The organism is Flavobacterium sp. (assembly GCF_025352015.1).
Classification (GTDB): Bacteria; Bacteroidota; Bacteroidia; order Flavobacteriales; family Flavobacteriaceae; genus Flavobacterium.
Genome location: NZ_JANXUG010000011.1, coordinates 1 through 40,676, shown reverse-complemented (window position 1 = coordinate 40,676; position 40,676 = coordinate 1). Strand labels below are relative to the sequence as shown.

Genomic DNA, 40,676 nt, shown 5'->3' with positions numbered 1-40,676 from the left:
CCTATTTTAGGACGATTCATGGGTTTATTCACAACCTGACGTTCTGCGGCTTCACGAAGTGGCGAACTTCGGAACTGATTATTTTCTGTTAAAGATAAAATTTCTTGCGGAAAATAAACGTGAATTTACCACAAATTTCGCAATCTTGCCAAACGGCTGTTACCTGCTGTTTTTTTTATTTCAGTAACGTTTGAATTTCTTCAAATATAATTTGGCATTTTTTTACGGCGTAATCTTTTAAGTTTTCAATTTCTTGTTTGTTAAGATTTTCTGATATGATTGGTGGATTATCCATTTCAGTTAACAACTTTTTGTTTACGTCAATTATAAAATTTGTGTTTTTAAAAAAGTCATCATTTTCAGTTCTGCTATTTATTGTTTCAATAGCATTTATTTTTGCTAACTCAAGATGACTATCAATTATTTTAAAATTATCTTTCATTTGTTTCTATTTGTTGATTTTTATAAACTTATTAAAGTTTTCATAATTTGTTTCGTAGTACATGTCTTTATTTTCAAGTTTATAACCATTATATTCAAAGAAATAAAATTGAACAATTTTCTTTTCGTCAAAACAATATACATTTAATGCTAATTTGTGTTCAATGAATGAATTCAACGGGTCGTTTAGACTTTTATTAATTTCATTAGCTATCTTTAAATTTGAAAGGTTTTTTAAACTTATGAAAGACACTTTTCCATACGTTTTTAATTTAAGGTCTAAATTTATTTGTTTGTTATGTTCTACGCTTTCAATTTTAGCAAATTCACTTGGTTCTAAAACATAAAACTCATAACTATTGTTTGGAACCCAACCTTCTTTTATGGTTTCATATTTAAAATAACCATCTTTCATTTTTTTTAAAATTAAGATATATTTTGTTTCATTAATGACCACTTCCTTAATTTCAAAAGAAATAAAATTGTCAACTCCAATTGAATGGTCATTATAGTTTTCTAATAGTTTTTGATTTTTACCTAAATCTTCAGGAATTTTGTTTTGGTATTTTATCCATTGTCCAGATTCATTTTTAAGCCAACCAATTGCATTTGATAGTAATCCTTTATTTTCAGAAATTACAGGTAATTTTTGATTTTCTCTATTTTGTGAATAACTGTTAAATGCTAGTATTAGAAAGATTGAGAAGATAATTTTTTTCATTTTAGTTTCTGTTTACGTTTTGGTGGTTTAAAATAGCAGGTAACTACCTTATAGGCGCAAGTTTTAAACACCTATATGCCCTATTTGGCAAGATCGTCGCATGTTTTTTGTTTTTTTGTTGCGCTTATTTTTTTCCCGCCACTAAAATAACAAAAAAAAACTTAAAAACTTGCGAGAGGTTTTCGTATTACTCCGCAAGGCTCTCGTAGTAGTGTTTGGAGTTATTGTCGTTAAAAATAGTAAACTAAAATAAGAACCTCAAAGCTTGTTATTATAACTTAAAAGAAAAAATTATCAAAGGCGGCAATGACCAACTACGCTTAATAAAAGCATCCCAACAGAAAGGGTTTTTAGTTACTGCATTGGTTTTCTTCTATTCTGTTTGATTTCAGTGAGGTTTCGTTTGGCTTTAATCCGTTTTTCTATGGCGGCTCTGGGCGTTTTTGTGGGTTTTCGTTTTTTGGGAATCAGCAAGGCATTTTGCATTAGTACCAAAAACCGTTTGATGATTATGGTTTTGTTTTTGAGCTGGCTGCGGTCTTCATCGCAAGTGATGATGAGCAGTTTTTCGGTGGTGAGTCGTGAAGAAAGTTTGGTATAAAGATGGTTTTTTTCTTCATCGGTAAACGCTTCAGATTTTTGAATAGAAAAAGTAAGCACCACTTTTGATGCTACTTTGTTTACGTTTTGTCCGCCAGCTCCAGAGCTTCGCACCGCTTTGAACAACAGTTCTTTTAATACTATATCAGTTTTCATGCTGGGGCTGATGTGCTGGTTTTAATAAATCGTTTACGGTTTTTACTGGGTTAAAAGTAATGAGTGGCACTTCTACAAAAATGGTAATCCATTTTGCCATCGCACCGTTCCAAAGCCCGGGCAATTCATAGCCTTTTAAATCTTTTCCTTTATTGTTTTTGTGCACAATAAACCCGGTGCTATGGTCTATAAAGGCAGTCAAATCAAATTTTTTGCTCTTGTAATTCTTGGTGGCGCATACTAAATCTACGGGGTTAAAATGGGTGGCTTTCGCCAAAATTTGAGCTTGTTCAAAATTGTGACTGTCTACTTGCGTGCTTTCTACAATTTGCAACGACACATTGCCCTTATAACTTCGTACCCAAAAGGGTCCGCCACCGGGTTCGCCCTCGTTTTTGACCATACCACAAACTCTAATGGGGCGATTCAACTTGTCTTTTATAAACTCTATTTTGTTGTCATAGGTGTATTTATAAATAGCATCCGTTACATCAATATTGAGTTGTTGTTTCATAAATTCTAGGATTGCCAGCACAGCATTTTCATCTGTTTTTTGCTGGTCTATCGTATTTAAAATCTCGAAAATCTGCTCTTGCATCGTAAGCAAAATTCCCGCTAATGCTTTTTTGTACAATGTGGTTTCTTCGATATGATTCTGAATTACATTGTCTATGTTTTTGATAAAAATGATGTCGGCATCAAGCGCATTCAAATTGTTAATCAAAGCACCATGACCGCCTGGGCGAAAGACCAATTGCCCATTTTCATTTCTAAAAGGTTTGTTTTTCATATCTACCGCAATGGTATCGGTGCTTTTGTCTTGATGCGAATACTTTACATGAACCTTGGTTTTTGAGGTATTCTCCACTTTTTGTTTCACGTCATCAATGATGGTTTGCAGTAAATTTTCGTGATGATCAGAAGCCGTAAAATGCAAATAGGACACAGCGTTCGAAGCGGCATAAAAAGCGCATTCGTTCAAATGTTCTTCAACAGGAGTGGCAATGTGCGTTTTGTATTTATGAAATGCTAGTGCTGCTTTGGGTTTATTAGCAAAATCAAAATGGTCGGCATCCAACATGGTTTTAATGAAATAATAACTCTTTTCGTGACTTTCTAAATCATAATAGTTGGGCACCAATGCTTTGACTTTGGTTTTTACTGCTTCATAAAACGGAAACTTCTCAAGTCCGGCTAAAAAGGTGGGTAAGTTTTTGTCTTTTTTTCTGTTGATGTAGGCGTTGATGGTTTCTTGTTTCGGATTAAAATCTAATAAAAACTCACTCAAAAACTTGAACATTCTACTGGCTGCTCCCGAGGCAGGGACAAATTTTTTGAGTTTTAAGGTTGCTTTTTTTTTGTCGAAAAAATGCGCTTTTTGTTGAAATTCGGCAAGACTAAATTGATGCAATCCATCATGAATAGTAGCGGGTTTTTCGAGATAAATTTTTGGAATTCCCGATTGAAACAACAGCAATTCACTTTCAATTTTATCCAACAAAATACCATGCGCCTCGATTTGCTCAAAATCAGCCGCTGAAAATCCGTATTTTTTGATTAAATTATTTTTTGCTGCAGTGTTCTCTTCCATTCTAAATAGCCAAAAATGGCAATGATTGTAAAAATTAAATATTGAATGCTCGTAAACGAATAGCCTTTATAAAAATACATCGGGATAGAAATTATATCACCAATAATCCATAAAATCCAGTTCTCAATTTTCCGGCGTGCCATAAGCCACATGGCGACAAAGAAAATTCCCGTAACCAGTGTATCCACGTAGAATGTCAAGTGGGTAAATTTATCGAAAAATATATAAACCGTCACTACAAAAACAATCGTTGTCACAAAAATAAGTAAAGACCACTTTTTTTCGGATGACGTCATTCTAGAAATGGGAAATGCAACCACAGCATCTTTTTTTCGAGTCCAATAATACCAACCGTAAATGCTCATCACAACGTAATAAAAATTAATCATCATGTCGCCAAGTAGTGACCATTTATATAGCAAATACACATAAATTGCCGTATTGATGATGCCCGTTGGGAAAACCCAAATGTTATCTTTCTTGGCAAGCCAAACGCTCCCCAATCCGAAAAGTATTGCTGTAACTTCAAGAATAATTTCGTGCGTTGGATAGTTTTTATATTGGGAGAACAAGAATTCGAACATTGGATTTTAGATTGTAGATTAACGATTTAAGATTGCAGATTATGTGGTTATTATACTTTTTATTTAACGATTTTATTATTCTTAAATCAAAAATCGTTGCGCTGCAATCAGAAATCAAAGAAATTAATATCATTTTCAAAAGCAGTTCCAATAACTACCATGTCAGCACCAGCGGCAAATGCATTTTCGATTCCTACTTTCGAACGAATGCCCCCGCCAACAAGTAGTGGAACCGAAATTCGGTTGGAAACCGCCGTTATAATTTCTAACGGAACCGCATTTTGAGCACCGCTTCCAGCTTCGAGATACATAAGTTTGTTGCCAATAAGTTCGCCTGCTTTGGCTGTTTGAGCAACATAATCAATATTATTTCTTGGCAGAGGTTTGGTTTGACTGACTCGTTCTACAGCCGTTTCGCAACCACTTTCTATCAAGATATAGCCTGTAGAAATAATTTCTAAATCGGTTTTTTCCAAAATGGGAACGGCGTTAATTTGATGTTCCACTAAATAATCTGGATTTCTTCCCGAGAGTAACATTAAAAATAAAATTGCATCCGCTTTTGCCGAAATTTGCGATGGATTTCCAGGAAATAATACTATAGGTACACTTATTTTGTTTTTTAAAGCGATAATAATTTCGTCCAAATGAGTGCCTTTAAAGGAACTTCCTCCTACCAAAACATGCGTTGCTGGAGATTGATTTATTTTAGGAACCAATACTTCAACCATGTCCAAATCTAATTTATCTGGATCCAAAAGAATGGCTAATAATTTTTTAGTACTGGCTTTTGCCTGAAGTATATTTTGGTAGCTATTTTTCATTATTTTTTTTCAAAAGCACACACAAAAACATAATCTTCAATAAAATCAAAAAGGATAGTAAAGTGTTCCACTTTATTATTAAATCGTAACGTTGCGGTACATTTTTTATCTTCTAAATTAAAATCACTTTCAAAAATATTGTCTTTGAAACTGATACCCACTTCATTTTTTATTTTAAAAACCGATTCTTTTATTCCCCAAACTACGGTAGCTTTTATCAATTGATTTTGTGCTGAAAGGTTGTCTAAATGCGAAACATTCATAAAGCGTGGAGCTAGAATCTGCGTTTTAGCTTTTAAGATTTCTAAATCGGCACCAATTTTTTCATCGCTTACCAAAATCAATGATAAATCATGCGAATGCGAAATAGAAATATACTTTCCGTCTTTTAAATGTGGTTTTCCATAGGCATCATAATACAAATCATAATCGGTATAACTCGCTTCCATCAATAACCGTCTAACGCTCAAAAAACCTTTTTGATGCCCTTCTGATTTCATGCTTTCTACTCTTGCCAAAGAAATTGGAGTAAGATTAACACTTTGAAAAAGTTCCTCAATAGGTTCGGTTATTTTCCAAACTATTACTTGCGTTGTGGCATTTAAATCTTTGATTTTTAGTAATGGCATGTTGATTTTAAAATTATCTGTTTGTTTTTCAGAAAATTAAGCAATGAAACAAAGCATAAAAAAGTAAAAAACGTTTTTTTAATTCTTTCCTATTATGTAGCTTTGCACCGAAATTAAAAAAACAAATATACATAATAGATGAGTACACAAACATTACCGTATGTAGCTTTTAAAGTGAAAGATATTTCGCTTGCAGCTTGGGGAAGAAAAGAAATTGAATTGGCAGAAGCCGAAATGCCAGGTTTAATGGCGCTTCGTGCAGAATATGGTGCAAGCCAACCGTTAAAAGGCGCACGCATTGCAGGATGTCTTCACATGACAATTCAAACTGCGGTTCTTATAGAAACATTAATTGCTCTTGGAGCCGAAGTGACTTGGTCTTCTTGTAACATTTTCTCTACTCAAGATCAAGCTGCCGCGGCTATTGCTGCTGCAGGAATTCAAGTTTATGCTTGGAAAGGTTTGAACGAAGAAGATTTTGATTGGTGTATTGAGCAAACTTTATTTTTTGGTGAAGACAGAAAGCCATTGAACATGATACTTGATGATGGTGGCGATTTGACCAATATGGTTTTTGACCGTTACCCAGAATTGATTGATGGCATCAAAGGACTTTCAGAAGAAACTACAACTGGCGTTCACCGTTTGTACGAACGAATGAAAAACGGAACCTTGTTTATGCCCGCTATCAATGTAAATGATTCGGTTACTAAATCGAAATTTGATAACAAATACGGCTGTAAAGAATCGGCTGTTGATGCTGTTCGTCGTGCTACTGATATTATGTTGGCAGGAAAAAGAGTTATCGTTTGTGGCTATGGTGACGTGGGTAAAGGAACTGCGGCTTCGTTCCGCGGTGCAGGTTCTATTGTTACTGTAACCGAAATTGATCCAATTTGTGCTTTACAAGCAGCCATGGATGGATTTGAAGTGAAAAAATTAAACACCGTTATCAAAACTGCTGATATTATTATTACAACAACGGGAAATAAAGACATTGTTTTGGGTTCTCATTTCGAGCAAATGAAAGACAAAACTATCGTTTGTAACATTGGTCACTTTGATAACGAAATTGATATGGCATGGTTGAACAAAAACCACGGTGCCTCTAAAATTGAAATCAAACCTCAAGTTGACAAATATACCATTGCTGGAAAAGATATTCTTATCCTAGCTGAAGGTCGTTTGGTAAATCTAGGTTGTGCAACGGGTCATCCTAGTTTTGTGATGAGCAATTCCTTTACGAATCAAACATTAGCGCAATTAGAGTTGTGGAATAACAGTTCGGCCTACAAAAACGAAGTGTATATGTTACCAAAACATTTAGATGAAAAAGTAGCTATGTTGCACCTTGCAAAATTAGGAGTTGAATTAGAAACATTACGAACTGACCAAGCAGAATATATTGGTGTTGACGTTGCGGGACCATTCAAACCAGAATATTATAGATATTAATCAATTAAAAATTAATAATTAATAATTAAAACCCTTGCAGTGATGTGAGGGTTTTTTTGTTTTTAGATTTTCTTTAGGCAAAATTATGCACAAAAAAACCCGTTCATAAAAATGAACGGGTTTTATATACTAATAAAAAGAAGTGTTATGCTTCAAACGGGATAACAGAAACAAACGATTTGTTATCGGCTTTTTTCTGAAATTTTACTACTCCAGCAACTCTTGCATGTAAAGTATGATCTTTTCCCATGTAAACATTTGCACCTGGATTGTGTTTTGAACCTCTTTGTCTAACAATGATGTTCCCAGCAATAGCTGCTTGACCTCCATAAATCTTAACGCCTAAACGTTTTGATTCTGATTCTCTACCATTCTTGGAACTACCGACACCTTTCTTGTGAGCCATGACGTATATGTTTTAAAAATTAATTATTTTCTTCTGTTGCAGTTTCTACAGCTACATCAGCTTTTTTAGCCTTGGGTACTTTTGGTGCTTTTTGCTCTGTTGCATCTTCATTTACTGTAGCTGCTTTTTCAGCTTTAGTGGCTTTTTGAACCACTGCTGTAGATATATTCTCGATTACAATTTGAGTAAGATACTGTCTGTGACCGTTTCTTTTCTTGTAACCTTTTCTTCTTTTCTTTTTGAAAACGATTACTTTATCTCCTTTTAAGTGTGATAACACTTTGGCTTCTATTGAAGCACCTTCTATAGCTGGGGCGCCTAAAGTAATGCTACCATTGTCGTCTAATAAAAGAACTTTATCAAAAGAAACTTTTGAACCTTCTTCATTAGCCAAACGGTGAACATAAACCTTTAAGTCTTTGCTTACTTTGAACTGTTGCCCTGCTATCTCTACGATTGCATACATAAAAATATTGTTTAGTTAATTTTTTGAGTGTGCAAATATACTATTATTTATTTCACACACAACACTATCTCTAAAAAAATTCAAGGTAGTTATGCCAAGAATATTAGAGTTTTTATAAAATGTTCGAATTATTAAGAAATTAAATAAAAAAAAGTATTTTTGATGTAACAAAATTTAATCCAAGCTTACTAATTAGGCAATCAACAAAAATTACACTTTTATATGAAAAAATCACTAATCGCTTTAAGTTCAATGCTTATGCTTGGAGGAACAGCTCATGCCCAAAAGGTCGCTTTTGAGGAGTACGATTTAGCAAATGGTCTTCACGTAATTTTACACAACGACCCATCTGCCCCGGTTGTAATCACCTCGGTAATGTATCACGTAGGTTCAAAAGATGAACAACCAGACAGAACTGGATTTGCACACTTTTTTGAACATTTATTGTTTGAGGGAACAGAAAACATTAAAAGAGGAGAATGGATGAAAACAGTAACTTCTAACGGAGGGACTAATAACGCCAATACCTCTGAAGACAGAACGTATTATTTTGAAGTTTTCCCGTCTAACAATACCGAACTAGGTTTGTGGATGGAATCAGAAAGGTTAATGCACCCAGTAATCAACCAAATTGGTGTTGACACACAAAACGAAGTAGTAAAAGAAGAAAAAAGGCTTCGTGTAGACAATGCTCCTTACGGTAGCCTAATTGCCGAAGTTAAGAAAAACATGTTCAAAGTTCATCCTTATCGTTGGGCAACTATTGGTTCAATGGCACATCTTGATGCTGCAAAACTAGAGGAATTTCAAGCCTTTAACAAAAAGTTTTATTCGCCTAACAATGCTGTTTTAGTTGTTGCCGGACAAATTGATGTGGCTCAAACTAAAGCTTGGGTTGAAAAATATTTTGGTCCAATTCCAAGAGGGGTAGAATTAAAAAAACAAACTTTTGTAGAAGCACCAATAACCGAAACAATTCATGCTACTTATGAGGATTCAAACATTCAAAAACCAATGGTAGTGGCTGCTTACAGAATTCCGTCTATGAAAACTCGTGATGCAAGAGTTTTAGATATGATTTCTACTTACTTAAGCAATGGTAAAAGTTCTAAATTATACAAAAAAATTGTTGACGATAAGAAGATGGCTCTGCAAATTGGAGCTTTCAATTATGCACAAGAAGATTACGGACAATATATTCTGTACGGAATGCCCCAAGGTGAATTTACTTCTAAAGATTTGATTAGAGAAATTGATGAAGAAATTGTGAAATTACAAACGGATTTAATCTCGGAAAAAGATTTTCAAAAATTGCAAAATATCAACGAAAGCAATTATGTAGACAGTAATGCCAGCATTGAAGGAGTTGCAGAAAATTTAGCCACTTACTACTTATTATATGGTAATGTTAATTTGATTAATACTGACATCGACATCCTACGCTCTGTAACTCGCGAAGAAATGAGAACTGCAGCTAAAAAATATTTGAATCCCAATCAACGTTTGATTTTGGATTATATTCCTGCAAAAGACAAAGCTGACAATAAATAAATTTACTTAAAATGAAAAAAATAATCGTATTATCAAGCTTGTTTTTAACTATCATTATGCAAGCACAAGACAGAAAACAACCAAAATCTGGTCCATCACCAAGTATCAATATCAAAAAACCTGAAACTTTTTCGTTACCAAACGGATTAAAAGTTTTAGTTGTTGAAAACCACAAACTTCCAAGAGTTTCTTTCAGTTTAACTATAGACAATGCACCTTATGCAGAAGGAAACAAAAAAGGAATCGATGAATTGACAGGCAGTTTAATTGGAAACGGTTCTACAAAAACTTCGAAAGATGCTTTTAACGAGGAAATTGATTTTCTTGGAGCCGATATTAATTTCTTTTCCTCTGGTGCTTCTGCCAACGGATTGTCAAAATATTCAGGTAGAATTTTAGAATTAATGGCAGAAGGAGCCTTAAGTCCTAACTTCACTCAAAAAGAATTTGATAAAGACAAAGAAAAATTAATTGAAGGATTAAAAACTCAAGAAAAAAATGTTTCTGTAGTGGCAGGAAGAGTTGAAAATGTTTTAGCTTATGGTAAAAACCATCCTTCTGGTGAATATCTATCCGAAGAAACCATCAATAATGTTTCGCTTGCTGATGTAATAAACAACTACAAAACTTATTTCGTTCCGGAACATGCTTATTTAGTAATCGTCGGTGATGTTAAAACCAAAGAGGTGAAAAAAATGGTAGAAAAACTATTTAGTCCCTGGTTAAAAGCAACTGCTCCAAGATTAACGTATTCAAATCCTAGCAATGTGCAGTATACTCAAATCAATTTTGTGGATATGCCAAATGCGGTTCAATCTGAAATTTCGTTGATAAACACCGTAAACTTAAAAATGTCAGATGCGGATTTTTTTCCTGTGATTTTAGCAAATCAAGTGTATGGTGGTGATTTTAACAGTTATTTAAACATGAACTTGAGAGAAAAACACGGCTGGACCTATGGCGCACGCTCTAGCATTGGGTTTGACAAAAACATGTACAGCAAATTTAAGGCTAATGCTCAAGTAAGAAACGCCGTTACAGATAGTTCTGTAATTCAATCATTAAAAGAATTAAACAAGATAAGAACAGAAAAAGTAACCGATGAAATGCTAAATAGTGTAAAAGCTGGTTACATTGGTCGTTTTGTAATGCAAGTTGAAAAACCAGCTACCGTTGCTCGTTATGCTTTGAATATTGAGACAGAAAGTTTACCTGCAGACTTTTACGAAAATTATATTAAAAATATAAATGCGGTTACACCAGATGATATTATGAGGGTAGCCAACAAATATTTTTTGGCTGACAACATTCGTATAGTAGTTACCGGAAAAGGTTCAGAAGTTATCGCTGGATTAGAAAAACTAAAAATTCCAATGTTTTACTTTGATAAATTTGGAAATCCTACAGAGAAGCCAGCCATGAAAAAAACTATACCCGCTGGAGTTACTGTAAAAACAATAGTTGACAATTACGTAAAAGCAATTGGTGGTGATAAAGCGGTAAAAGCGGTAAAATCTGTAGCCTACATTGGTTCTACTAAAATTCCTCAAGCGCCAATGCCATTATCCTATAATTCGAAAACAGATTCAAAAGGAAGAATGATGGTAGAACTGTCGATGGAAGGAATGGGATCTATTATGAAGCAAGTGGTAAACGGCAATACAGCTTACATGATGCAACAAGGTCAGAAAAAAGTGATGGAAGGTGATGATTTAAAGAAAATGAGAGAAAACGCTATTCTGTTTAATGAAACATTATTAAGTACAAAAACTGGAGTTATTGCTACAGGAATAGAGCCAATTAATGGTTCTGATGCCTATACTGTTGTTGATGGTAGTACCACTTTCTATTTTGACGTAAAATCTGGCTTAAAAACTGCTGAAGCAATTACAGAAGAAAAAGGCGGACAAAAAACTACGAGAGTTACCAACTTTAATGATTATAGAGATGTAAAAGGCGTTAAATTCCCTTTTAATACAATAATGAATGTAGGTTTTGAGCTTGATATCAAAATGTCAGATGTAAAAGTAAACGAAGGTGTTTCGGATGCTGACTTCCTATAATAGAACTTAAATTATTGAATATTTTAAGACCGTCTCTTCCATTTTTAGAGACGGTTTTTTTTATTTCTTGTTCGCAAGGTACACTCCTATCAAAATAATAAAAGCTCCAAAAAATTGTAGTGACGTTAACATTTCATTATCTAAAACTCCCCACATAAAAGCAACAATCGGGATTAAATAGGTAACCGATGATGCAAATACGGGGGATGAAATCTGAATCAGTTTATAAAAAATAACATTCGCCACTCCTGTTCCCACTATTCCCAGAATCATTACAAAAAACATTGCATGGTGTGTGGCTGGTAAATTTATTGTACTGGAAAAATCAGTAAAACACAAAATTAAAATAGCTGGAATAAGCATAACAGTAAAATTCCCTGTAGTGATACTCAAAGGTTTCACATCCGATAGGTATTTCTTTATTAAATTCACATTTATTGCGTAACAAACAGTAGCAATTAACACCAAAATTGAGTAATAATAATTTTCGGTTCCTTCCAATTTATTGCCATTAAAGATTAAGATAGCTGTGCCAATCAAACCTGTCAAAACTCCCATGAATTGACTTCGTTTAAAATTTAGTCCAAAAATAATAGACCCTAAAATAAGTGTATTTAAAGGCGTTAACGAATTTAAGATAGAACAAATAGAACTGCTCACTTTGGTTTCCGCAATAGCAAAAAGATAGGCTGGAATAAAAGTGCCAAACATGGACGTCAAAGCTATATATTTCCATTGATGTTGCGCAATCGCTGTTAAACTTCTGAAACCAATTATTAAAAGAAAAATGGCGCAAAATATAATTCGCAAAGAACCCAACTGAAAGGGACTTAAACCAACTAATCCTTTTTTTATTAGTATAAAAGAACTACCCCAAATTAGAGCAAGTGCTATTAGAATAACCCATTTTAAAGTCTGTGATTTCATATTTGTTTTAAAGACCTCAAATTTTGTAATTATTTTAAGAATTATCACTTTTATTTTTCATTATTTTGCTTTTATTAGCGTATCCAAATACAACAAACACTAAAAACATATAATTATGAATTTCACCAAATCAATAGTAACTTTTGGGCTTGCCTCAATAGTGCTGTTAAGTTGTAAAAATGCGACAAGCAAACCTGCTTTAGGAACTTCATCAGAAGCTACTTCAATATCAAAAAAAGAATCATCTGTGGTTGCAAAACCAGAAACAGCAAGTTTCAAAATTGATGGGATGACTTGTGCTATTGGTTGTGCAAAGACCATTGAAACTAAATTAGCAAAAATGGGAGGCGTTCAAAAAGCTACTGTAGATTTTGATAAAAAAAAAGCTACTGTTGTTTTTGACGCAGCAGTATTAACTCCCGAAAAAATAACCAAAGCTGTTGAAAGCACTGGTGATGGCGAAACCTACAAAGTTTCTGAAATGAAATCAAAAGAGAAAGTGTAATTTTAATTAAATTTACTAAACTTTCTTTTATTTCCATTGGAGTGTTTCTAACAACCGTTGCATATCATTTTTGACATAGCTTGCTCCTGGCATAATAGAATCAAAATTGGGCTTGGCATAAAAATAAATAGAACCTGTTACAAAATGTTTAATACTATCAGTAGCATAAAAAAGTGAATTTGTAGCTGCATTTCCGTCAACCCGATAAAACATTCCGTATACTTTTTTATTGGGATTTAAATAAGGTTGTTCCAAAATATCGTCTGCTTTTATAACATGCTCATACGTTAATTTTTGGGCGTCTTTCAACAAATCTTTTAGATTCCCATCAACCTTTTTATAGGTCAAATAAATGGTAGCCTTCATTTTTGGGTATTGGATAGAGAAACCACAATTTTTATCTTCTTTGATAACGGCTTCTTCATTCATTTCAAATTCAAACGGACAATGATTGCTGAACCGAGCGTATTTTGCAATGGGATAATCCAATCGTAGTTGACTTGCAGGTTTTGGCACCGCGTCGTTTTTACAACTTATGGCAGAAAACAAAAGAAAAAAGAAAGCAAAAACTAAAATTAATTTTTTTAACATTGTTAGATATTTTTAAGTCTTTGACATTATTCAAGCATTACTTTTAATTGTTTTATTCTTTTTTTATCAACTGATTCTATGATAAAATGTACCGTTGAGAAATGAATTTTTTGTCCCTTTTTAGGAAAATTTCCTAAAATTTCTAATATAAACCCTGCTAATGTTTCGGCTTCTCCTTTACTACTTTCAAAAGCATCTTCGTTTACATCAACAATTCTGTAAAAATCCTTTAAATTTATCTTGCCTTCAAAAAGAAAATTTTTATCATCTATTTGTGAGAAATTTAAGCTTTCGTCATCAAACTCATCCGAAATATCGCCAACAATTTCTTCTATAACGTCTTCAAGAGATACCAATCCAGAAGTCCCACCATATTCATCAACCACAACGGCCAAATGACTTTTTAGTCGCTGAAAATCTTTCAGCAAATCGTCTAATTTCTTGTTTTCTGGAACAAAAAACGGGGTTTTGATGAGCTTATTCCAATCAAATTCTTTTTTATGGATATGCGGAATTAAATCTTTGATAAACAAAATACCTTCAATATGATCGATGCTTTCTTTATAAACTGGAATTCTAGAGTAGCCTTTGTCGACAATTTTTGGATATATTTCTGCAAATGTTTCCTCTATATCTAATGCAAAAACATCAATTCTTGGACTCATGACTTGCTTGGTGTCAGTATTGCCAAAGGAAACAATGCCTTCCAAAATTTTTTGTTCATCAGAAGTGGTGTCATCTATAGAAGTCATTTCTAAAGCTTGTGACAATTGATTAACAGAGATATTTGATTTTTGCATTCCTAATTTTTCATGCAAAAAAACGGTCATGGCTCTCATGGGTAAACTAATTGGTGAAAGCAATTTATCTAAAAGTGCCATTGGACTGGCTATAAACTTTGAAAACTTGATATTGTTTCTGCTGGCGTAAATTTTTGGCAATACTTCACCAAATAAAAGAATCAAAAATGTTACCAATAAAACTTCCAATATAAACTTCAGGAGAGGTGATTGTAGCGCCGAAAAGAGAGAGTTTCCAACAAACGAAAAAATAATCACAACTCCTATATGACTAAAATTATTAGCTACCAATATAGTGGCTAACAATTTTTTGGGACGTTGAAGTAATTTTGAAATTATGTTGGCTTTTGATGAATCTTCTTCGGTTAATGTATTGATGTCTTTTTGCGAAAGCGAAAAAAGTGCTACTTCTGCCGCTGAAACCATAGCAGAACAAAATAATAAAAAAACAATAGCTATGCAACCAAAAAGCAAATGGGTATCAATACACTTAAAAAAATTCAGGCTGGGCACAAAGTCCAATAGAAAGAGGGTTAGTTAAACAATATTAAAACGGCAAATCGTTTTCTGGAGCTACTGGATTTGGAGCTTCATAAGTTGTGTTTTTTGATTCGGGATGTGTTGCTGATTTCATTCCGTCAACTTCTTTTTTAGTTGTCAAAAAAGTAAATTCGGTTACTTGAATTTCGGTTGTGTATTTTGTAGAACCGTCTTCTGCTTGCCATTGACGTGATTTTATTCTGCCTTCAACAAATATTTTGTCTCCTTTTGATAAATATTTTTCGCAGATTTCAGCGGCTTTATTTCTTACCACTAAGTTATGCCATTCAGTAGATGCAATTTTTTCGTTGGTCTGCTTGTTAATATACACTTCGTTCGTTGCCAAAGGAAATCGTCCAATGCAATTTCCTCCATCGAAATAATGCATTTTAATATCATCACCGAGATGACCTATTAACATAACTTTATTGAGTGTACCGTTCATTTTTTCAACAGTTTGTTACTTTCAAATTTACTACTTTTTTGAAATCTAAATACATTCTTTTTCAATAAAATTATAAACAACTATTGGGAAAGGCATTTTTTTGACTGATTCCCAATCAATTCCATTTTTGATAATTCCTTTTACTATAATTTTCCAAAATTTTATCTTCAAATGTTGATGGGACAATTTGTGTGTAATTATTTGGTGATTATGTAATTGCAATTCTGCGATTTCATTTGTAACAAAATTTTGATTTTGAATTAATTTAAAAATAGTTTCATCTGGTTCTTCGTTTTCTGTTTCCAATAATGGAAACTCGTATAAATTTTGCCAAATTCCTTTGGCTGTTTTTTTGCTAATAATGGTATGATTCTTTTCGTCTGTAAAAACCAAATAATTAAAATACCGACGAGTTACTTTTAGCTTCTTAATTTTTACAGGAAGTTGTGCTACTTTTTTCTTTTGCAATGCTAGGCAACTGTCATTAAAAACACAAATGGTGCAATTGGGATTTTTTGGAACACATTGCAATGCACCAAACTCCATTATGGCCTGATTGAATATATTTGCATTTCCTTTTGGCAATAATTGCATTGCTAATTGCCTAAATTCATTTTGGCCATCAGTTGATGTAATATCCGTTTCGATATCAAAATAACGAGACAAAACTCGAAAAACATTTCCGTCAACAACAGGAACATTTTCACGGTAAGCAAAGGAAGCAATTGCGGCGGCAGTATATTTTCCGATACCTTTTAGCTTCAATAATTCGGTGTAATTTTTTGGAAATTCTCCTTGATATTCAAAGGCAATTTGCTTGGCTGTTTTGTGCAAATTTCTTGCTCTAGTATAATATCCTAATCCTTGCCATAATTTTAAAACTTCTTCTTCATCGGCATTTGCCAAATCAAAAACCGTAGGGAATGCTGCAGTAAAACGAACAAAATAGGGCAATCCTTGCGCAACGCGTGTTTGTTGTAAAATGATTTCTGAAAGCCAAATGATGAACGGATTTGTTGTTTCTCGCCATGGTAAATCACGTTTGTTTTGTAAATACCATTGAATTAGAGAATTAGAGAATTTCATAGCTAAAATGTAGTTTGCAAAAATAAATCTTTATGTGATTAAATTTTAATAGATTATGCTTGAAATATTGTTTTTTTAATTCCTATATTTGCAACCTCAAAAAAAATACATAACAATATAAAATACGAAAGAAAATGACGAAAGCAGATATCGTAGCAAAGATTTCAGAAAAATTAGGACTTGAAAAAGGAGATGTTCAAGCAGTAGTTGAAGCGTTTATGGAAGAAGTAAAAACTTCATTAGAAACTGGTGATAATGTTTACTTGAGAGGTTTTGGAAGTTTTATTATCAAAACAAGAGCTGAAAAAACAGGAAGAAACATTTCAAAAAATACAACTATCAAAATTCCTGCACATAATATTCCTGCATTTAAACCTGCAAAAGTATTCGTAGAGGCAATAAAAACAAATACTGAAGTACCAGTATAAAACTTATTTATTAATAACCAAAAAACTACATTGTATGCCAAGTGGTAAAAAAAGAAAAAGACATAAGGTAGCCACGCACAAACGTAAAAAACGTGCGAGAGCTAACCGTCACAAAAAGAAAAAGTAGTATAAACTACTTTTCTTTTTTTTGAAAACGTTCATTGAAATTGAAATCGAGAGATTTCGCCGGGTAAAAACAATACCTGTTTAAAAATGTTTAATCCATCCTTACAATTAGCTATAAGCCATGAGCCATGAGCCATAAGCTTTTTCGCCTACTGCCTATTGCCTATTGCCTATTGCCAAGAAGTTTGGATAAAAATTTACAAAGTGAATAAAGAACTAATCATCAGATCTAGTGCTGACGCTGTAGATTTTGCCTTATTAAAAGATGGAAAACTAATTGAATTACACAAACAAGAAGAAACAAGTAACTTTCAGGTTGGCGATATTTTTATTGCCAAAATCAGGAAGCCTGTAGCAGGACTAAATGCTGCTTTTGTAAACGTGGGCTACGAAAAAGATGCCTTTTTACATTATCAAGATTTAGGTCCAAGTTTTGCCTCTTATTTGAAATTCATAAAACTTGTAAGCGCAGGTAAACTAAAAGATTTCTCCCTAAAAAACTTTCAGTTTGAGAAAGAAATTGATAAAAATGGTGCCGTTGCAGATATACTGAACGCCAACCAATCAATATTAGTACAAGTAGTTAAAGAACCTATTTCTACAAAAGGACCAAGAATAAGCTGTGAGCTATCATTCGCTGGACGATTTTTAGTTTTAGTGCCTTTTTCTGATCGCGTTTCTGTTTCACAAAAAATAGAATCGAAAGAAGAAAAAGACCGTCTTAAAAAAATAGTACAATCTATCAAGCAAAAAGGTTTTGGTGTTATTGTAAGAACAGTAGCCGAAGGCAAAAACATAGCCGAATTAGAAAAAGATTTGCAGAACTTAATGAATAGATGGACTGCAATGAGTAAAAAATTACCAACTGCACATCATCCGTCGAAAGTGTTGGGAGAGCTTAACAAAGCTTCATCCATACTTAGAGATGTATTTAATGACACTTTTACCAGTGTTCAAATTGATGATGAAGAGTTGTATCAAGAAACAAAGGACTATTTAGCCGAAATAGCTCCAGATAAACAAAAAATTGTTAAGTTTTATCAATCAAAAGATACCCCATTGTTTGAAAAATATCATATTGAGCGACAGATAAAGACTTCGTTTGGCAGAACAGTATCGATGAGTAAAGGCGCCTATTTGATCATAGAACATACCGAAGCTTTACACGTTATTGACGTGAATAGTGGCAACCGTTCTAACAAAGCCAATAATCAGGAAGATACTGCCATGGAAGTAAATATGATAGCCGCAGCAGAAATCGCAAGACAATTACGTCTTAGAGATATGGGCGGAATCATCGTTGTCGATTTTATTGATATGAAAGATCCTGACAATCGTCAGGTTTTGTTCAATTTTCTGCGAGATGAGATGAGCGATGATAAAGCGAAACACAAAATCTTACCGCCAAGTAAGTTTGGATTAGTTCAAATTACTAGACAAAGAGTAAGACCAGAAGTAAACATAGAAACAAGAGAGGAAAATCCTAATAACTTGATGAGTGATGTTGACGCTCCGATTCAGATTATTGATAAGATTGGGCACTCGCTTGAAAAAATTGCCAAAGACCACAAGAAAGTAAAACTAAATGTTCATCCGTTTGTGGCAGCTTACCTTAAAAAAGGTTTTCCATCATTACGTTCAAAATGGTTTTTTGAACATAAAAAGTGGGTGAAAATCATACCACGTGACGCTTACACGTATTTAGAATATCATTTCTTTGACAGTCAAGGGAATAAAATTAAGGAATAAAACAAACCGCCATTCATTAGATTGGCGGTTTTTTTTGGTTTTTTTTGAAATGGTTCTGGTTAATTTTAGTTTTGTTTTTTGATTTTCATATTTTTGATTTCTTTAATAATTCTGCAATTTCTTTTATTTGTTCCAACGGAATTGTTTTCATGGTCTGACTCCAATCGAAGTCTGATTGTTTTGGAAGGAGTTTATTCAACGGATGTGTTTCCTGTAATTTATTAGTATCATTTGGTTTGTATGCGAAAAGGTCATTTGGTTCGCAGTAAAGGATTTCGCAAAGTTTTTGGATGTGGTTTAAACGAATGGAACGGGAATTACTATTGAGAATGTCATTGGCAACATGCGCAGAAAAACCTGCTTTTACTAGGAAAGTGAATGGTCTTTCTATTTGACGTGTTTTACAAACTTCGGCGACGTTAAAGTATATCATAGTGTTGTGTTTTTATTGTTGTTTTATGTTTTATAAAATTATAAAAATTTATCAAAATAAATAAACATTTATGCTAATATACGAAACAAATACTCTATACTATGAAATGCATATTTAATAATGTTAAATTGTCATGTAAAAATGCGAAATTAAATATGTTTAATACAAAATAAATTATTTATAATGTGAAACGAATATGTAATAATACGAAATATAGTAAACAATATGTGAAATGCATATGTAATAATGCGAAATTTAATTTATATAATACGGAATGAATATTGACAAACACGAAATAAATTGTAAAAATTACGGATTGCTTATTGGATACTACTTAACAAGCATTTAAGAATGTGAAACAGAGTTGAAGAATTCTGCTGTAGTTATGTAAATACGTTGTAAAGGGATTTGTGGGGTTTATGTTTGATCTTTATTAATAGCGAGATTCTTGTAATAGCGGGATGTATTAAACTCTACGATTTGGTTTCATATGTTATATTTTCTTATAGCTAATAAAAAATAATTTTATAAATTGGACGATTGGTTAAACAAGAATAATAAGAAAGGATGTGGCTGATTTAATATTTTTAAAGGTATTAAGAGATAAATTAAAAGGTGGCAACATATAGTCTATACATCTTAATGCATTGCCCGTCCGATTTGCAACCCGTATTGATTTATCTAATTTGGACTACCTAAAACCCCAATTAGCAGAGTCTTTTCTAGAATTACTTTTTACAAAGTCCTGTTTTGAATTTAAGATTTCTTTTGATGAAATTGATATTATTTCAATTTCTAATGATGAACAAAAACGATTAGGATTATTATCAAATAGATTAAATTTTCTAAATATTGAAAATGAAGATAACTATAAAGTGCATGGTATAAAAACTTTTAGTTTTGGTTTTCCATTGTTGGTTATGCCTTCCAAAAGTGACCCAAAAAATATAATAAAGGCACCTTTATTTATTTGGCCTTTAGAATAGGTCAAGAAAGACTTCAACAACAATATAGGATGGGTGGTTTTAGAATTGATTTAGTGGTTAAATCAAAACTTACTGGCAAGCCTACCATCGCGATAGAAAGTGACGGAGCCAAATACCATAGTAATAACGAAGCATACGCATGGGGTATGTTTAGACAATATCGTCTAGAGTTGCAAGGATTTAAATTTCATAGAATTTGGTCAACAAATTGGTTTAATTATACCGAAAAAGAACTTAATAAACTTGTAGATTTCATTCATAAAATTGATTTTGAAGAAATTCAACAAACTAGTTTAATTTATGATGAAAATATTTATGATGAAGAAGTTATAAATTTAAGTCTTCCTGTTTTTGAGGAAATTAAAAAAACCTTATTTGATTAATTGAGTTTTAAAATAAATAAATTCTATTCAAATTAGTATTTGATTTATATTTAAACGTAGTAATACTAAATTAAAAAACCCTGATTTTATCTTGTCTTACTTTAATTTTAATCCAGTTCGTATTCTAACCTTACGGTAATTCGGGCGGTTTTGTTTTTGCTAAAAGTATCATTGATGCCTCCATAGCTATCATCCTCGGTGGAACCTTGCCCAGTTATTTGAAAAACACCCATGCTGGCACGTTTAAGTTTTCCTAAATTTCCGTTTGCTGTTTTTACAATTTTTGAAGCACGTTCGTTAGCATCTTTAGTGGCTTTTTCTATCAGGCTTTGTTTTAAACTTGGTAAATCTGAGAACGTATACTGAATGCTATTTGATGACAATTCAATTCCGGAATTGACCAGTTCAGAGGTTTTACTTGATACATTTTCAATTCGTTTCATTAAATCTGGATTCATTTTAGCAGAAAAAGTGACAGTTTGGGTGGCTTTGAAACCATCAAAAACTTGTTCATACCGAGTTTGATTTCCGCTGTTTTCATTGCGTACTTCTCTGAATTTCTTTTCAAAATTTACAGCTCCAAAATTAAATTCAGTTGGTTTAAAACCTTTATTGGTAAAGAAATCAGCAACGATTTTTTGGTCGGAAACAATTTTATTATAAGCAGTTTTAATATCAATGCTATTGGTGGTGAAACTTCCTGACCAAAGAATGTCATCCGAAACAAAATCTTTAGTTCCTAAACCGATTACCGTAATGGAGTCAAGGTTTTTGTTTCGGTTTTGAAATGATTTTCCCAAAAACCATGCGGTGATTATTATGGCGATGCCAATAATTATTGAAGACTTAATTTTTTCCATATTGTTATTCATTTAGTATATAACGCAAAAAAGCTATTATTAGTATAAATTTATTTTCTTTTGAAAGCAAAAAACCGAAGCATCAAATCCGAGCATTCATTGGCTAAAACACCATGAATTACTTGAGTTTTTGGATGAATTGTTGTTCCTAAAGTTTCGAAGCCACGCAGATCATCGGAAGCACCGAAAACTATTTTAGAGATTTGGCTCCAATACAAAGCACCAGCACACATTTGGCAAGGTTCTAAAGTGACGTACAAAGTGCATCCTTTTAAATATTTTCCTCCTATAAAATTCGCTGCCGAAGTGATGGCTTGCATTTCGGCATGAGCCGTGACATCATTGAGCCTTTCGGTAAGATTATGTGTTTTGGCAATGATTTTATCATCGATTACAATTATGGCACCCACGGGAATTTCGCCTTTATTGAAAGCTACTTCGGCTTCTTGCAACGCTTTTCTCATAAAATATTCGTCGGTGAAATGATTTTCCATAAAACAAAAGTACAATTTCAATTCGTACCTTTGTTGCATGTCAAAAAATTTACTCGAACACATCAATAATCCAGCTGATTTACGAAAATTAACCGTTTCGCAATTGCCTCAACTGGCAAAAGAATTGCGTGATTTTATCATTGCAATTGTTTCTGTAAAAGAAGGTCATCTTGGCGCATCTCTTGGTGTTGTTGAGCTGACTATTGCCTTACATTATGCTTTTGATACGCCGAATGATTTATTGGTTTGGGATGTGGGACATCAGGCTTACGGACATAAAATATTAACGGAACGTCGTACAAAATTCGATACAAACCGCCAGCTGGGCGGGATTTCTGGCTTTCCTAGACGCTGCGAAAGTGAATACGATACATTTGGAGTAGGGCATTCTTCTACGTCTATTTCGGCAGCTTTGGGCATGGCGATTGCTTCACAGTTGAAAGGCGAAAACAAACATCATATTGCGGTGATTGGCGATGCATCAATCGCAAGCGGAATGGCGTTTGAAGGTTTGAATCATGCTGGCGTTACCGATGTTGATTTGCTGGTAATTTTAAACGATAATGCTATCGGAATTGACCCTAGTGTTGGTTCGTTGAGGAACTATCTGACGGCTGTTAAAGAAGGTAAAAATCCTAAACAAAATAACATGATTAAGTCCTTAAATTTTGATTATTCGGGACCTGTTGACGGTCATGATTTACCACTTTTAATCAAAGAATTAGAGCGGCTTAAGAAAGTAAAAGGACCCAAGTTTTTGCACATCATAACCACCAAAGGCAAAGGTCTGCAACAAGCAGAAGATGATCAGGTAAAATATCATGCCCCGGGAAAATTTGATGCCGCAACTGGAGAATTGATTAAATCCTCAACTGAAAATCTACCACCAAAATTTCAGGATGTTTTTGGTTTGACTTTGGTTGAATTAGCTAAAAACAATTCAAAGATTATTGGCATAACACCTGCTATGCCAAGCGGAAGTTCGATGAAATTTATGATGGATACTTTTCCGAAAAGAGCTATTGATGTAGGTATTGCCGAACAACATGCAGTAACACTTTCGGCCGGAATGGCAACGCAGGGAATGGTCGTTTTCTGCAACATTTATTCAACGTTTTTACAACGTGCTTACGATCAGGTTATTCACGATGTGGCATTACAAAACTTACCGGTAATTTTCTGTTTGGACCGTGCCGGATTGGTTGGCGAAGATGGTGCAACGCATCACGGTGTTTTTGATATAGCCTATTTGCGCTGTATTCCGAATATGCTTATTTATGCGCCAAAAGATGAAATGGAGTTACAGAATATTTTATACACGGCTTCATTGGGGCTGAAAAATCCAATTGCGATTCGTTATCCGAGAGGAAGAGGAAAAAATGCCGATTGGAAGATGCCAACCGACTTTCAAAAGATAGAAATTGGGAAATCCAAAAAACTCAAAAAAGGCAAAAATGTTGCCATACTGTCTACAGGAACCATTGGCGATAATGTAACTCAAGCGTTAAGCGGCATTGAGGATGAAGGCCATTTTGCGCATTACCATTTTGGTTTTGTAAAACCTTTGGATGAAAAGAAACTACACAAAATCTGTGATAAATTTTCTACCATCATTACAGTGGAAGATGGCGTGACCACTGGTGGATTTGGAAGTGCTGTTTTAGAATTCTCTGCCAAAAATGATTATGTGAACGAAATCTTTCTTTGCGGTGTTCCCGACTATTTTATAGAACACGGTACGGTTGATGAATTACAGCAATTCTGCAATATTGATGTTGATGGATTACGCTCGCTTTTCTCGGGTTTGCTTGAAGAAGAAGAGGAAGATGAAGATTAAAAAAATGGTTTGATTTGAATGAATCAAATCTTATAAATTTTTATACCAAAGGATGCGGTTGGACAGTTTTTGAAGCTAGTATATTCTTCACTTAGTTTTTTAAATTTTTCCATATTCTTCCATGGATAAAAGGAAAAAACATCTTTTTGAAAAGTACTAAATTCTTTAGCATCATCGTTAATTTCTATATAACCATTTTGGGAATCTACATCTTTAAAATCATTGTTTTCTTCATTTAATACTCCAAACCATTCAATACCAACAAAAGCTCCTTGGGCAGGGAAATCAATATTATATTGAGAGATAATATTTTCTATGTCTTTATTACTTTTCCCATCTAAAATTACTATTATATCTTGTTTCAGCAATTCCTTCCCCGGATTATTTGTAAGTGAATCTTTTTCAAAAAGATGCAACTTGAATCCCAATTTAGTAGAATTGTTATTGCAGATTTTAAATAAAAAAGAATGGATTAATTTAGTTTCATGAAATGGATTGTCAATAAAAGCACATATCTTCATGCCTTTAATAGCAGTAAGCCATGTCTTCCTTTTACTTTTTATATATCCTAAATTAACAAATTCATCCTTTTTATTTGTTTTAACCACCACTTCTTTAAGAGGATACACTGCTGGTGTTAGCAACAGTGTATCATTATTTATAATGTTTTTAGATATTTCAAGATTTTCATATCCAATGCAAGAGAGTTTAATTTTATTAAATAAAATCTCTGAATTTAATTGTATTACTCCATCTTCAGAACAATATCCTCCAGTAACTAATTTCTCATCTTGGTATAAAAAATAATTAACAAACGAAATCGTTTTTTTTGTTTTAGCATCCTGAACAATTAATTTTTGAGAATTACAACAAAAACTAAATAGAAAAAGTATAATAGGGGAAAAAAAATTCAACATTAGATTTTATTTCTTAAGAATTAAGTGTTAACATCTTACTTCATTATACACAATTTGATCTATTATCCCAAGGATATAATGTGTATTTACGGTTGTTTGCCAACCTTCATCACATCCACCAACATTTCTCGGACCTGTCCATCCCCAAAATTTTCTTTGTATACTAGTTCCTGAGTTAAATTCTTGATTATATTCGTCTAATAATTTAATCAAGTCTAACTTATTACTACTAGCCCATTCTTCAAGCATATTAATATTATCTTTTATTTTAATTTCATTTTCTAATATATCAACAGCGGTTAATTTGTAATTTTCTCTATCAACGTCTACAAAATAAAGGAATTCATCTGTGACTTTGTCTGTGACAATATATCCTCTTGCTCGTTCATCCTCACCAACAAAAACTTCGGTAAGTTTGATGCCTTCATATTCTTCTGATTTTGCTTGGGTTGTTTTAGCAAGTGACAAAGCAGGAGATTTTACAATTGCTGCTTCTACAGAGTTACCAATATGAAAATTTTTCTTGTAAAATCTTGCTAAATAGTTGTTTACCTTAGCGTTTTCACTAATGTTTTTGTTGTTTTCATCGTTGCTACAACCCATTAATAAAAGCAAAAATACAGACACAATAGATAATCTAATAATAAATTTTGTTTTCATAAAAATTAGGAATTAAATGGTTAAAAAAAATGGTTAAAAAAAATAACAGAAGCTTCTTTACAAATTTGCATAAAAAACCTGTCTATCATAAGCAATTAATTGCCATTTTTGAGCAACAAAATGATAATTTTTCTTACTTATGGATATTGGAACGAAGATTAAGCGATTAAGAGAGCATAAAAATATTTCTCAAACTGTACTAGTTAGTCAGCTTGGCATTGCTCAAAATACTTTAGGATTGATTGAAAATGGAGATACAAAGAAGATAGATTTTCTATTAATGGATAAAATATGTAAAGTTTTTGAAGTCGATTTCAATTATTTTATTGATGAAGTAAAATATAAACAAATAAACAAACCCAATGCTACAGGATATTTAGCAGAAACACAACATATAGAACTTTCGGAGAAAATTGTTGAACAATTCAATCAGAGCATTAACGAAAAAGCTATGTTAATATTAGAGTTAAAAGAAATAATTCAACAGCAAAAAGCTATAATCAACAAAATTAAAAGTAATTAAGCCGTTACAATCTTGTTATACAAAACTGCTTTCCCATCCGTTAACATCGAAATGAAATGGCAAATGTGAAGCAATCTTTCATACAGACTTTCTTTTTCCAGATGATGCTTTTCGGGCAAAATTTTCAATAGCAATTTATCGTAATTAGTAGCTTTTCCTTCGTGGTTGTTGTTATACGCTGTGATGAATTTATCCAAAAGATTATTGATGATTTGATAACCCGATAATTCTTTTTCAATGACTTCCCGGCTTTGATAAATGTTCTTAACGCTCAACTTGATAATGTCATCCATTTGGGCTTTATACTTGCTTTTATCGGTTAAGGCAAAATGGAATTGTCCTTTTAGAATGGCATCTTCGTTTTCGATAAAAACGTTGACTGCATCGTTGATTAAATTACCTATTGCCAACGCTCTCAAATAACTAATTCTATCTTCTTTTGTGGTTAAAGTTTGATACTTGGCAGTGTCAATAGTGTTTTTAACCAATTTTATTAAATATTCCAAAGCAAAATCTTCGGAAACCAGACCTAGATTTATACCGTCTTCAAAATCAATAATCGTGTAGCAAATATCATCAGCAGCTTCAACCAAAAAAGCCAATGGATGACGCTCATAACCAATATCATTTCCGATTTTATTGGAAATCATTCCCAGTTCTGTGGCAACTTCTTTAAAAAAATCTTTGTCGGTTTGGAAGAAACCATATTTTTTGTCTGCACTGTTTTTGGTTGGTTTTTTGGGTAAACTTTCCTTTGGATATTTAGTGAAAGCTCCAAGCGTAGCATAGGATAAACGCAGACTTCCCTCTATTCCGGGTCGCGAACTCGTTAACACCGAAAAACCATTGGCATTCCCTTCAAAATCGATTAAATCCTGCCATTGTTTATCTGTTAATTGGTCTTTGTATTGTTGGCCTTTCCCAATAGAGAAATATTCGCCAATGGCTTTTTCTCCTGAATGTCCAAAAGGCGGATTTCCTATATCGTGTGCCAAAGCTGCTGCGGCAACGATTGCGCCAAAATCGTTCATGTGATAGCCGTGCACTTCCTTAAGATGCGGGTATTTTTCGATGATTTTTTTACCAACCAGCCTTCCTATAGAACGACCCACTACCGAAACTTCCAGACTGTGCGTTAATCGTGTATGCACAAAATCGGTTTTCGAGAGTGGAATGACTTGGGTTTTATCTTGTAGACTTCGGAAAGCCGACGAAAAAATTATACGGTCATAATCTACTTCGAAGCCGAGACGGGTGTCGTCTTGCTCAATACGTAAACGTTTGCTGATATCGCCTTGGCGTTTTAGTGATAAAAGTTGTTCCCAATTCATTGAAATTTTAAATTTAAAATATTAGATATACGAATATAATGTTACTTTAAAAGTTTCTTCATACAAACACTATTCTCCATGCCTTTATATTGCCCAAAGTTTTCAATCACAGTGTATCCTAATTTTTGATACAATCCAATAGCATCAACTTGCAAATAACCAGTTTCGAGTATTGAAGTTGTATAACTTTCTTCTCTTGCCCAGACTTCCAGTTCGGTTAAAATGGCTTTTGCTATTCCTTTTCCTCGGTATTCTGGCGGGGTGTACATTCGTTTGATTTCGGCAACTTTGGGTTCAAATTCTTTATAAGCCCCAATGCCAACTGCGATGTCATCATCAAAACAAATAACGGCATTTTTAAGCAAACTGGTTTTATTAAACTGGGCATAAAAAGCATGATCGTCACCGTCCAAAATTTTCAAATAAGCGTCTAATTGGATAACTAAATTACCAAAATGTACGTTATCGGAAGTTGTTCTTTTGAGCGTAATCATCTTTATTCCACGGATTTTGTTTCTTCTGAATTATGAAATTTACGTTTCGATTGGTCGAGTAATCTTTTATCAACGACATATGTTTTTGACAGGCTATCATGCCAACCTCGGGCTGGCATTGTTATAAAAGAAAGTATTTCAAACGGAATCAATCGGCAAAGTGACCTTATTAAAATGGTTTCATGATGCGGTTTATCACCATTGATGTCTACAACGACAGTTTGTGTTATGAATTTACCGAATGTTTTGGCAAAGAAAATTTCAAAAAAATTATAGTACAATAAAGATGTACACGTAACGACAGTATATTGAGCGATGTCATTTTTTACAAAACTTACCATAAATTCTTTATTGCCATTAGACAATGCTATCGCTGTTATAAAAACCAAAATCAGGAACAAGAAAATAACTTGTACTATCAAATCTATGAACCAATTGGAGAATCGTTGTTTGTGTGTAGCTATCAACTCATCTGTTATCTGAAATTGCGTTTGAATAGTTCCACTCATTCTGGTAGTCCTTTTTGGTTTGCTAAGAAAAAATTACGCGATTTCTTTGGGTATTGATTATAGCTCTTATCACTTGGATTTGCTATTACGGTTTTGATGTTGATTTCGTCACCTAGTTTAAAACTGGCTTCAGTGTATTTATAATCCAATAAATATTCTCCGCAAAAATAATTTCCGTCTGCATCTTTTTCTATAATTCCTGTGTAAACTCCTTTTTCTTTTGACATACTGTTTATTTTTTTAACCCCGATAATAAGTATACTTTTTCTAAATCAAGCATCTCGACTGCGCTCGCTGTGACAAAAAAGATACTGCCGATAGCGGGTAATAGCTCCTAAAAATACTAATAAACAGCTATCAATCGACAGCTGTTTTTTGTTCTATTTTCTTTATTCTATTTTCTTCTTAAGATCCACACATTTCGCAATCATCAGGACCTGCATTTCTTGCTTGTTCTACCATTGCCTTAAAATCTTCGGCAGTCATTTCTCCTGTTTCATTTGGTGCTACAACTTCTACTGCTACTGGTTCTGCAACTTGAGCTATTGGATCTGCTTTTTTGTCGTTATTTAACGTAAACTTAATAGCGTCAACTGCTGCTTTGGTTCTCAAATAGTACATTCCTGTTTTGAGTCCGCTTTTCCATGCATAAAAGTGCATTGAAGTAAGTTTCGCGTAATTTGCATCCTGCATAAACAAGTTCAGGGATTGCGATTGGTCAATGAAATACCCTCTGTGGCGCGACATATCGATGATGTCTTTCATCGACATTTCCCAAACGGTTTTGTATAGTTCCTTCAGGTCTTGTGGAATATCTAAATCCTGAACCGAACCATTGTTACGCATTAGTTGTTGTTTCAAATCTTCGTTCCAAAGTCCACGTTTTACTAAATCCTCCAGCAAATGTTTATTGACCACTATGAATTCTCCCGACAACACACGACGTGTGTAAATGTTGGAGGTATATGGTTCAAAGGCTTCGTTATTTCCTAAAATTTGTGAGGTTGATGCGGTTGGCATTGGTGCCACTAACAAAGAGTTCCGCACACCATGTTTCATCACTTCTTTTCTCAAAGCTGCCCAGTCCCAACGACCTGAAAGCTCCTCGTCTTTGATGTTCCAAAGGTTATGTTGGAATTCTCCTTCTGAAATTGGTGAACCTTTGAAAGTCGAATAAGGTCCTTCCGTTTTGGCTTCTTCCATCGAAGCAGTTACAGCTGCAAAATATAAAGTTTCGAAAATTTCTTGATTTAACTTCTTTGCTTCATCGCTTGTGAAAGGCATTCTCAATAGAATAAAGGCATCAGCCAGCCCTTGTACACCTAATCCAACCGGACGGTGGCGCAGGTTCGAGTTTTCGGCTTCTTTTACCGGATAGTAATTTCTGTCGATTACTTTGTTCAGGTTTCTCGTTACACGTTTGGTTACGTTGAATAACAATTGGTGGTTGAATTCTCCGTTTTCAACAAACATTGGTAACGAAATCGAAGCCAAGTTACACACTGCAATTTCATCTGCAGAAGTATATTCCATGATTTCGGTACAAAGGTTTGACGAACGGATAGTTCCCAAATTCTTTTGGTTTGATTTACGGTTTGCCGCATCTTTATACAACATGTAAGGCGTTCCTGTTTCGATTTGAGATTCGAGGATTTTTTCCCAAAGCTCACGTGCTTTAATGGTTTTTCTTCCTTTGTTTTGAGCTTCGTATAAAGTGTACAATGCTTCGAATTCATCTCCGTAAACATCACATAATCCTGGGCATTCGTTTGGACACATTAACGTCCAGGTCGTATCTTCCTGAACACGTTTCATGAATAAATCTGATGTCCACATTGCAAAGAATAAATCTCTAGCACGCATTTCTTCTTTTCCGGTATTCTTTTTCAAATCCAAAAATTCAAAAATATCAGCATGCCAAGTTTCCAAATAAATAGCAAAACTTCCTTTACGTTTTCCGCCGCCTTGATCTACATAACGAGCTGTATCATTGAACACTCGCAACATTGGAACAATTCCGTTTGAAGTTCCGTTTGTGCCACGGATGTATGATCCTGTTGCACGAACGTTGTGGATTGATAATCCAATTCCTCCTGCCGATTGCGAGATTTTTGCGGTTTGTTTTAGCGTGTCGTAAATTCCGTCGATGCTGTCGTCTTTCATTGTCAATAAGAAACAAGACGACATTTGAGGTTTTGGTGTTCCTGCGTTGAACAAGGTTGGGGTTGCATGTGTGAAGAATTTTTTCGACATTAAGTCGTAAGTTTCAATTACCGATTCTAAATCGTTTAAGTGAATTCCAACTGCAACACGCATCAACATATGTTGCGGACGCTCCACAATTTTTCCGTTGATTTTTAGCAAATACGAGCGTTCAAGTGTTTTGAAACCGAAGTAATCGTAGTTGAAATCACGGTTATATATAATGTGTGAATTTAAATATTCTGCGTTTGCCTGAATCGCTTCATGTACTTCTTCAGACAATAAGGGTGCTTTTTGGTTCGTTCTTGGATTTACATAAAAGTACATTTCTTTCATGGTTTCCGAGAAGGATTTATTGGTGTTTTTATGCAAGTTAGAAATTGCAATACGCGCTGCTAATTGTGCATAATCTGGATGTGCAATAGTCATAGAAGCGGCAGTTTCTGCGGCTAAATTGTCAAGTTCTGATGTAGTTACACCGTCATACAATCCCTCGATTACACGCATGGTTACTTTTACTGCGTCGACCAAATCGTTCAATCCGTAACATAATTTTTTAATTCTGTCCGTAATTTTGTCGAACATTACCGGTTCTTTGTGACCGTCTCTTTTTACTACATACATACTCTTGTCAGGTTTTGAAAATAGAAAATCCCTTTACTTATTTTCTGGTTATTTGTTAAGGTTTTTTAGTGCTATGGTTTACTTCCTAGCCCTGATGGAAGTGGTGTCGTTTTTGGACGACAGTAACGGACAGCAGGAAAATGGATTCCAAGAATGTCCAAACGGTTCGCTTCAAATTATGGAGAATCTGAAACAATTTCAGCTTAAAAATCGGCGTCGAAAGTAATTTTACCAGCTTCAGAATCTGAATTCATTACGCCTGCTTTTTGGTATTCGGCAACACGTTTTTCGAAGAAATTGGTTTTTCCTTGTAACGAAATCATGTCCATAAAATCAAATGGATTGTTAGAATTATAAACTCTTTTACAACCTAATTCTACCAACAATCTATCGGCAACGAATTCTAAATATTGTGTCATTAGATTAGCGTTCATTCCTATCAAACTTGCAGGAAGCGATTCGGTAATAAATTCACGCTCAATATCTAATGCGTCTGTAATTATTTCTGTAATTCTTGTTTTTGAAACTTTATTAACCAAATGGTGGTTGTGTAAATGTACCGCAAAATCGCAGTGAACTCCTTCGTCACGAGAAATTAATTCGTTAGAAAACGTTAAACCCGGCATTAATCCACGTTTTTTCAACCAGTAAATGGAACAAAACGCGCCAGAGAAAAAGATGCCTTCAACCGCTGCAAAAGCGATTAGCCTTTCGGCAAACGAATCAGAGCCAATCCATTTTAAAGCCCAATCGGCTTTTTTCTTTATAGCAGGAAAAACCTCTAAAGCGTTAAAAAGTTTGTCTTTTTCTACTTCATCTTTCACATAAGTATCAATCAAAAGGGAATAAGTTTCACTGTGGATGTTTTCCATCATGATTTGAAAACCATAGAAAAACTTAGCTTCTGGATATTGTACTTCGTTTACGAAGTTTTCCGCTAAATTCTCGTTTACAATTCCGTCTGAAGCGGCGAAAAAAGCCAAAATATGTTTGATGAAATATTTTTCATCGTCATTTAATTTATTATTCCAATCGGATAAATCTTGGTGCAGATCAATTTCTTCTGCAGTCCAAAAGCTGGCTTCCATTTTTTTGTACCAATCCCAAATATCATGATGCTTTATTGGAAAAATCACAAAACGATTTTTGTTTTCTTGTAAAATTGGTTCGATGTTAGCCATTGTGAATTTGTATTTCGGTGGGTTGTTGTCTAATTCTGTCTGTTACAAAGATTGTTAAATGAAACGTAAAAAGAAAGCCAAACTTATTCACAATACCCTTTAGTTTTTAACAAATTGAATGGTTTTTGACTAATTTTTTAAATTATATACGCTATTGATTATCAATATTTTAAAAAAATAAAAAAACTCTAAAAGCCCTAAAACAAAGACAATTACGAATTTTCTGATAGTGAAATTTTAACATTTTTCATCTTCTGAAAATCGATTTTTTGAGATTAAAAAAACGCAGTTTTCTATATAAGAAAACTGCGTTTAGCATTTTTAAAAAAGGACTAAAATCTATACCTATTCGTCTCTATCGATATAGGTTTTATTACCGTTTTTATTGATATAGTATTTACCGCCTCTTGGTCCCGTGAATACTTTTTTACCTTTATAATCTCCTGTAACTTTATCTGCTACTTTTTTTTCAGCAGCGACAGAAGATGGAGTAGCTTTCATATCTTCTTTTTCTTCAGCAGCTGTTTTTTTAACTTTAGCTTTTGCTTTAGTTGCTGTTGCTGTTGCTTTTAAATCTGTTGCCGCTTTCTCGGTTTTAGTCTTGCCGTCTTTTGCGGCATCTTTAAAACGTTTGTCTACGGTTCCGTCTTTTTTAAGTTTGGGCGCGTTATCTGCAGCATCTTTAACCGCTTTTTCGGTTTTTACTTTTGTTTTAGTAGCTTTTTCTTTTATATCTTTTTTAGCCTCTGTTACTTCCTTTTTGGCTTTAGCTACCTCTTTATCAGCTTTTTTTTCTGCTTTGCCCGCTTCTTTTTTAGCTTTTGTTTCTGCAGCTTTTTCTTTTTTGGATACAGCCTTTTCGGTTTTAGTTTTAGCCGATTTTTCTTTTGCTTCTTGCGCAAAGAATGTATTTGAGAAAACAAATACCAGACCTAATAAAATTAGTTTTTTCATGATTTTCAAAATTTGTTAATTGTGTTTAAAATTTGTTTGTTACTAAAAATCCGTTGTGTTTATACTAGTGTTCGTGGTTTTCATTTTCTTCTCCCTTTTCATCATGCTTATGATGTTTGCCATGCTTTTTATTTTCTTCAGCTCGTTCTTTACCTTGTTCAGATCTTTCTCTTCCTCTTTCAGAAGCATTATTATATTTTTCCCTTTTTTTAGGTTTTTCGTTTTCTTCATCAGACTGCTCTTTCACTATAACAGGACGCGGGGTATTTACTTGAGGCTGTCTTGTAGTACCTTTTTTAATTACTTTGTTTCCAAAAATAACTTGACCAGATTTTGTTTCTGTTGTTGTGCCTTTTTTAATTACTTTGTTTCCAAAAACAACTTCACCAGATTTTGTCTCTGTTGTTGTACCTTTTTTGATTACTTTGTTTCCAAAAACAACTTCACCTTGCTTTTTCTCATTTGATGTTTGTGCATAAAATGCATTTGTAAAGACAAACATAAAGCCTACTAAAAATAATTTTTTCATAATGTTTAAATTTTAATTTATTTTGTTAAAGTTACAAAACACGGTAAACAAATAGCATGCCAATTAAAAATAAGCTCTCAATTGTACGTTGCCCGTGTGAATTGTTTGGCTAGTTTCTGTTTTTCTACCTTGGTAATTAATATTAATATCCAAAAAGTCAGTTAACTTTTTCTGCAAAAGTAATCGCCAAGTCATATTTTTCCCCGGCTGAAGTCCTTCAAGCATTTGAAAAGCTACTGGAGATTGTGCGTCTCCTATAAATTCGTTTTGATATAATGAAAATTCACCATTCATCGTTAATTTTTTTTCGCTTGCATAAGAAAAGGAAGTTCCAAATCGATTTTGAAGTAATTTTTCAGCATTCCCAAGTTGGTTTTTTTTATTTTGAAATTCATAAAAAATATCCCAACTCGCATTTTTGTTGAATAAATAGGAGATTTTTGGGTTGAGTTTCTCACTCTTAACTTCGTAATTTTTACTACTATAATTTTGAGAAATTATAGCTGTTTTAGAAATTTCTATTATCAAAGAAAAAAGCCAAGTTTTTTTTAGCAAATGAATATACTGTAGTTGGTGCGTATTGTTTTTACTTTGTTGTGAGCCTACCGAAAGTAAGCTTTTTAATTGGTTGTTGATAAAAGTATACGTCACGGAATGGTTTTGTTTTCCACGATTATAGCATAAACTATTTCTAAAACTGGTGTTCAATCCTAACATATTAACATCTGAAGTCGAGAACGGATTTAAATCAAAATTATCGCCATTACGTTTTATTTTTCGTTCGATTAAAAAAGATGCTTGATTATAAAAATGAGATAAAACTTTTTTAAATCCAAGTTTATTTTGCCATTGCGAAGCATTCAACGTGAGTGATTGTGAAAATTTATTTTGATGTGTTTTTATAAAAATTTGATTGGGCAAAAACACCCTTACATATTTCGCTTGGTCCGGAAATGGTGCTATTTCAAACTCTTGTAATTCCTGAATTCCGTTTCCATTATAATCAATCCAAGCGTACACTCCTTGTCCGGCATTGACTTCAAGATACGTAAATTCCTGTTGCGCAATAGTTCCCGATGTTGTTTCATAAGCCGTTGTTACTTGTATCAATTGATTAAAATATTGATCATCATACAATAATCGCGAATTCAACGAAGGTTCATTTTGGCGATTATAATCAGCATATTTAAGGTTTCTGTAATTCACAAATAAGGATAAATTGCTTTTTTTGGTTTGGTATAATTTCGATTTTAAATAATAAGATTGCGATGTATTTACTCTTTGCAAAACTCCACTTTGTAAACTGTCATTCATCCGCTGCAAATAACCGAGTTCGACAAAAACCTTGGTACTATCGCCACGTCCAACAATTGCTCCATATTCTGTAAAGCGTTGGCTCAAAGATGATAATTGATTTGTCGCTATCAACTTTTCTTTATTATTTTCTAACCTTAAAGTACTTCCTATCCAATTTTTTTTAAAATTATACCGCACCTGAGATTGGTTTCTGATAAAAGTGGAATTAGCATAAGTACCTTCACTTTTTAAATAACTGTTATTTTGAAGAATATTCCATTTTTTCAGCTTGAAAAATCCATTTAAAATATGACGTTTTCCCGAAAAACTTTGTGAGAAATCTAGTTTTTCAAATTGATAGGTTAGTTTTCCTTTTTCGGGCAACGAGAAATCTAAGCCGTTTATCAATAAACTTTGATTGCCCTTAAAGCTGGTTAAATTCCAATCCCGATTGAACTCAATGGTGAATAAACGCTCAATGGTCTTGAAATTTTCTTGCACATATTGATAATTTCCAAACACGTCTATTTGCCATTTTTTGGAAAGTAATCGTTGTTTGAAATTCATTTTGCCTGCAACCCCTTTGTTGTCATTATCATCAATAGCAGAAAATAAATTTAAATCGTTATTACTTGCACCTACTTCAAAGTTGATCAAGGTTTTTTCAGTAGGATTAAATTTTCCTAGAACGGCTGCAATCTGAATTTTTGTTGGTGCTATTAATCTAATTATTGGCTCGTAGTTTCCCTGTAAAATACCACTAATTGGCTCAATATACTTATAAATTTTCCCAATTGCAGAAGAATTTGTCAATACATAATTACCAAGATTATTGCCTACTAAAGTAAACTTTACATTGTACAAAACATCAGCAGAATTGTTTGAATATTCGAAAACTTGAACACTGTTTATAATTATTTTTTTGTACAAAATTTTATTTGCAGAATAGGTGTCTAAATAAGCTGATGGAGCATTCATTAAGTTAATGTTATCTCCGGCATTACTTAAAACTGCAACTTGTTCTGAAGATAAATTTTGTTGCAACGGCTGATTTTTTACATCGTTTTCCGAATATAAATAACCGCCCAAACTCCATGTTTTTGCTTCGTGATTTACTCCAGCATAGGTGACAAATCGGGTATAATTTCTATCAGAATATTGATATTCAATCACAATTCTCATTTCTGAAGTTATAGGAAACAAGGTCGTAAAAATAATTTCTCCTGCATTATAATCAATAATATAGTCGTTGTTTTCGCCGCGGTTTCGCAAAATTCCGTTCACATATACCCGTTCAGAACCCGAAATTACCAAGACATATAATTCGCCATTATTGCCTCTCAATTTATACGGTCCTTGATTTCCTTCTTGCCCCGTGAACGAACTTTTGGCATATTTCCCGCGAACTAAAGCTGCTGCTGCAAAAACATCTGTTTTATTTTCCTCGCCACCAAGGGTGAAATGGGTAGAAAGTCCTTGTACTTTTTTGTTGAAATTTAAGAAACGAGATTGTCTGTTTTCCAAAAATAAATCACCTCCACGAATGTTCCATTTATCGGTAAATAATTCAATAAAAATTTGATCAAATTCATCCAGTTTTTGAGAATAACCTCCTTCTCGCAAAGGAATATTACTGTCTTGGATAGAAGCGCGAATGGAAACTTTATCCGATATTTTTCCAGTGATTTGCAAATCCAAATTAGAATTCACCGAAGCGTTTTGATTATTACCAATAGTAACGCCGCGCGTAATACTTCCCGAAGTATTCAAACCATCAAACGGAACAAATTTCTTGACAGACCGATTAACTTTATACAAATTACCATCATTAGCCACTACTCGACCTTGGTCGTAAATACTATATGTTTTGGTTAATTGTTCTGGGTATTTGAAGTACCGAATTGTCAAACTGTCTTGCGAAGTAAAACCATTTTTGAAAATCAGTTTCCCTTTTTTGTAATCTATTTTATAAAAACTAGTATCGATTTCAGTTCCTTTTGAGGTTTGTAATTTGAAGAAACTTGGGCTAATGCTCACCTTTTCTATTGAAATAGTATCGGCAGTAAACGTTATTTTTTTACTTTGATATAGTGATTTTATTTCCTGCGCTGTCAGACGAGAAAAACCAAAAAGCACCATTAATAAAAAAAGTTTTTTTAGCATACCTTTAATAACGTGAAAATTCAAAAAGTAGTATTCTATTATTCTAGATTTATTCTGTAAAAAGATTTAATAGAACTCAAATAAATATTCGATTTGCAAATGAGTTGTTAACGCTTTTAAAAATGATTATTTTACGTTAATTCTTGTAAGGTAAGCAACCTATTCTTTCGTCACAATTTGCATCGTGTCTCTAGAGATTTGTTTGACCAAAACGGTTTTGTCTTTTTCTACAATATTGGCAGCTTTTTCGTCAAAATGCCTAATGGTATACAGCGATACATTCTCGTTGTACGCGATTTTGAATTTTTTGGACAATATGTTTTTTACTTCCTTAAAATTGCCGAATTTATCTTCCAAACATACCGAAAAACTGATTGCCGAGTTCTGAATCAAACTCGTTTTAATTTTGTATTGGTGCAGCAAAGCAAAAATTTCGCTTATATTTTCCTCCATGATAAAAGAGAAATCTATAGATGATAATGAAAGTAATAATTGCTCTTTTTTGACAATAAAACAAGGAATTTTTGGCTCTAAATCTTTTCCTTTAGCAACGCTTGTGCCCGGCAGTAAAGGGTTTATGAATGATTTTACAAATAAAGGAATTTCTTTTTTTTGTAAAGGTTGCAACGTTTTTGGATGTATAACCGATGCTCCATAAAAAGCCAACTCAATGGCTTCTCGATAGGATATCTGATTTAACAAAACCGCATTTTCAAAATAACGTGGGTCGGCATTTAGAACTCCTGGAACATCTTTCCAAATCGTTACACTTTCGGCATTTAAGCAATACGCAAAAATTGCTGCTGTATAATCAGACCCTTCCCGACCTAGTGTTGTGGTAAAATTATTTTCATCAGATCCCAGAAAACCTTGTGTAATAGTAAGTCCTCTTTTTTTAACTCCTTTTGAAATAAATTGTTGTGTTTTTTCCCATTCCATATCGGCATCACGGTAATTATTAGTAGTTTTAATAAAATTCCGAACATCTAGCCAGTTGTTTTTTAATCCCGCGTAATTAAAATAATGGCTTACTATTGTGGTTGAAACGATTTCTCCAAAACTCACTACTTGGTCATAAACAAAGTTGTAATTGGGGGATTTATTGCTTCGGATAAAATATTCCAAATCAGCAAAATGACTGTTTATAGCATAAAAAACTTCGTGTTCTTCATCATCAAATAAGTCTAATAAAATTTGGTTATGGTATTTACGCACCTCCTGCAAGGACGAATGCAATTCATTAGATTTTTCAAAATAATTTTTAATGACCAGTTCCAATGCATTTGTCGTTTTTCCCATGGCAGAAATTACCAAAAGTGTGTCTTCGTGACCTACTTTTTTTAATACCTCAAAAACATTTTTTATACCATCAGCATCTTTTACTGATGCGCCACCAAATTTAAAAACTCTCATTATAAATTACTTAAAAATTCGTTTATCACTTTTTCGTCCATTTGCACAACGCGCCAATCCTGCATTATTTTTGCTCCTGATTTGGTATAGAAATCTATAGCCGGTGCATTCCAATCTAAAACTGCCCATTCTATGCGACGCACTTTGTCTTTTTTCCCTTGTTCTATAATTTTGGAATACAAAGCTGATCCCAAACCGGAACCGCGCATTTTTTCTTTAATTATCAAATCTTCTAAATGAATGGTTTTGCCTTTCCAAGTTGAATAGCGGTAATAATACAAGGCTATGCCAACTATTTGTCCTTCAACTTCTGCTACGAAAGTATGAAACAAAGGATAATCCCCAAAACCATCACGCTCTAAATCGGCAACGGTTACCACAACAGCATTGGGTTCGTTTTCAAAAGTCGCTAATTCCTTTATTAGTTCAAGAACGGCTTTCATATCTTTTTTTTCGCCTTTTCGGATATTCATTTAGGTCAAATTTTTAACAAAAATACAATTATTAATTTCTTATCGAAATAGATAATTTCTTTACCAAATTTATCGATATTTGCGCAAACAACTACATCGATTTCGGAATGGAAGAACGCAACAGCACCTTGGGTGAATTTATAATTGAAAACCAAAAGGCACATCAATATTCATCTGGAGAATTATCAAAAATTATCAATTCTATTAGATTAGCTGCCAAAGTGGTTAACTACAAAGTAAACAAGGCTGGTTTGGTTGACATTGTTGGTGCGGCTGGCGATCAAAACATTCAAGGCGAAGATCAGCAAAAACTGGATGTTTATGCCAATGAAATTTTTATACAAACTTTAATTAATCGTGAAATTGTTTGCGGAATTGCTTCCGAAGAAAATGATGATTTTATTACCGTCAAAGGATTAGATAACGGACACAATAATAAATATGTCGTGCTAATGGATCCCTTGGACGGTTCGTCAAATATTGATGTAAATGTTTCTGTGGGAACTATTTTTTCGGTATATAAAAGAGTAACACCTATTGGCACTCCGGTTAAATTAGAAGATTTTTTACAACCAGGAACCAGCCAAGTTGCCGCTGGATATGTAATTTATGGCACTTCGACAATGCTTGTTTACACCACTGGTCATGGTGTCAATGGTTTTACATTGAATCCCGCTATAGGAACTTTTTATCTCTCGCATCCTGCTATGAAATTCTCCAAAGACGGAACTATTTATTCCATCAACGAAGGGAATTATGTTCATTTCCCTCAAGGTGTAAAAGATTATATCAAATATTGTCAGCTAGAAGAAGGCGACCGACCTTATACTTCGCGTTATATTGGAAGTTTGGTTTCTGATATTCACCGAAATATGATTAAAGGGGGAATTTATATTTACCCAACAAGTTCAAAAGCGCCAAAAGGTAAATTGCGGCTTTTATATGAATGCAATCCTATGGCATTTATAATAGAACAAGCTGGTGGAAAAGCCTCTGACGGTTTTGGCAGAATAATGGAAATTCAACCAACAGAACTCCATCAACGCGTTCCGTTCTTTTGTGGAAGTTATAATATGGTTGAAAAGGCAGAAACTTTTATGGCAAAATATAAATAAAGAAAAGAGCCATCAGGCAATAGTACCTAAAAAAGGCAAAAGTTAATACTCTTGCCTTTCTTTATAATATACCGAATGAATAAGGATTGTAGCTTTTTCCTAATGCCTTTCGCCTTTCTACTTATTCATATGTGTCATTTCGTAAACAAACGTATCCAAATCTACATGTAAAAGCAGTAGTGACATCGCCTTGTCAACAATGAATGAAACGTTTCCAGGTGTAAATCCTAAAGCTAAAGCAAACTTTATCAAAATTTCTTTTTGTTTTGGCCCAAGAACATGATCTACATATACCATTCTCGATAAATCATACAAACGCTCCAGTCGTTGCGTGTGCAAATAAGGTGGATTGATTGGGTATTTTGCAGGGTTTTCTAAAATTTCTTCATACTCTGCAGCCGAAATTTCTAATCGAACCGCTAGTTTATCTAAAAACTCTTTTTCGTCTTTGCTTAATGCTCCATCAGCAATAGCTACACGCACAATTGCCGAAAAATGAGCTTTATTTCTGCTTTTAAATTCGCTATCAAATAAATCTGAAAATGACATACTTTTTTTATTTTTAAGCTGCAAATATAACTCAAATTCCTGTTTTGGAAAACCCTTTTTAAAAAT

42 protein-coding genes are annotated in these 40,676 nt (G+C 33.5%); 11 read left to right on the top strand and 31 right to left on the bottom strand.

Annotation, left to right across the window (positions count from 1 at the left end; all coding sequences use genetic code 11):
* Nucleotides 1-175: 175 nt before the first annotated feature.
* From Q0Q96_RS01310 to Q0Q96_RS01280, 7 genes are all read right to left on the bottom strand, one after another.
* The gene (locus Q0Q96_RS01310; RefSeq protein WP_293870727.1) at nt 176-442 is read right to left on the bottom strand and encodes a hypothetical protein; all 267 of its coding nucleotides are present in this window, start codon (nt 440-442) and stop codon (nt 176-178) included.
* A gap of 6 nt (nt 443-448) precedes the next feature.
* Nucleotides 449-1,162, bottom strand: a complete 714-nt coding sequence (locus tag Q0Q96_RS01305; protein ID WP_293870725.1) for a hypothetical protein — start codon at nt 1,160-1,162, stop codon at nt 449-451.
* A gap of 354 nt (nt 1,163-1,516) precedes the next feature.
* Complete coding sequence (gene arfB / locus Q0Q96_RS01300) at nt 1,517-1,918, bottom strand: alternative ribosome rescue aminoacyl-tRNA hydrolase ArfB (RefSeq protein WP_293870722.1); 402 nt, start codon at nt 1,916-1,918, stop codon at nt 1,517-1,519.
* Nucleotides 1,908-3,509 (bottom strand): DUF4301 family protein, encoded by a 1,602-nt coding sequence (locus Q0Q96_RS01295; RefSeq protein WP_293870719.1) that lies wholly within the window; start codon nt 3,507-3,509, stop codon nt 1,908-1,910. The genes arfB and Q0Q96_RS01295 overlap by 11 nt, the downstream gene beginning before the upstream one ends.
* Nucleotides 3,476-4,093 (bottom strand): nicotinamide riboside transporter PnuC, encoded by a 618-nt coding sequence (gene pnuC, locus Q0Q96_RS01290; protein WP_293870717.1) that lies wholly within the window; start codon nt 4,091-4,093, stop codon nt 3,476-3,478. The genes Q0Q96_RS01295 and pnuC overlap by 34 nt, the downstream gene beginning before the upstream one ends.
* 107 nt (nt 4,094-4,200) lie before the next feature.
* A complete protein-coding gene (locus tag Q0Q96_RS01285) occupies nt 4,201-4,917 on the bottom strand; it encodes a geranylgeranylglyceryl/heptaprenylglyceryl phosphate synthase (RefSeq protein WP_293870714.1) in 717 nt (238 codons plus the stop codon).
* Nucleotides 4,917-5,546 carry a 4-phosphopantetheinyl transferase gene (locus Q0Q96_RS01280; RefSeq protein WP_293870711.1) on the bottom strand — a complete coding sequence of 210 codons (630 nt, stop codon included), beginning with the start codon at nt 5,544-5,546 and terminating at the stop codon, nt 4,917-4,919. Before Q0Q96_RS01280 ends, Q0Q96_RS01285 begins: the two co-directional genes overlap by 1 nt.
* 138 nt (nt 5,547-5,684) lie before the next feature.
* Between Q0Q96_RS01280 and ahcY the strand changes: the two genes are divergently transcribed.
* The gene (ahcY, locus tag Q0Q96_RS01275) at nt 5,685-7,001 is read left to right on the top strand and encodes an adenosylhomocysteinase (protein WP_293870709.1); all 1,317 of its coding nucleotides are present in this window, start codon (nt 5,685-5,687) and stop codon (nt 6,999-7,001) included.
* A 145-nt stretch (nt 7,002-7,146) separates the two neighbouring features.
* On the opposite strand, the gene rpmA is transcribed toward ahcY, so the two are convergent.
* The gene (rpmA, locus tag Q0Q96_RS01270) at nt 7,147-7,407 is read right to left on the bottom strand and encodes a 50S ribosomal protein L27 (protein WP_293870707.1); all 261 of its coding nucleotides are present in this window, start codon (nt 7,405-7,407) and stop codon (nt 7,147-7,149) included.
* A gap of 19 nt (nt 7,408-7,426) precedes the next feature.
* Nucleotides 7,427-7,873 (bottom strand): 50S ribosomal protein L21, encoded by a 447-nt coding sequence (gene rplU, locus Q0Q96_RS01265; RefSeq protein ID WP_293870704.1) that lies wholly within the window; start codon nt 7,871-7,873, stop codon nt 7,427-7,429.
* 222 nt (nt 7,874-8,095) lie between these two features.
* Between rplU and Q0Q96_RS01260 the strand changes: the two genes are divergently transcribed.
* Nucleotides 8,096-9,424 (top strand): pitrilysin family protein, encoded by a 1,329-nt coding sequence (locus Q0Q96_RS01260; RefSeq protein WP_293870702.1) that lies wholly within the window; start codon nt 8,096-8,098, stop codon nt 9,422-9,424.
* A gap of 11 nt (nt 9,425-9,435) precedes the next feature.
* A complete protein-coding gene (locus tag Q0Q96_RS01255) occupies nt 9,436-11,487 on the top strand; it encodes a pitrilysin family protein (protein WP_293870700.1) in 2,052 nt (683 codons plus the stop codon).
* 60 nt (nt 11,488-11,547) lie between these two features.
* Here the strand turns inward: Q0Q96_RS01255 and Q0Q96_RS01250 are convergent, their stop codons facing one another.
* Nucleotides 11,548-12,414, bottom strand: coding sequence for a DMT family transporter (locus tag Q0Q96_RS01250; protein ID WP_293870697.1), 867 nt, complete (start codon nt 12,412-12,414; stop codon nt 11,548-11,550).
* 115 nt (nt 12,415-12,529) lie between these two features.
* Here Q0Q96_RS01250 and Q0Q96_RS01245 point away from each other — a divergent pair, with 115 nt between their 5' ends.
* On the top strand, nt 12,530-12,919 hold the full coding sequence (locus Q0Q96_RS01245) for a heavy metal-associated domain-containing protein (RefSeq protein ID WP_293870694.1): 390 nt from the start codon (nt 12,530-12,532) through the stop codon (nt 12,917-12,919).
* Nucleotides 12,920-12,946: 27 nt separating this feature from the next.
* Here the strand turns inward: Q0Q96_RS01245 and gldD are convergent, their stop codons facing one another.
* From gldD to mutY, 4 genes are read right to left on the bottom strand one after another with little or no spacing between them, the layout of a single operon-like run.
* A complete protein-coding gene (gene gldD / locus Q0Q96_RS01240) occupies nt 12,947-13,510 on the bottom strand; it encodes a gliding motility lipoprotein GldD (RefSeq protein WP_293870691.1) in 564 nt (187 codons plus the stop codon).
* A 26-nt stretch (nt 13,511-13,536) separates the two neighbouring features.
* Nucleotides 13,537-14,832 carry a gliding motility-associated protein GldE gene (locus tag Q0Q96_RS01235; RefSeq protein ID WP_293870689.1) on the bottom strand — a complete coding sequence of 432 codons (1,296 nt, stop codon included), beginning with the start codon at nt 14,830-14,832 and terminating at the stop codon, nt 13,537-13,539.
* Nucleotides 14,833-14,857: 25 nt separating this feature from the next.
* Complete coding sequence (gene ssb / locus Q0Q96_RS01230; RefSeq protein ID WP_293870688.1) at nt 14,858-15,295, bottom strand: single-stranded DNA-binding protein; 438 nt, start codon at nt 15,293-15,295, stop codon at nt 14,858-14,860.
* A 45-nt stretch (nt 15,296-15,340) separates the two neighbouring features.
* Complete coding sequence (gene mutY, locus Q0Q96_RS01225) at nt 15,341-16,381, bottom strand: A/G-specific adenine glycosylase (RefSeq protein ID WP_293870686.1); 1,041 nt, start codon at nt 16,379-16,381, stop codon at nt 15,341-15,343.
* A gap of 134 nt (nt 16,382-16,515) precedes the next feature.
* Here mutY and Q0Q96_RS01220 point away from each other — a divergent pair, with 134 nt between their 5' ends.
* Both Q0Q96_RS01220 and Q0Q96_RS01215 read left to right on the top strand, forming a co-directional pair.
* Nucleotides 16,516-16,809 carry an HU family DNA-binding protein gene (locus Q0Q96_RS01220; protein ID WP_293870684.1) on the top strand — a complete coding sequence of 98 codons (294 nt, stop codon included), beginning with the start codon at nt 16,516-16,518 and terminating at the stop codon, nt 16,807-16,809.
* 330 nt (nt 16,810-17,139) lie between these two features.
* Nucleotides 17,140-18,684 carry a ribonuclease E/G gene (locus Q0Q96_RS01215; RefSeq protein ID WP_293870682.1) on the top strand — a complete coding sequence of 515 codons (1,545 nt, stop codon included), beginning with the start codon at nt 17,140-17,142 and terminating at the stop codon, nt 18,682-18,684.
* A gap of 85 nt (nt 18,685-18,769) precedes the next feature.
* Here the strand turns inward: Q0Q96_RS01215 and Q0Q96_RS01210 are convergent, their stop codons facing one another.
* Nucleotides 18,770-19,117 (bottom strand): helix-turn-helix transcriptional regulator, encoded by a 348-nt coding sequence (locus Q0Q96_RS01210; protein ID WP_293870680.1) that lies wholly within the window; start codon nt 19,115-19,117, stop codon nt 18,770-18,772.
* A 686-nt stretch (nt 19,118-19,803) separates the two neighbouring features.
* Between Q0Q96_RS01210 and Q0Q96_RS01205 the strand changes: the two genes are divergently transcribed.
* Together Q0Q96_RS01205 and Q0Q96_RS01200 are read left to right on the top strand one after the other, a co-directional pair.
* A complete protein-coding gene (locus tag Q0Q96_RS01205; RefSeq protein WP_293870677.1) occupies nt 19,804-20,103 on the top strand; it encodes a hypothetical protein in 300 nt (99 codons plus the stop codon).
* The gene (locus Q0Q96_RS01200) at nt 20,088-20,486 is read left to right on the top strand and encodes a hypothetical protein (RefSeq protein ID WP_293870674.1); all 399 of its coding nucleotides are present in this window, start codon (nt 20,088-20,090) and stop codon (nt 20,484-20,486) included. Before Q0Q96_RS01205 ends, Q0Q96_RS01200 begins: the two co-directional genes overlap by 16 nt.
* A gap of 107 nt (nt 20,487-20,593) precedes the next feature.
* Here Q0Q96_RS01200 and Q0Q96_RS01195 read toward each other — a convergent pair whose 3' ends face one another.
* Both Q0Q96_RS01195 and Q0Q96_RS01190 read right to left on the bottom strand, forming a co-directional pair.
* A complete protein-coding gene (locus Q0Q96_RS01195) occupies nt 20,594-21,346 on the bottom strand; it encodes an SIMPL domain-containing protein (RefSeq protein WP_293870672.1) in 753 nt (250 codons plus the stop codon).
* Between the two features lie 50 nt (nt 21,347-21,396).
* On the bottom strand, nt 21,397-21,840 hold the full coding sequence (locus tag Q0Q96_RS01190; protein ID WP_293870669.1) for a nucleoside deaminase: 444 nt from the start codon (nt 21,838-21,840) through the stop codon (nt 21,397-21,399).
* 37 nt (nt 21,841-21,877) lie between these two features.
* Here Q0Q96_RS01190 and Q0Q96_RS01185 point away from each other — a divergent pair, with 37 nt between their 5' ends.
* Nucleotides 21,878-23,677, top strand: a complete 1,800-nt coding sequence (locus tag Q0Q96_RS01185; protein ID WP_293870666.1) for a 1-deoxy-D-xylulose-5-phosphate synthase — start codon at nt 21,878-21,880, stop codon at nt 23,675-23,677.
* A 23-nt stretch (nt 23,678-23,700) separates the two neighbouring features.
* On the opposite strand, the gene Q0Q96_RS01180 is transcribed toward Q0Q96_RS01185, so the two are convergent.
* Both Q0Q96_RS01180 and Q0Q96_RS01175 read right to left on the bottom strand, forming a co-directional pair.
* Nucleotides 23,701-24,594 carry a hypothetical protein gene (locus Q0Q96_RS01180; RefSeq protein WP_293870664.1) on the bottom strand — a complete coding sequence of 298 codons (894 nt, stop codon included), beginning with the start codon at nt 24,592-24,594 and terminating at the stop codon, nt 23,701-23,703.
* 27 nt (nt 24,595-24,621) lie between these two features.
* On the bottom strand, nt 24,622-25,254 hold the full coding sequence (locus Q0Q96_RS01175) for a hypothetical protein (RefSeq protein ID WP_293870661.1): 633 nt from the start codon (nt 25,252-25,254) through the stop codon (nt 24,622-24,624).
* Nucleotides 25,255-25,393: 139 nt separating this feature from the next.
* Between Q0Q96_RS01175 and Q0Q96_RS01170 the strand changes: the two genes are divergently transcribed.
* Nucleotides 25,394-25,777 (top strand): helix-turn-helix transcriptional regulator, encoded by a 384-nt coding sequence (locus tag Q0Q96_RS01170; protein WP_293870659.1) that lies wholly within the window; start codon nt 25,394-25,396, stop codon nt 25,775-25,777.
* Here Q0Q96_RS01170 and dgt read toward each other — a convergent pair.
* From dgt to Q0Q96_RS01115, 11 genes are all read right to left on the bottom strand, one after another.
* Nucleotides 25,774-27,108 (bottom strand): dGTP triphosphohydrolase, encoded by a 1,335-nt coding sequence (gene dgt / locus Q0Q96_RS01165; protein ID WP_293870656.1) that lies wholly within the window; start codon nt 27,106-27,108, stop codon nt 25,774-25,776. The genes Q0Q96_RS01170 and dgt overlap by 4 nt on opposite strands.
* Before the next feature lie 41 nt (nt 27,109-27,149).
* On the bottom strand, nt 27,150-27,602 hold the full coding sequence (locus Q0Q96_RS01160; RefSeq protein WP_293870653.1) for a GNAT family N-acetyltransferase: 453 nt from the start codon (nt 27,600-27,602) through the stop codon (nt 27,150-27,152).
* A 2-nt stretch (nt 27,603-27,604) separates the two neighbouring features.
* Nucleotides 27,605-28,111, bottom strand: a complete 507-nt coding sequence (locus tag Q0Q96_RS01155) for an RDD family protein (RefSeq protein ID WP_293870651.1) — start codon at nt 28,109-28,111, stop codon at nt 27,605-27,607.
* Nucleotides 28,108-28,338, bottom strand: coding sequence for a hypothetical protein (locus Q0Q96_RS01150; protein ID WP_293870648.1), 231 nt, complete (start codon nt 28,336-28,338; stop codon nt 28,108-28,110). The genes Q0Q96_RS01155 and Q0Q96_RS01150 overlap by 4 nt, the downstream gene beginning before the upstream one ends.
* Nucleotides 28,339-28,516: 178 nt before the next feature.
* A complete protein-coding gene (locus Q0Q96_RS01145; protein ID WP_293870646.1) occupies nt 28,517-30,937 on the bottom strand; it encodes a ribonucleoside-diphosphate reductase subunit alpha in 2,421 nt (806 codons plus the stop codon).
* 203 nt (nt 30,938-31,140) lie between these two features.
* Nucleotides 31,141-32,118 (bottom strand): ribonucleotide-diphosphate reductase subunit beta, encoded by a 978-nt coding sequence (locus tag Q0Q96_RS01140; RefSeq protein WP_293870643.1) that lies wholly within the window; start codon nt 32,116-32,118, stop codon nt 31,141-31,143.
* Nucleotides 32,119-32,463: 345 nt separating this feature from the next.
* A complete protein-coding gene (locus Q0Q96_RS01135; protein WP_293870641.1) occupies nt 32,464-33,072 on the bottom strand; it encodes a hypothetical protein in 609 nt (202 codons plus the stop codon).
* A 64-nt stretch (nt 33,073-33,136) separates the two neighbouring features.
* Entirely contained in the window at nt 33,137-33,601 is a 465-nt protein-coding gene (locus Q0Q96_RS01130; protein WP_293870638.1) for a hypothetical protein, read from the bottom strand.
* Nucleotides 33,602-33,664: 63 nt separating this feature from the next.
* Complete coding sequence (locus tag Q0Q96_RS01125; protein ID WP_293870635.1) at nt 33,665-37,060, bottom strand: hypothetical protein; 3,396 nt, start codon at nt 37,058-37,060, stop codon at nt 33,665-33,667.
* Nucleotides 37,061-37,219: 159 nt separating this feature from the next.
* Nucleotides 37,220-38,473, bottom strand: coding sequence for an aspartate kinase (locus tag Q0Q96_RS01120; protein WP_293870632.1), 1,254 nt, complete (start codon nt 38,471-38,473; stop codon nt 37,220-37,222).
* Nucleotides 38,473-38,946 (bottom strand): GNAT family N-acetyltransferase, encoded by a 474-nt coding sequence (locus Q0Q96_RS01115; protein WP_293870630.1) that lies wholly within the window; start codon nt 38,944-38,946, stop codon nt 38,473-38,475. The genes Q0Q96_RS01120 and Q0Q96_RS01115 overlap by 1 nt, the downstream gene beginning before the upstream one ends.
* A 107-nt stretch (nt 38,947-39,053) precedes the next feature.
* On the opposite strand from Q0Q96_RS01115, the gene fbp reads away from it, so the two are divergent.
* Nucleotides 39,054-40,061 (top strand): class 1 fructose-bisphosphatase, encoded by a 1,008-nt coding sequence (fbp, locus tag Q0Q96_RS01110; RefSeq protein ID WP_293870627.1) that lies wholly within the window; start codon nt 39,054-39,056, stop codon nt 40,059-40,061.
* A 117-nt stretch (nt 40,062-40,178) separates the two neighbouring features.
* Here fbp and Q0Q96_RS01105 read toward each other — a convergent pair whose 3' ends face one another.
* Entirely contained in the window at nt 40,179-40,610 is a 432-nt protein-coding gene (locus tag Q0Q96_RS01105) for a TerB family tellurite resistance protein (RefSeq protein ID WP_293870729.1), read from the bottom strand.
* Between the last annotated feature and the right edge of the window lie 66 nt (nt 40,611-40,676).

Excerpts from the sequence above, each read along its gene's own strand:
- mutY (WP_293870686.1), bottom strand. The coding sequence starts at position 16,381 with ATGAAATTCTCTAATTCTCTAATTCAATGGTATTTACAAAACAAACGT.
- Q0Q96_RS01305 (WP_293870725.1), bottom strand. The coding sequence starts at position 1,162 with ATGAAAAAAATTATCTTCTCAATCTTTCTAATACTAGCATTTAACAGT.
- Q0Q96_RS01150 (WP_293870648.1), bottom strand. The coding sequence starts at position 28,338 with ATGTCAAAAGAAAAAGGAGTTTACACAGGAATTATAGAAAAAGATGCA.
- ssb (WP_293870688.1), bottom strand. The coding sequence starts at position 15,295 with ATGAACGGTACACTCAATAAAGTTATGTTAATAGGTCATCTCGGTGAT.
- Q0Q96_RS01155 (WP_293870651.1), bottom strand. The coding sequence starts at position 28,111 with ATGAGTGGAACTATTCAAACGCAATTTCAGATAACAGATGAGTTGATA.
- Q0Q96_RS01285 (WP_293870714.1), bottom strand. The coding sequence starts at position 4,917 with ATGAAAAATAGCTACCAAAATATACTTCAGGCAAAAGCCAGTACTAAA.
- Q0Q96_RS01210 (WP_293870680.1), bottom strand. The coding sequence starts at position 19,117 with ATGATATACTTTAACGTCGCCGAAGTTTGTAAAACACGTCAAATAGAA.
- Q0Q96_RS01220 (WP_293870684.1), top strand. The coding sequence starts at position 16,516 with ATGACGAAAGCAGATATCGTAGCAAAGATTTCAGAAAAATTAGGACTT.
- Q0Q96_RS01105 (WP_293870729.1), bottom strand. The coding sequence starts at position 40,610 with ATGTCATTTTCAGATTTATTTGATAGCGAATTTAAAAGCAGAAATAAA.
- Q0Q96_RS01120 (WP_293870632.1), bottom strand. The coding sequence starts at position 38,473 with ATGAGAGTTTTTAAATTTGGTGGCGCATCAGTAAAAGATGCTGATGGT.
- Q0Q96_RS01130 (WP_293870638.1), bottom strand. The coding sequence starts at position 33,601 with ATGAAAAAATTATTTTTAGTAGGCTTTATGTTTGTCTTTACAAATGCA.
- rpmA (WP_293870707.1), bottom strand. The coding sequence starts at position 7,407 with ATGGCTCACAAGAAAGGTGTCGGTAGTTCCAAGAATGGTAGAGAATCA.
- Q0Q96_RS01250 (WP_293870697.1), bottom strand. The coding sequence starts at position 12,414 with ATGAAATCACAGACTTTAAAATGGGTTATTCTAATAGCACTTGCTCTA.
- arfB (WP_293870722.1), bottom strand. The coding sequence starts at position 1,918 with ATGAAAACTGATATAGTATTAAAAGAACTGTTGTTCAAAGCGGTGCGA.
- rplU (WP_293870704.1), bottom strand. The coding sequence starts at position 7,873 with ATGTATGCAATCGTAGAGATAGCAGGGCAACAGTTCAAAGTAAGCAAA.
- Q0Q96_RS01145 (WP_293870646.1), bottom strand. The coding sequence starts at position 30,937 with ATGTATGTAGTAAAAAGAGACGGTCACAAAGAACCGGTAATGTTCGAC.
- Q0Q96_RS01190 (WP_293870669.1), bottom strand. The coding sequence starts at position 21,840 with ATGGAAAATCATTTCACCGACGAATATTTTATGAGAAAAGCGTTGCAA.
- Q0Q96_RS01280 (WP_293870711.1), bottom strand. The coding sequence starts at position 5,546 with ATGCCATTACTAAAAATCAAAGATTTAAATGCCACAACGCAAGTAATA.
- Q0Q96_RS01160 (WP_293870653.1), bottom strand. The coding sequence starts at position 27,602 with ATGATTACGCTCAAAAGAACAACTTCCGATAACGTACATTTTGGTAAT.
- Q0Q96_RS01135 (WP_293870641.1), bottom strand. The coding sequence starts at position 33,072 with ATGAAAAAACTAATTTTATTAGGTCTGGTATTTGTTTTCTCAAATACA.
- gldD (WP_293870691.1), bottom strand. The coding sequence starts at position 13,510 with ATGTTAAAAAAATTAATTTTAGTTTTTGCTTTCTTTTTTCTTTTGTTT.
- Q0Q96_RS01195 (WP_293870672.1), bottom strand. The coding sequence starts at position 21,346 with ATGGAAAAAATTAAGTCTTCAATAATTATTGGCATCGCCATAATAATC.
- Q0Q96_RS01125 (WP_293870635.1), bottom strand. The coding sequence starts at position 37,060 with ATGCTAAAAAAACTTTTTTTATTAATGGTGCTTTTTGGTTTTTCTCGT.
- Q0Q96_RS01140 (WP_293870643.1), bottom strand. The coding sequence starts at position 32,118 with ATGGCTAACATCGAACCAATTTTACAAGAAAACAAAAATCGTTTTGTG.
- Q0Q96_RS01175 (WP_293870661.1), bottom strand. The coding sequence starts at position 25,254 with ATGAAAACAAAATTTATTATTAGATTATCTATTGTGTCTGTATTTTTG.
- Q0Q96_RS01185 (WP_293870666.1), top strand. The coding sequence starts at position 21,878 with ATGTCAAAAAATTTACTCGAACACATCAATAATCCAGCTGATTTACGA.
- Q0Q96_RS01310 (WP_293870727.1), bottom strand. The coding sequence starts at position 442 with ATGAAAGATAATTTTAAAATAATTGATAGTCATCTTGAGTTAGCAAAA.
- dgt (WP_293870656.1), bottom strand. The coding sequence starts at position 27,108 with ATGAATTGGGAACAACTTTTATCACTAAAACGCCAAGGCGATATCAGC.
- ahcY (WP_293870709.1), top strand. The coding sequence starts at position 5,685 with ATGAGTACACAAACATTACCGTATGTAGCTTTTAAAGTGAAAGATATT.
- Q0Q96_RS01180 (WP_293870664.1), bottom strand. The coding sequence starts at position 24,594 with ATGTTGAATTTTTTTTCCCCTATTATACTTTTTCTATTTAGTTTTTGT.
- Q0Q96_RS01255 (WP_293870700.1), top strand. The coding sequence starts at position 9,436 with ATGAAAAAAATAATCGTATTATCAAGCTTGTTTTTAACTATCATTATG.
- Q0Q96_RS01245 (WP_293870694.1), top strand. The coding sequence starts at position 12,530 with ATGAATTTCACCAAATCAATAGTAACTTTTGGGCTTGCCTCAATAGTG.
- Q0Q96_RS01170 (WP_293870659.1), top strand. The coding sequence starts at position 25,394 with ATGGATATTGGAACGAAGATTAAGCGATTAAGAGAGCATAAAAATATT.
- Q0Q96_RS01295 (WP_293870719.1), bottom strand. The coding sequence starts at position 3,509 with ATGGAAGAGAACACTGCAGCAAAAAATAATTTAATCAAAAAATACGGA.
- pnuC (WP_293870717.1), bottom strand. The coding sequence starts at position 4,093 with ATGTTCGAATTCTTGTTCTCCCAATATAAAAACTATCCAACGCACGAA.
- Q0Q96_RS01260 (WP_293870702.1), top strand. The coding sequence starts at position 8,096 with ATGAAAAAATCACTAATCGCTTTAAGTTCAATGCTTATGCTTGGAGGA.
- fbp (WP_293870627.1), top strand. The coding sequence starts at position 39,054 with ATGGAAGAACGCAACAGCACCTTGGGTGAATTTATAATTGAAAACCAA.
- Q0Q96_RS01115 (WP_293870630.1), bottom strand. The coding sequence starts at position 38,946 with ATGAATATCCGAAAAGGCGAAAAAAAAGATATGAAAGCCGTTCTTGAA.